The sequence below is a fragment of the Winogradskyella sp. 4-2091 genome (genome assembly GCF_045765065.1).
Classification (GTDB): domain Bacteria; phylum Bacteroidota; class Bacteroidia; order Flavobacteriales; family Flavobacteriaceae; genus Winogradskyella.
Map to the genome: position 1 here is coordinate 1 of NZ_JBJKOD010000002.1, position 57,671 is coordinate 57,671.

General features: G+C 32.2%; 55 protein-coding genes and 1 tRNA gene (1 of these 56 running past the window's edge). 36 read left to right on the plus strand and 20 right to left on the minus strand.

Annotated elements, in window-relative coordinates; genetic code table 11:
• The 16 genes from ACJBCC_RS02385 to ACJBCC_RS02460 form a co-directional block, all read left to right on the plus strand.
• Window positions 1–188 (plus strand): hypothetical protein (locus ACJBCC_RS02385; RefSeq protein ID WP_407556302.1); only part of this gene is annotated, 188 nt, incomplete at its 5' end.
• Window positions 189–207: 19 nt separating this feature from the next.
• Complete coding sequence (locus ACJBCC_RS02390) at window positions 208–921, plus strand: sulfotransferase domain-containing protein (protein WP_299098578.1); 714 nt, start codon at window positions 208–210, stop codon at window positions 919–921.
• A 12-nt stretch (window positions 922–933) separates the two neighbouring features.
• Window positions 934–1,620 (plus strand): FkbM family methyltransferase, encoded by a 687-nt coding sequence (locus ACJBCC_RS02395; protein WP_407556303.1) that lies wholly within the window; start codon window positions 934–936, stop codon window positions 1,618–1,620.
• 2 nt (window positions 1,621–1,622) lie between these two features.
• Window positions 1,623–3,143 (plus strand): B12-binding domain-containing radical SAM protein, encoded by a 1,521-nt coding sequence (locus ACJBCC_RS02400; RefSeq protein WP_407556304.1) that lies wholly within the window; start codon window positions 1,623–1,625, stop codon window positions 3,141–3,143.
• Window positions 3,143–3,802 carry a methyltransferase gene (locus ACJBCC_RS02405; protein ID WP_407556305.1) on the plus strand — a complete coding sequence of 220 codons (660 nt, stop codon included), beginning with the start codon at window positions 3,143–3,145 and terminating at the stop codon, window positions 3,800–3,802. Before ACJBCC_RS02400 ends, ACJBCC_RS02405 begins: the two co-directional genes overlap by 1 nt.
• 160 nt (window positions 3,803–3,962) lie before the next feature.
• Complete coding sequence (rplM, locus tag ACJBCC_RS02410; protein ID WP_407556306.1) at window positions 3,963–4,418, plus strand: 50S ribosomal protein L13; 456 nt, start codon at window positions 3,963–3,965, stop codon at window positions 4,416–4,418.
• Window positions 4,418–4,804 (plus strand): 30S ribosomal protein S9, encoded by a 387-nt coding sequence (gene rpsI, locus ACJBCC_RS02415; RefSeq protein ID WP_299098573.1) that lies wholly within the window; start codon window positions 4,418–4,420, stop codon window positions 4,802–4,804. Before rplM ends, rpsI begins: the two co-directional genes overlap by 1 nt.
• 170 nt (window positions 4,805–4,974) lie before the next feature.
• Window positions 4,975–5,787: a 30S ribosomal protein S2 gene (gene rpsB, locus ACJBCC_RS02420; protein ID WP_299098571.1), complete on the plus strand. Its 813-nt coding sequence runs from the start codon at window positions 4,975–4,977 to the stop codon at window positions 5,785–5,787.
• An 82-nt stretch (window positions 5,788–5,869) separates the two neighbouring features.
• Window positions 5,870–6,844: a translation elongation factor Ts gene (tsf, locus tag ACJBCC_RS02425; RefSeq protein WP_299098570.1), complete on the plus strand. Its 975-nt coding sequence runs from the start codon at window positions 5,870–5,872 to the stop codon at window positions 6,842–6,844.
• Between the two features lie 127 nt (window positions 6,845–6,971).
• Complete coding sequence (gene pyrH, locus ACJBCC_RS02430; RefSeq protein ID WP_299098568.1) at window positions 6,972–7,676, plus strand: UMP kinase; 705 nt, start codon at window positions 6,972–6,974, stop codon at window positions 7,674–7,676.
• A gap of 48 nt (window positions 7,677–7,724) precedes the next feature.
• Entirely contained in the window at window positions 7,725–8,279 is a 555-nt protein-coding gene (gene frr / locus ACJBCC_RS02435; RefSeq protein WP_299098567.1) for a ribosome recycling factor, read from the plus strand.
• Window positions 8,280–8,353: 74 nt separating this feature from the next.
• Window positions 8,354–9,634, plus strand: a complete 1,281-nt coding sequence (locus ACJBCC_RS02440) for a DUF5686 family protein (RefSeq protein ID WP_299098566.1) — start codon at window positions 8,354–8,356, stop codon at window positions 9,632–9,634.
• A 63-nt stretch (window positions 9,635–9,697) separates the two neighbouring features.
• The gene (locus tag ACJBCC_RS02445) at window positions 9,698–12,106 is read left to right on the plus strand and encodes an efflux RND transporter permease subunit (protein WP_407556307.1); all 2,409 of its coding nucleotides are present in this window, start codon (window positions 9,698–9,700) and stop codon (window positions 12,104–12,106) included.
• Window positions 12,107–12,171: 65 nt separating this feature from the next.
• Complete coding sequence (asnS, locus tag ACJBCC_RS02450) at window positions 12,172–13,617, plus strand: asparagine--tRNA ligase (RefSeq protein ID WP_407556308.1); 1,446 nt, start codon at window positions 12,172–12,174, stop codon at window positions 13,615–13,617.
• A 75-nt stretch (window positions 13,618–13,692) separates the two neighbouring features.
• On the plus strand, window positions 13,693–15,159 hold the full coding sequence (rpoN, locus tag ACJBCC_RS02455) for an RNA polymerase factor sigma-54 (protein ID WP_407556309.1): 1,467 nt from the start codon (window positions 13,693–13,695) through the stop codon (window positions 15,157–15,159).
• A gap of 8 nt (window positions 15,160–15,167) precedes the next feature.
• Window positions 15,168–15,776, plus strand: coding sequence for a hypothetical protein (locus ACJBCC_RS02460; protein WP_299098562.1), 609 nt, complete (start codon window positions 15,168–15,170; stop codon window positions 15,774–15,776).
• On the opposite strand, the gene ACJBCC_RS02465 is transcribed toward ACJBCC_RS02460, so the two are convergent.
• From ACJBCC_RS02465 to ACJBCC_RS02500, 8 genes are all read right to left on the minus strand, one after another.
• Window positions 15,771–16,466, minus strand: a complete 696-nt coding sequence (locus tag ACJBCC_RS02465; protein WP_299098561.1) for a porin family protein — start codon at window positions 16,464–16,466, stop codon at window positions 15,771–15,773. The two genes, ACJBCC_RS02460 and ACJBCC_RS02465, sit on opposite strands and share 6 nt — an antisense overlap.
• Before the next feature lie 89 nt (window positions 16,467–16,555).
• Window positions 16,556–17,020: a biopolymer transporter ExbD gene (locus ACJBCC_RS02470; protein WP_299098560.1), complete on the minus strand. Its 465-nt coding sequence runs from the start codon at window positions 17,018–17,020 to the stop codon at window positions 16,556–16,558.
• Window positions 17,021–17,031: 11 nt separating this feature from the next.
• The gene (locus ACJBCC_RS02475; protein ID WP_299098559.1) at window positions 17,032–17,667 is read right to left on the minus strand and encodes a biopolymer transporter ExbD; all 636 of its coding nucleotides are present in this window, start codon (window positions 17,665–17,667) and stop codon (window positions 17,032–17,034) included.
• Between the two features lie 6 nt (window positions 17,668–17,673).
• On the minus strand, window positions 17,674–18,114 hold the full coding sequence (locus ACJBCC_RS02480; RefSeq protein ID WP_299098558.1) for a hypothetical protein: 441 nt from the start codon (window positions 18,112–18,114) through the stop codon (window positions 17,674–17,676).
• A gap of 9 nt (window positions 18,115–18,123) precedes the next feature.
• Entirely contained in the window at window positions 18,124–18,891 is a 768-nt protein-coding gene (locus ACJBCC_RS02485) for a MotA/TolQ/ExbB proton channel family protein (RefSeq protein WP_299098557.1), read from the minus strand.
• 75 nt (window positions 18,892–18,966) lie between these two features.
• Window positions 18,967–19,054 (minus strand) — tRNA-Ser (locus tag ACJBCC_RS02490).
• A 74-nt stretch (window positions 19,055–19,128) separates the two neighbouring features.
• Entirely contained in the window at window positions 19,129–20,157 is a 1,029-nt protein-coding gene (locus ACJBCC_RS02495; protein ID WP_299098556.1) for an asparaginase, read from the minus strand.
• Complete coding sequence (locus tag ACJBCC_RS02500; protein ID WP_299098555.1) at window positions 20,158–20,925, minus strand: TatD family hydrolase; 768 nt, start codon at window positions 20,923–20,925, stop codon at window positions 20,158–20,160.
• A 72-nt stretch (window positions 20,926–20,997) separates the two neighbouring features.
• Between ACJBCC_RS02500 and ACJBCC_RS02505 the strand changes: the two genes are divergently transcribed.
• A complete protein-coding gene (locus tag ACJBCC_RS02505) occupies window positions 20,998–21,438 on the plus strand; it encodes a retropepsin-like aspartic protease (RefSeq protein WP_299098554.1) in 441 nt (146 codons plus the stop codon).
• A gap of 53 nt (window positions 21,439–21,491) precedes the next feature.
• Window positions 21,492–22,115 carry a response regulator transcription factor gene (locus tag ACJBCC_RS02510; RefSeq protein ID WP_299098553.1) on the plus strand — a complete coding sequence of 208 codons (624 nt, stop codon included), beginning with the start codon at window positions 21,492–21,494 and terminating at the stop codon, window positions 22,113–22,115.
• Between the two features lie 542 nt (window positions 22,116–22,657).
• On the opposite strand, the gene odhB is transcribed toward ACJBCC_RS02510, so the two are convergent.
• Window positions 22,658–23,887 (minus strand): 2-oxoglutarate dehydrogenase complex dihydrolipoyllysine-residue succinyltransferase, encoded by a 1,230-nt coding sequence (gene odhB / locus ACJBCC_RS02515; RefSeq protein ID WP_299098552.1) that lies wholly within the window; start codon window positions 23,885–23,887, stop codon window positions 22,658–22,660.
• A gap of 40 nt (window positions 23,888–23,927) precedes the next feature.
• Window positions 23,928–26,690 (minus strand): 2-oxoglutarate dehydrogenase E1 component, encoded by a 2,763-nt coding sequence (locus ACJBCC_RS02520; protein WP_407556310.1) that lies wholly within the window; start codon window positions 26,688–26,690, stop codon window positions 23,928–23,930.
• 107 nt (window positions 26,691–26,797) lie between these two features.
• Between ACJBCC_RS02520 and ACJBCC_RS02525 the strand changes: the two genes are divergently transcribed.
• Window positions 26,798–27,346: an alpha-ketoglutarate decarboxylase gene (locus ACJBCC_RS02525; protein WP_299098550.1), complete on the plus strand. Its 549-nt coding sequence runs from the start codon at window positions 26,798–26,800 to the stop codon at window positions 27,344–27,346.
• On the opposite strand, the gene ACJBCC_RS02530 is transcribed toward ACJBCC_RS02525, so the two are convergent.
• The gene (locus ACJBCC_RS02530) at window positions 27,343–27,693 is read right to left on the minus strand and encodes a hypothetical protein (protein ID WP_299098549.1); all 351 of its coding nucleotides are present in this window, start codon (window positions 27,691–27,693) and stop codon (window positions 27,343–27,345) included. The genes ACJBCC_RS02525 and ACJBCC_RS02530 overlap by 4 nt on opposite strands.
• Entirely contained in the window at window positions 27,693–28,667 is a 975-nt protein-coding gene (locus tag ACJBCC_RS02535; protein WP_407556311.1) for a polyprenyl synthetase family protein, read from the minus strand. Before ACJBCC_RS02535 ends, ACJBCC_RS02530 begins: the two co-directional genes overlap by 1 nt.
• 152 nt (window positions 28,668–28,819) lie before the next feature.
• Here ACJBCC_RS02535 and ACJBCC_RS02540 point away from each other — a divergent pair, with 152 nt between their 5' ends.
• The 8 genes from ACJBCC_RS02540 (at window position 28,820) to ACJBCC_RS02575 (ending at window position 39,942) form a co-directional block, all read left to right on the plus strand.
• The gene (locus tag ACJBCC_RS02540) at window positions 28,820–29,422 is read left to right on the plus strand and encodes a TetR/AcrR family transcriptional regulator (protein WP_407556312.1); all 603 of its coding nucleotides are present in this window, start codon (window positions 28,820–28,822) and stop codon (window positions 29,420–29,422) included.
• 3 nt (window positions 29,423–29,425) lie between these two features.
• Window positions 29,426–30,841 carry a TolC family protein gene (locus tag ACJBCC_RS02545; RefSeq protein WP_407556313.1) on the plus strand — a complete coding sequence of 472 codons (1,416 nt, stop codon included), beginning with the start codon at window positions 29,426–29,428 and terminating at the stop codon, window positions 30,839–30,841.
• Window positions 30,842–30,847: 6 nt separating this feature from the next.
• On the plus strand, window positions 30,848–32,035 hold the full coding sequence (locus ACJBCC_RS02550; RefSeq protein ID WP_407556314.1) for an efflux RND transporter periplasmic adaptor subunit: 1,188 nt from the start codon (window positions 30,848–30,850) through the stop codon (window positions 32,033–32,035).
• Window positions 32,028–35,564 (plus strand): efflux RND transporter permease subunit, encoded by a 3,537-nt coding sequence (locus ACJBCC_RS02555; RefSeq protein WP_407556315.1) that lies wholly within the window; start codon window positions 32,028–32,030, stop codon window positions 35,562–35,564. The genes ACJBCC_RS02550 and ACJBCC_RS02555 overlap by 8 nt, the downstream gene beginning before the upstream one ends.
• 136 nt (window positions 35,565–35,700) lie before the next feature.
• Window positions 35,701–37,455, plus strand: a complete 1,755-nt coding sequence (gene aspS, locus ACJBCC_RS02560; protein WP_299098543.1) for an aspartate--tRNA ligase — start codon at window positions 35,701–35,703, stop codon at window positions 37,453–37,455.
• Between the two features lie 47 nt (window positions 37,456–37,502).
• Complete coding sequence (locus tag ACJBCC_RS02565; protein ID WP_407556316.1) at window positions 37,503–39,281, plus strand: chloride channel protein; 1,779 nt, start codon at window positions 37,503–37,505, stop codon at window positions 39,279–39,281.
• A 33-nt stretch (window positions 39,282–39,314) separates the two neighbouring features.
• Window positions 39,315–39,560, plus strand: a complete 246-nt coding sequence (locus tag ACJBCC_RS02570) for a hypothetical protein (RefSeq protein ID WP_407556317.1) — start codon at window positions 39,315–39,317, stop codon at window positions 39,558–39,560.
• A 190-nt stretch (window positions 39,561–39,750) separates the two neighbouring features.
• Complete coding sequence (locus ACJBCC_RS02575; protein ID WP_173279522.1) at window positions 39,751–39,942, plus strand: cold-shock protein; 192 nt, start codon at window positions 39,751–39,753, stop codon at window positions 39,940–39,942.
• A 121-nt stretch (window positions 39,943–40,063) separates the two neighbouring features.
• Here ACJBCC_RS02575 and ACJBCC_RS02580 read toward each other — a convergent pair whose 3' ends face one another.
• A complete protein-coding gene (locus tag ACJBCC_RS02580; protein WP_299098539.1) occupies window positions 40,064–40,525 on the minus strand; it encodes a hypothetical protein in 462 nt (153 codons plus the stop codon).
• 17 nt (window positions 40,526–40,542) lie between these two features.
• Complete coding sequence (locus ACJBCC_RS02585; RefSeq protein ID WP_299098538.1) at window positions 40,543–40,992, minus strand: nucleoside deaminase; 450 nt, start codon at window positions 40,990–40,992, stop codon at window positions 40,543–40,545.
• Window positions 40,993–41,071: 79 nt separating this feature from the next.
• On the opposite strand from ACJBCC_RS02585, the gene ACJBCC_RS02590 reads away from it, so the two are divergent.
• Together ACJBCC_RS02590 and ACJBCC_RS02595 are read left to right on the plus strand one after the other, a co-directional pair.
• The gene (locus ACJBCC_RS02590; protein ID WP_407556318.1) at window positions 41,072–42,007 is read left to right on the plus strand and encodes an energy transducer TonB; all 936 of its coding nucleotides are present in this window, start codon (window positions 41,072–41,074) and stop codon (window positions 42,005–42,007) included.
• 22 nt (window positions 42,008–42,029) lie between these two features.
• Window positions 42,030–43,823, plus strand: coding sequence for a 1-deoxy-D-xylulose-5-phosphate synthase (locus tag ACJBCC_RS02595; protein WP_407556319.1), 1,794 nt, complete (start codon window positions 42,030–42,032; stop codon window positions 43,821–43,823).
• Here the strand turns inward: ACJBCC_RS02595 and ACJBCC_RS02600 are convergent.
• Both ACJBCC_RS02600 and dgt read right to left on the minus strand, forming a co-directional pair.
• Window positions 43,791–43,967: a hypothetical protein gene (locus tag ACJBCC_RS02600; RefSeq protein WP_299098535.1), complete on the minus strand. Its 177-nt coding sequence runs from the start codon at window positions 43,965–43,967 to the stop codon at window positions 43,791–43,793. The genes ACJBCC_RS02595 and ACJBCC_RS02600 overlap by 33 nt on opposite strands.
• A gap of 88 nt (window positions 43,968–44,055) precedes the next feature.
• Window positions 44,056–45,393: a dGTP triphosphohydrolase gene (dgt, locus tag ACJBCC_RS02605; RefSeq protein WP_407556320.1), complete on the minus strand. Its 1,338-nt coding sequence runs from the start codon at window positions 45,391–45,393 to the stop codon at window positions 44,056–44,058.
• 250 nt (window positions 45,394–45,643) lie between these two features.
• On the opposite strand from dgt, the gene ACJBCC_RS02610 reads away from it, so the two are divergent.
• Both ACJBCC_RS02610 and ACJBCC_RS02615 read left to right on the plus strand, forming a co-directional pair.
• Window positions 45,644–46,915 carry a hypothetical protein gene (locus tag ACJBCC_RS02610; protein WP_407556321.1) on the plus strand — a complete coding sequence of 424 codons (1,272 nt, stop codon included), beginning with the start codon at window positions 45,644–45,646 and terminating at the stop codon, window positions 46,913–46,915.
• A gap of 63 nt (window positions 46,916–46,978) precedes the next feature.
• Window positions 46,979–49,804, plus strand: coding sequence for a TonB-dependent receptor domain-containing protein (locus ACJBCC_RS02615; protein WP_407556322.1), 2,826 nt, complete (start codon window positions 46,979–46,981; stop codon window positions 49,802–49,804).
• Between the two features lie 81 nt (window positions 49,805–49,885).
• On the opposite strand, the gene ACJBCC_RS02620 is transcribed toward ACJBCC_RS02615, so the two are convergent.
• Window positions 49,886–50,245 carry a toxin-antitoxin system YwqK family antitoxin gene (locus ACJBCC_RS02620; RefSeq protein WP_407556323.1) on the minus strand — a complete coding sequence of 120 codons (360 nt, stop codon included), beginning with the start codon at window positions 50,243–50,245 and terminating at the stop codon, window positions 49,886–49,888.
• A 185-nt stretch (window positions 50,246–50,430) separates the two neighbouring features.
• On the opposite strand from ACJBCC_RS02620, the gene ACJBCC_RS02625 reads away from it, so the two are divergent.
• The 4 genes from ACJBCC_RS02625 (at window position 50,431) to ACJBCC_RS02640 (ending at window position 55,140) form a co-directional block, all read left to right on the plus strand.
• Window positions 50,431–51,072 (plus strand): hypothetical protein, encoded by a 642-nt coding sequence (locus ACJBCC_RS02625; protein ID WP_299098528.1) that lies wholly within the window; start codon window positions 50,431–50,433, stop codon window positions 51,070–51,072.
• On the plus strand, window positions 51,059–51,739 hold the full coding sequence (locus ACJBCC_RS02630) for a DUF2490 domain-containing protein (protein WP_299098527.1): 681 nt from the start codon (window positions 51,059–51,061) through the stop codon (window positions 51,737–51,739). Before ACJBCC_RS02625 ends, ACJBCC_RS02630 begins: the two co-directional genes overlap by 14 nt.
• 127 nt (window positions 51,740–51,866) lie before the next feature.
• Window positions 51,867–54,140, plus strand: a complete 2,274-nt coding sequence (locus ACJBCC_RS02635; RefSeq protein ID WP_299098526.1) for an inorganic phosphate transporter — start codon at window positions 51,867–51,869, stop codon at window positions 54,138–54,140.
• Between the two features lie 148 nt (window positions 54,141–54,288).
• Window positions 54,289–55,140, plus strand: a complete 852-nt coding sequence (locus ACJBCC_RS02640) for an OmpA family protein (RefSeq protein ID WP_299098525.1) — start codon at window positions 54,289–54,291, stop codon at window positions 55,138–55,140.
• Window positions 55,141–55,242: 102 nt separating this feature from the next.
• Here ACJBCC_RS02640 and ACJBCC_RS02645 read toward each other — a convergent pair whose 3' ends face one another.
• Complete coding sequence (locus tag ACJBCC_RS02645) at window positions 55,243–55,995, minus strand: CPBP family intramembrane glutamic endopeptidase (protein ID WP_299098524.1); 753 nt, start codon at window positions 55,993–55,995, stop codon at window positions 55,243–55,245.
• Window positions 55,996–56,013: 18 nt separating this feature from the next.
• On the minus strand, window positions 56,014–56,517 hold the full coding sequence (locus ACJBCC_RS02650; RefSeq protein WP_299098523.1) for a zinc ribbon domain-containing protein: 504 nt from the start codon (window positions 56,515–56,517) through the stop codon (window positions 56,014–56,016).
• Between the two features lie 77 nt (window positions 56,518–56,594).
• Here ACJBCC_RS02650 and ACJBCC_RS02655 point away from each other — a divergent pair, with 77 nt between their 5' ends.
• On the plus strand, window positions 56,595–57,317 hold the full coding sequence (locus tag ACJBCC_RS02655; RefSeq protein WP_407556324.1) for a DUF6503 family protein: 723 nt from the start codon (window positions 56,595–56,597) through the stop codon (window positions 57,315–57,317).
• Window positions 57,318–57,398: 81 nt separating this feature from the next.
• Here ACJBCC_RS02655 and ACJBCC_RS02660 read toward each other — a convergent pair whose 3' ends face one another.
• Window positions 57,399–57,671, minus strand: the 3' portion of a protein-coding gene (locus tag ACJBCC_RS02660) for a Bro-N domain-containing protein (RefSeq protein WP_407556325.1). 498 nt of this gene lie beyond the right edge of the window; only the last 273 of its 771 coding nucleotides appear in the window; its start codon lies beyond the right edge, outside the window; it ends in the stop codon at window positions 57,399–57,401.

Sequence of the window (57,671 nt, forward strand, 5' to 3'; positions counted from 1 at the left end):
TACAAAAAGATGTCAGTATTTTTGCTTTTTTAATTGTTTTATTACAGATTACATTTGGTTTAGTAATGCAACATAACTATGGTATAAATGAAGCTTTTTTATTAAAAGCTATTAGTCAAATTTTAATTACAATAATATTATGGTACTGGCTAACTAAACATCTAAAAACTAAAACTATTATTTCGTAATTAGTTAACACATCAAAGGTTGGAAGAAACAAAGAAAAATATTGTTATTGTGGGCTATCCAAAAAGTGGTACTACTTGGATGTCTAAATTAGTTGCTGAACTTTTGGTATGTCCATTAAAAGGAAATTGGGGATTTAAAATAGACAACGACCCAATAGAAGAAGGTCAAGATAGAATATCTGCTTATGACTGTTATAAATCACATCATACTTATGAAGAGATTTTTAGCGTTGACAAAAAAAGTATTGATAAAATTATATATATAATAAGAGACCCTAGAGATGTTGTTATTTCCGGTCTATATTTCTTTAAATTTCTTAAAAAATCTTCTATAATTGATAAACTCTCACCTAAAGCTTTTAAAAAAAAGCAAATGATTAAAGCAGTGCTATCTGGTAATGAAAAAGTAAATCAATGGTGTAAATTCTCTTGGAAAAATCACTATAATGGTTATCTCAATAAAGACATACTTTTTGTAAAATATGAAGATTTATTACAAAATCCTAAGTTTGAGTGCCAGCAAATTTTAAAATTTCTCAATATTGAGAAAACCGATAAGTTTATTCTAAATGCTATTGACAAACAATCTTTTAAAAATGCTAAACAAACAAATAATCTAAGAAAAGGAGAGGCAGGATATTGGAAACATCAGCTTTCAAATTCAGAAAATCAATTATTTATTGAACATCTAAGTAATTCTTTAGATTACTTTGGATATGAAATCATAAATTAAACACTAGTGTTAATGAATTTCATTAATCAACATTTAAGAAGAAAAAAAAGTATCAACTTTTATAGAGCTTTAATAAAAGAGAAAAGTTTATGTTTTGATATTGGCGCAAACATAGGAGACAAAAGTTCAATTTTATTAAACTTACAACACCATGTAATCGGATTTGAACCTCAAAAAAATTGCTACTATTCTCTGTTAAAAATTCAAAAAAAGCATCCTAATTTTAAAATTAAAAAAATAGCTATTGGAGCTGAAAACACTGAGTTAGATTTATTTATTGGTAGTCATATTGAAATTGCTACACTATCTCATAAGTTCAAATCCTACTTTACCACAGACAATATATATTGGAATCAAAAAGAACGTGTTAAAGTTGTAACTTTAAATTCTCAAATTGAAATGTATGGAATACCAGATTTTTGTAAGATTGATGCCGAAGGTTATGAATATGAAATCTTAAAAAATTTAAGTTATAAAATTTCTATTATTGAGTTTGAATTTACTGGCGGTTTTATTGAAGAAACATTACAGTGTATATCTAAATTTGATGATTTAGGAGATTACACTTTTAATTATATGCTAAATGAAAAACCTAAATTAGAATTAAAGAACTGGATTTCAGCAAAAGAAATGTCCACAGAAATTAAAGCTATGGACATAGGAAACCTACACGGTAATATTTTTGCAAAACTAAAATAAAAGTGAATAACAAAATAATCATATTCAACCCAAAAAGTGCTAATACCAAGCATCGTATACCAAATTCTATTCTTCAAGTTGGTGCTTCAATTCATGGTAAATACGATTACGTTTTTGTAGATGGCAATGTTGAAAACGATCCGTTAAAAATAATTCTCAATTACTTTAATACAGGAGAGTTCAAATATTTTTGTTCAACCGTTATGCCTGGACCACAGTTAAAACAGGCGATTCCTTTTACAAAAAAAATAAAAGAATTATATCCTGAAAGCATTACGATTTGGGGAGGTTATTTTGCCTCAAACCAATATAAAGTTTGCATGGATTCTGGCTACGTAGATTATATAGTAAATGGTCCTGGAGATAATACATTTCCGCAATTACTAGATGTGTTAGAAGGGAAAAATGATCAAAAAAAAATACTTATTCGCAATCTTATATATAAGGATGAGAACGACAATATCATACAAACTGTAAAAGAAGCCTTGTTAGATCAAGATTCATTACCACAATATCCATATACCTATTTCAATACGTTCTATCCCTTAGAAAGCTATCTCGCAAAAACATTTATGGGAAAAAGGACCTTAGCTTACCATTCTAGTATGGGTTGTCCATTTTCATGTTCATTTTGCGCTGTTGTTCCTATATATAATGCTAAGTGGAAAGCTAAATCTGCAGAAAACATATATAAAGATGTTCAATATTTTAAAGAGAAGTACAATATTGATGCCTTAGAATTTCATGATAATAATTTTTTCACCTCAAAGAAGCGCGTCCTAGAATTCTCTAAACTTGTTATTAACGATAATATAGAATGGTGGGGCGAAGGCCGAATTGACACCATTAACAAATACTCTGATGAAGACCTACAACTCATGCGAAAAGCTGGTTGTAGAATGATGTTTTTAGGTGCAGAAACAGGAAACGATGACGTTCTAAAACAAATGAATAAAGGCGGAACACAAAGCGGCCAAATGATCAAGGATTTTGTATTGCGAATGAAAAAAGCAGACATCATCCCTGAACTCTCTTTTGTACTTGGCCTACCAGCAAAAGATGAGAAAACAGTATATGAGCAAATTTTATGGGATATTAATTTTATAAAAGAGATAAAAACAATCAATCCAGATACTGAAATTATAATTTATTTATACAGTCCTGTACCTACTGAAGGTTCTGAACTGTATCAGCAAATTTTAGATGCAGGCTTTTCATTTCCTAAAACCTTAGAAGAATGGATTAATCCAAGTTGGGAAAAATTCGATTTACGTAAAAATCCTTTAACGCCATGGTTAAAACCCTATATGATAGATAAAATTCAAAATTTTGAAACTGTATTAAATGGGTACTATCCAACCGTTTCAGATTTTAGAATAAAGGGATATAAGAAACAAATTTTAAAATTAATTTCTGGTTATAGATACAAGCAAGGTATTTATAAACTACCTTATGAAATTAAGGTTTTACATAAAATCTGGAAATATAGACAACCCGAAATAGAAGGATTTTATTCAGAATAATGAGAAAACTAATAAAGCGACTATTAGATCCTTTTCTAAAATTAGGAGCAAAAAAAGCATTTTCAAAACCTAGACCATTTAAATATGATGGTATTGAGGTCATGGTAATGCCAGAGGTGTTTCCTCCGCATTATACATTAAGTACAAAGATTCTATTACAATACTTAAAATCATTAGAATTAGAAAACAAAACGGTTTTAGAATTGGGCTGTGGTTCCGGAATTATTTCATTATTTGCAGCGTCAAAAAAAGCTATTGTTACAGCTTCAGACATTAACAACATTGCTCTTACAGCACTAAAGCAAGCTACGGTTAAAAACAATTTAGATGTTGAGATCATTAATTCAGACCTATTTCAAAACCTTACATCTCAAGGTTTCGACTATGTTATAATTAATCCACCATATTATCCTAAAAACCCAACAAATATCAAAGAAAATGCTTGGTTCTGTGGAGAAGACTTTGAATATTTTCGTAACCTGTTTACACAACTAAAAAATAGGTCAGATGATTGTATTCTTATGATTTTATCGCAAGATTGTAACATTTCTAAAATTACTGACATTGCAAGCAAACAAGGTTTTAAATTAGAAATTGAGTTAGAAAGAACTATGTTCACAGAACGTAATTATATATATAAGGTATCATCAAAAAACTAAAACGAATACTAAGCATTATATAAGTCTCTAAATTTCAACATAAAAAAACCTTCATCAAGGTTTGGTAAATCAATAGTTTATCGTAAATTTGCAAACTCTTTTTTAAAGAGGAATGTTTAATCTTTTTGCGCTGTGAAGCGTAAATATAAATCAAATTAGTGTGGATACATTAAGCTACAAAACAGTTTCAGCTAACAAAGCTACCGTTAATAAGGAGTGGGTTTTAGTTGATGCTGAAGGACAAACTTTAGGTCGCTTAGCTTCAAGAGTAGCAATACTTTTAAGAGGTAAGCACAAGCCTAATTTTACGCCACACGTTGATTGCGGTGATAACGTAATTGTTATTAATGCGGAAAAAATCAACTTAACTGGTAACAAATGGACGGAAAAAAGTTATATCCGTCACACAGGTTATCCAGGTGGACAAAGAAGTTTGACAGCTACTGAATTATTTGGGAAAGACCCAAGTAGATTAGTAGAGAAGTCAGTAAAAGGAATGTTACCTAAGAACAAATTAGGTGCAACTCTTTTTAGAAATTTAACAGTTGTTACTGGTACAGAGCATGCTCACGAGGCGCAAAAACCAAAAACAATGACATTAAACGAAATTAACTAATGGAAGTAATTCACAAAATTGGCCGTAGAAAGACGGCTGTTGCTCGTGTGTACCTTGCCCAAGGAAGTGGCAAAATCACGGTGAACAAAAAAGACATGGCGGATTATTTTAGTACTGCAACATTGCAATACAAAGTAAACCAACCTTTAGCCTTGACTAACAATGATGGCAACTTTGATATTACTGTTAACGTATATGGAGGTGGTATCACCGGCCAGGCAGAAGCAATACGTTTAGGATTAAGTCGCGCTATGTGCGAACTAGATCCTGAAAACAGACTAGTATTAAAGCCAGAAGGTCTATTAACGAGAGACCCAAGAATGGTAGAGCGTAAGAAATTCGGACAGAAGAAAGCGCGTAAGAAATTCCAATTCTCGAAACGTTAATATCCAAACAACACTTAATTCAGAACTTGTTTTTACGAGTTCTGAATTATTTTATTTTATTAGAACGATTCTAAGTCAATTTAGAATCAAACAGTTTAGCATCTAAATGAAGCCAACGGCAAAAGCCAAATGGAACATTGCTAATTTAACAGAACGTAAACTATTACAAAATGGAAAAAGTAGAAGTAAAAGAATTACTTGAAGCAGGTGTACACTTCGGTCACCTTACACGTAAGTGGAACCCAAACATGGCTCCTTACATCTATATGGAGCGTAACGGTATCCATATTATCAACCTTTACAAAACAGCAGCAAAAATTGAAGAAACTTCTGAAGCGTTAGCTAAAATAGCAGCATCAGGAAAGAAAATCTTATTCGTTGCTACAAAAAAACAAGCTAAAGACATCGTTGCTGAGAAAGCAGGTGCTGTAAACCAACCATACATTACTGAGCGTTGGCCAGGTGGAATGTTAACAAACTTTGTTACTATTAGAAAAGCTGTAAAGAAAATGGCTGCTATTGATAGAATGAAGAAAGATGGTACATTCAACTCTTTATCTAAAAAAGAACGTTTACAAGTAGATCGTTTACGTGCAAAATTAGAAAAGAACTTAGGTTCTATTTCTGATATGACACGTTTACCAGGTGCTATTTTCGTTGTAGATATCATGCGTGAGCATATTGCAATTAAAGAAGCTCAAAAATTAAATATCCCAATTTTTGCGATGGTAGATACAAACTCTGATCCTCGTGAAGTAGATTATTTAATTCCTGCAAATGATGATGCTTCTAAATCTGTAGATAAAATTTTATCTATTGTAACATCTGCAATCGCTGATGGCTTAAACGAAAGAAAAGCTGAACGTGCAGAAAAAGATGCAAAATCTCAAAAAACTGAAACAAAAGCAGAAGCTAAAAAGGAAGCTAAGCCAGCAGCAGAAAAAGCTGAAAAAGCTCCGGTAGCATCTCAAGAAGAAGAATAAATAACATTTATACAATATTAAAAGTCATTTGGTTCTTTTCAATTTGAAAATTAATTAAATGACTTTTTTAAATTCAAAAACTATGGAAAATACTGTAAAAGTTACAGCAGCAGAAGTAAACAAGCTTAGACAAGCAACTGGTGCTGGTATGATGGATTGTAAAAAAGCTTTAGTTGAAGCTGGTGGTGATTTTGATAAAGCCATTGAAGTATTACGTAAAAAAGGGCAAAAAGTTGCAGAAAAAAGAGCTGACAGAGATTCTTCTGAAGGTGCTGCTATTGCAAAAATAAACGCAGACAACACTTCTGGTGTAGCTATCGTTTTAGGATGTGAAACTGATTTTGTTGGTAAAAACGAAAACTTTGTAGCATTAGCTAACCAATTAGCAGAGATTGCTTTAAATCATGACTCTAAAGAAGCATTTTTAGCTGCTGATTTTGGAGGAATGACTGTTGCTGAAAAATTAATTGAGCAAACAGGTGTTATTGGTGAAAAATTAGACATTACTTCTTTTGAGAAATTAGAAGCTCCGTACGTAGGACAATATGTTCACATTAACAAAATTGCAGCTTTAGTAGGTTTATCTTCAAAAGTAGACAATGTTGAAACTTTAGTAAAAGACGTAGCAATGCAAGTAGCTTCAATGGGAGCAACAACCTTATCTTACAAAGATTTTGAGCCTGCATTTATCGCATCAGAAACTGAAGCGCGTATCGCAGTTATTGAAAAAGATAATATTGAATTAGGACGTTTAGGTAAAACTTTAAAGAATGTACCAAGTTACATTTCTATGGCTCAATTAACGCCAGAGGTTATCGCTGAAGCAGAAGAGGCTGCAAAAGCTGAATTAAAAGCTGAAGGGAAACCAGAGCAAATTTGGGACAGAATTTTACCAGGTAAAATGGAGCGTTTCATTTCTGATAACACAACTTTAGATCAAGAAAAGTGTTTATTAGATCAAAAGTTTATCAAAGACGAAAAGCAAACTGTTGCTGATTACGTAAAATCTTATGGTGACGTTGCTGTTACTGGTTTTAAACGTGCAACTGTTGGATAATTAATAAGATTCAAATCCTATTATACTAAAAAATGCTTCTCAGAATTGAGAAGCATTTTTTTTGCATTTTTTTCACTTTTACAGAAGCTAATAATTACGTAGCTTTGCCCAACCTTTAAATCATACAATGAAATATAAAAGAATACTTCTAAAATTATCTGGTGAAGCCTTAATGGGAAATCGTCAGTATGGTATTGATCCAGAACGTTTATCAGAATACGCTAAAGACATTAAAGAAATTACAGACTTAGGAGTAGAAGTTGCCATTGTTATTGGTGGTGGTAATATTTTTAGAGGTGTTGCAGGAGCTATGAATGGTATGGACCGCGTACAAGGTGATCATATGGGCATGTTAGCCACTGTTATTAATGGATTGGCATTGCAAAACGCCTTAGAAGATGCAGATGTAAAAACACGTTTACAAACAGCAATTAAAATTAACGAAGTAGCAGAACCTTTTATAAGAAGAAAAGCAATGAGTCATCTTAGAAAAGGACGCGTTGTAATTTTTGGAGGTGGTACAGGAAATCCTTATTTTACTACAGATTCCGCAGCTGTTTTACGAGCTATTGAAATTGAAGCTGATGTAATTTTAAAAGGAACACGCGTAGATGGAATTTATACAGCAGACCCTGAAAAAGATACTAATGCTGTTAAGTTTGACAATATTTCATTTAAAGATGTATTGAGTAAAGGTCTTAAAGTAATGGATACGACAGCATTTACATTAAGCCAAGAAAATAACTTACCTATTATTGTATTTGATATGAATAAAAAAGGAAACTTATTAAAAGTAGTTTCTGGTGAAAACATTGGTACCAAAGTCAACTAACAACTTTTGGCTTAGATTTTGATAATCTTAAATTAAATTTTTAACATTATGAACGAAGACATTAAATTTATAATAGATACTGCTAAAGAAGCTATGGATGCTGCAATTAAGCACTTAGAAAAGCAATTTGTAAACATCAGAGCTGGGAAAGCGAGTCCTGCAATGTTAGGTAGTGTTATGGTAGATTATTATGGTTCTCAAACGCCTTTAAGCCAAGTGGCTAATGTAAATACACCAGATGGTAGAACGATTACAGTACAGCCATGGGAAAAATCAATGCTTCAAGAAATTGAACGCGGTATTATGGTTGCAAACTTAGGATTTAATCCTATGAATAATGGTGATACAATTATTATTAATGTACCACCTTTAACTGAGGAACGTAGAAGAGATTTGGCGAAACAAGCGAAAGCAGAAGCTGAAGATGCAAAAATCGGTATTAGAAACGCGCGTAAAGAAGCAAATCATGATATTAAGGATTCTGATGAATCTGAAGATCTTCAAAAAAATGCTGAAATTGACATCCAGAAACTAACTGATACTTACGTTAAAAAAATAGATGAGACGTTAGAAGTTAAGGAAAAAGAGATTATGACCGTTTAACCGCGAAATTTCTTAATCAAAAATCCTTAAATTTATTTAGGGCTATTTTTATTCAACTCAATTAAAAATTTCAAATGTTAAAACATCTACTTCTAGTTTTTATTTTAACGTTTTCCCTATTAAGTTTTGCTCAACAGCCTCAGTCCTTAGATAAAGATTCTACCATAACCGCTAGAGATTCCATAAAAAAAATAGAATTTCTAAAAAATATTGGTAATGGTTTTCTTCCATTCAATCACTTCAATATTGATTTAAGATATCTTATAAAGTTTAATCAATATGAAGGTTTTAGAACAGGCTTAGGTGGTATAACAAATGATCGTTTTTCTGACCGTTATCGCTTAGATGGCTATCTCGTTTATGGTTTTAGGGACAAATCTTTAAAATATAAAGTTGGTGGTGGATTTAGAGTAAATAAAGCCTCTAACACTTGGGTAAATCTTTCTTATATAGATGATTTACAAGAAACGGGAAGTTCAAAGTTTCTTACAGATAAGCGGTTCTTTACATTTTTTGAACCACGTTTATTAAACATTGATTTATTTCATAGGCATATAACCAAATCAATTGCTATTCAACATAAAGTATCTAAAAATTTATTATCTGAAACGCAGTTCGCAATTTCCAAAATAACACCAACTTATAATTACACCTACATTCTCGATGATACTAATTATAAAACTTACGATTTAAGCACTGTAAAAATGAGCTTACAATGGAGTCCATTCAGCCATTACACTGTAGAGAATGATATGGTTAAAGAGACAAAGGATGGCTATCCAAAATTTACCCTTCAGTTAACCCAAGGATTTAAGTCCGTATTTGGTAGCGATTTTAATTTTGCTAAACTAGACTTTAGGACCATCCACCAGCTCGTACATAAAAACGAAGCCATAAGTAAAGTAACCTTAGTAGCAGGAATCGCTGGAGGCGACACGCCTTTAACACATTTATATCACGCTTACCCAAATAATATAAATAAAGAAACTGTTATGAGGCGATTTTCTGTAGCTGGTTTAAATAGTTTTGAAACCATGTACTTCAATGAATTTTTCAGTGATAAATTCTCTACGCTACAACTAAAGCATTACTTCAAACCATTTAAAATAAGTGAACGTTTTAAGCCTCAATTAGTATTAATTTCTAGATATGCAGTAGGTGCAATGAATAGTAAAAGCAGACACCAAAGCATTGAGTTTAATACTTTAGAAAAAATCTATTCTGAGTCTGGCCTTGAAATCAACAAATTATTTTTTGGTTTTGGCTTAAGTTTCGCCTACAGATATGGTGGTTATCACTTGCCAAAATTTGAGGATAATCTAGCTTTTAAGTTCACGTTTAATATTTCATTATAATCTAATTAAATACCTTTCAATTCTTTAGGTTTTTTCTACCTTTGCTCCTTATTTTATTTTTGCATGTTTAAACTTTTAACCACAGGCTTTTGGGAAGCTATTGCGAGGCTAATTCTACGTAATAAAATCTTTATACTTATAGCTATAATACTTACCACTGTGTTTTTCAGTATGCAATGGAAGCACATGCGTTTTACCTTTACTGAAGCTAATCTACTACCAGACGATCATGAGGTAAATCTTATTTATAATGATTTTTTAGAAGTCTTTGGAGAAGAAGGAAATCTAATTGTCCTGGGAGTTAAAGATTCTACGGTGTTTTCTGTTAAAGAATTTAATGCATGGAACAACCTTGCTGGTTCGTTTAAAGATTATGAAGAAGTTGAATCTGTTCTATCCATAAAAGATCTTCAAAAACTAGTAAAGAATAACGAAAAAAAGCAATTTGACTTAGAACCGTTTATTAAAGATTCTATACACAGTCTTAAAGAAATAGATGTTCTTCAAGACGAGTTGTTTAAAAAATACCCATTTTACGATAATTTTTTGTTCAATGCAGAATCCAAAACGATAAGAACGGCCATTTATTTAAAAAAGGATATTGTTAATACATCTGCTCGAAAAGATTTCGTAATTGATGATTTTTTACCAAAAATTGCGGCTTTTGAAGAAGAAACAGGATTAGACGTACGTGTTTCGGGAATGCCATATATAAGAACATTAAATGCGCAGAACATTGTAGATGAAATTCCAATTTTTATTGGTGCTGCCTTATTTGTTACCTCACTAATATTCTTTTTATTCTTTAGATCATTTAGAGCGACCTTTATTTCACTTATTGTTGTTTGTTTTGGTGTGATGTGGACTTTTGGAATTCTTGGTTTATTAGGTTATGAAATAACCGTACTTACCGCTTTAATTCCACCATTAATAATTGTAATTGGTATACCTAACTGTATTTTCTTAATTAATAAATATCAGCATGAAGTAAAATCGCATGGTAATAAAGTAAAATCATTACAACGTGTAATTACTAAAGTAGGTAATGCAACATTAATGACAAATATTACTACAGCTTCTGGTTTTGCTACTTTTATTCTTACTGAAAGTAAATTGCTAAAAGAGTTTGGTATCGTAGCTTCGCTAAGTATTGTCGCTATTTTCATTCTTTGCTTACTTATCATTCCTATTCTATATACGTTTTTACCTTACCCTAAAGCACGTCATTTAGAACATCTAAATAAACGCTGGATTGGTGCCTTTGTAAATTGGATGGTAAGCATGGTAAAAGACCGAAAAATTACCATTTATGCTACCGGATTAATTTTAATCATAGGAAGTATAATTGGTATTTACCAAATTAAAATATCAGGAAGTCTTATTGAAGACATGCCACAAGACACGGAATTCTTTAGAGATATTAGATTTTTTGAATCTGAATTTGATGGCATTATGCCATTAGAAATAATGATTGATACTAAGCGTAAAAAAGGAGTTATGAAATTATCTACCTTAAAGCGCATGGAACAATTAGAAGAAGTAATTGATGAAATTCCAGAATTATCACGACCTATTTCCGTAGTAAGTTTAGTTAAATATAGTAAGCAGGCATATTATAATGGGAATCCAAAATATTATCAATTACCAACAAGTCAAGAAAATAGTTTCATCTTATCTTATGCTAAAAACTCAACTTCAGATGTAGATTTACTCACTAGTTTTGTAGATAGCACAGGTCAGTATGCACGTATTACCACATTTATGAAAGACATTGGTACGGCAAAAATGGAACGCATACAAGAAGACCTTCAAACAAAAATAGATAAGGTTTTTCCAAGTGAACGCTACGAGGTAATAATGACTGGTAAAGCTTTGGTTTTTCAGAAAGGAACGAAGTATTTGGTTAAAAATTTAATCATTTCCTTAACCTTAGCCATTGTATTAATTGCCTTATTTATGGCTTACCTTTTCCGTTCGTTTAGAATGATAATTGTGTCACTAATTCCAAACTTATTGCCACTTTTAGTTACGGCAGGATTAATGGGGTATGTTGGTGTACCAATTAAACCTTCAACCATATTAGTATTTAGTATTGCATTTGGTATTTCTGTAGATGACACTATTCACTTTTTGGCAAAATACAGACAAGAATTACAAGCCAATAACTGGAAAATTAGAAAATCCGTTTATGCAGCACTTAGAGAAACTGGCGTGAGTATGATATATACATCTATTGTGCTATTCTTTGGTTTTTCGGTATTTACCATTTCAAGTTTTGGTGGTACAGTGGCATTAGGTGCTTTAGTATCTATAACGTTACTTTTCGCGATGTTATCTAACCTACTATTATTACCTTCGCTGTTGCTATCTTTAGAACGTAATATTGCAAACAAAGAAGTCTTAAGAAAGCCTTCAATAAATATTATACCTTCGGAAGATGAAGCTGAAGATAATCCAGAACAAAACGATTAACACTTCTAAATAGATTTTAAAATTTATTTGGTATCATATATATTAGCATTCAAAATAATTAAAAAATGACTTCAAAAACTGTAGCAGAATTATTGTCACAAGATGGAACGTTACAAGACGTTTCTATAAAAGGTTGGGTAAGAACTTTTAGAGCAAACCGATTTATTGCTTTAAACGATGGATCAACCATAAATAATATTCAATGTGTTGTTGATTTTGAAAATTTTGACGAATCCTTATTAAAGCGTATCACAACAGGTGCAGCTATACATGTTACTGGAGAATTGGTAGAAAGCCAAGGTAAAGGGCAATCGGTTGAAATTGTTGTAAAAACATTAGATGTGTTAGGAGATTCTGACCCAGAAACCTACCCTATTCAACCTAAAAAACACTCTTTTGAATTCTTAAGAGAAAACGCTCATCTACGTACTAGAACTAATACATTTAGCGCTGTAATGCGTTTGCGTTCTTCGTTATCATTTGCAGTACACAAGTATTTTAATGAGAATGGCTTTAACTACATGCATACACCTATTGTTACTGGTAGTGATGCTGAAGGTGCTGGAGAAATGTTTAAAGTAACAGCTTTAGATGCTAAAAATCCACCACTAAATGAGGATGGAACTGTAAATTATAAAGAAGATTTCTTCGGAAAAGAAACGAACTTAACTGTTTCTGGTCAACTTGAAGCTGAAACGTACGCGATGTCTTTAGGTAAAGTTTACACCTTTGGACCAACATTTAGAGCAGAAAATTCTAATACAACACGTCATTTAGCAGAATTCTGGATGATTGAACCAGAGGTTGCTTTTATGGATTTAGCCGGAAATATGGATTTGGCTGAAGATTTTATGAAATCTGTTTTAAGTTACGTATTAGAACACAACAAAGAAGATTTAGAATTCTTAGATAATCGTTTACAAAAAGAGGAAGAGAAATTACCTCAAGCACAACGTAGCGATATGAGCTTAATTGAAAAAATTAAGTTTGTTGTAGACAACAACTTTAAGCGTGTAAGTTATACGGAAGCGATTGACATTCTAAGAAATTGTAAGCCCAACAAGAAGAAGAAATTCAATTATTTAATAAATGAATGGGGAGCAGATTTACAATCTGAGCACGAACGTTTCTTAGTAGAAAAACACTTTAAATGTCCTGTGATTTTATTTGATTATCCAGCAAACATTAAAGCATTTTACATGCGTTTAAACGAGCCAGACGCAGAAGGAAGAGAAACTGTAAGAGCTATGGATATATTATTCCCAGGAATAGGCGAAATGGTAGGTGGTTCTCAGCGTGAAGAACGTTTAGACGTTTTAAAAGAAAAAATGAAAGCTTTAGATATTGATGAGAAGGAGTTATGGTGGTATTTAGACTTACGTAAATACGGAACCGCAGTACACTCTGGTTTTGGTTTAGGCTTTGAGCGTTTGGTAATGTTCACAACCGGAATGGGCAACATTAGAGATGTCATTCCTTATCCAAGAACACCTCAAAATGCAGAATTTTAATTGTAAAAATTTACCTGATAGGTTATAGAAACCCATCAGGTTTTTTTTATTACATTTATAATCAACAGAAATTATATGTCTTTAAAGCAGTTTTTATCATTTAAACTTTCACAGAAGCTCTCACCACAACAGATTCAACTTATGAAGTTGATTCAGTTGCCTACGCAAGCGTTTGAGCAACGGTTAAAGCAAGAGCTAGAAGAAAATCCTGCGTTAGATACTGGTAAAGAATCAGAAGCATCACAAGATAATTTAGACGAATTTGATAATTCAGACGACACTTATGATGATAATGAAACTATTGAAGCCGACGATATAAATATTGATGAGTATCTAAGCGACGACGAGATACCAGAATATAGAACACAAGCCAATAATTATAGCGCTGATGATGAAGAGAAATCTGTGCCCTACGCAGCCGGAACTTCGTTTACACAGCATTTAATAAATCAATTAAATACATTTCGTTTATCTGAACAAGAAGAAGAAATTGCTTATTTCTTAGTTGGTAGTGTTGATGAAAGTGGTTATATACGTCGTTCATTATCTGACATTACGGATGATTTAGCTTTTACTCAAAATGTATATACAACTGAAGAAGACGTTGAGAAGGTTCTAAAAATTGTACATCAATTAGATCCTGCAGGCGTTGGTGCACGTAACTTGCAAGAATGTTTAAGTATTCAGTTGCATAGAAAAGAACAACATCCAGATGTTGAAATGGCCATTGCAATTATTGATAAAGCGTTTGAGCAGTTTACTAAGAAGCATTATAAAAAGTTGCTACAAAAATTCAATATTGATGAAGAGCAGCTTAAAGACGCGATTGAGCAAATAGAACACTTAAATCCTAAACCAGGAGGTTCTTATGCAGGTAATAATAAAATTGTTCAGCATATTGTACCAGATTTTGCTATTAAAATTGTTAATGGGGAATTAGAGTTGACTCTTAATGGTAGAAATGCTCCAGAATTACATGTGTCTAGGGAATACAATAACATGCTTAAGGGTTACAAAGAAACCAAGCAGAAATCTAAGTCTCAAAAAGATGCGGTAATGTTTATAAAGCAGAAATTAGATGCAGCAAAATGGTTTATAGAAGCAGTTAGGCAACGTCAGCAGACTTTATTTATTACAATGAGTTCTATTATGCATTATCAAAAAGAATACTTCTTAACTGGAGATGAGCGTAATTTACGTCCTATGATTTTAAAGGATATTGCAGACGAAATTGAAATGGATGTTTCCACTATATCTCGCGTAGCTAACAGTAAATATGTAGATACGCCTTATGGTACTAAACTGATTAAAGAATTCTTCTCTGAATCAATGACAAACGATCAAGGAGAAGAGGTCTCAACTAGAGAAATTAAAAAAATACTTGAAACGGTTATTGAAGAAGAAAGTAAAAAGAAACCACTAACAGATGAAGCCCTTTCTAAAATCTTAAAAGAAAAAGGTTACCCTATTGCAAGACGTACAGTAGCAAAATACAGAGAACAATTAGATATACCTGTAGCTCGTTTAAGAAAGGAACTTTAATAATTTTAATGAAAAATTTTATTTTAAAAGGAATATCGTTTGTTTTTCATCCTTTAATAATGCCTTTACTAGGTGTGTTATTTTATTTTTCAAAAACACGCAGATACATTCCAGATCCTGTAAAGAATGCTAAGATATTTTCTATAATTATCCTTACCGTTATATTACCGATCTTGTTATTCTTCTTATTAAAAACAATAAATAAAGTAGATTCAATTTATTTAAAAAGTACAAGAGAACGATTAATTCCCTTGTTTATTAATTGTATCATCATCGTTTTAATTTTAATTAGAGTTTTACCTCCTAGTGAAATAATAGAATTGTTTTATTTCTTTTTAGGTATTTTTTGCTCAACATTAATCTGCTTCTTAATGGCTGTTTTTAAAATAAAGGCCAGTATACATATGATTGCTGCTGCAGGTTTTTTTATGTTTGCCATTAACATTGGTGTATACTATCATATAAATATAAATGGTACAATTGCCCTGATGATGATTATTTTAGGTGCTATTGCTACATCACGTCTGCACTTGAAAGCACACACAAACCAAGAGTTAATCTTAGGGCTATTTACAGGGTTTACACCACAATTAATACTTTTGAATTATTGGTTATAAAATGTAGAACATGAGACCTATTTTAAAGGATTTCATATTTACATTATCCGTTTCTAATTTCGCACTAGAATCAAAAATTGAATTGAGTCCGTAGTACATGTGAAAATTCCAAGTACTATAACCTGCACTTAAAGTTAAGCCGTACTGTAATGAATTAAAGCTATCTAAATTTGATAATTTTACATTGGTAATTTCGCTCGTGAATTTTGTTGAATTATAGACCATATAACCTACTTTAAAGCCCGTGTAGATTCGCCAAAAGTTATAATCTTCTGCAGTAGAGCTCCTCCATCTCAATTCAAATGGAACTTCGATTAAATAGGTTGCAAATTTATTTTTAGTAACATTGTAATCATCTTCATCTATAATACTAAACTCGGTAGCATTATTTATTTCTTCAATTAATAAATCTTTGAGATTGTACGAATTAGCAGAAACACCTAAGCCTAATCCAATAGCTACATTTCTACGCTTATTAATAGGCATATCTCTTATAAACCCAAAATGAAAACCAGACGAAAACCCACTTTGCTTCACGCCTGATGGTTTTTCATTTATTAAATTATAGGTTATTGACGTATAGAATTGGTCTTCTCGGTATTTATTATCAATACCTGAACTTCCATCATTAACTTGCGAAAAGCCATAAAAACCTATAGAAATAATAATCAGAAACAAAATACCTTTCATGTTGATAAAACTACGAAATCTTTCATTTCTATTGAACAAAAAAACGTCCTGATTGCTCAGGACGTTTTAATTATAAAATTAAGAATTTATTAATCCTCTGTTTTTGTATTTGCGATATACATTACTTTTAATGCGTTTTCCTTACGCAATTCTTGCTTAATATCAGACACTAAACCAGCATTGGTTTCTTTATCTACTTTTAAACCAATTACAACTTTACTTTGTAAGTCTTCATTTAGTTCGTAAATAGCTTGTCTTACAGATGGCCCTACATCAGACACACCAATAAAAGCATCATTAAACTGTATTCTAGGTTCTGTACCAAACTGCTTATATTGCTCACTTGGTTTTCCGCCATATATAAATACCGTTCTATCCTTTTTTAATTTCTCAACCTGATCTGCGCTAGGCAAATTGTTTTCAATCATTAAAGAACTATCACGCATTACAGTTGCTACCATAAAAAAGAAAAGCAACATAAATACAATATCTGGAAGTGAAGCCGTTGAAATCGCTGGCAATTCACCTTTATCTTTATTTCTAAATTTAGACATATTTGTTTCTTTTAATTTTTATCTGGTTCTGCTTCAGACAATTTCATCGGGATTAATTTCTTAACAGCGTCAATACGCTCATTAAGTACCTCATCCTTATTAAATTGATTCTTCTCTTTCTCCTCTAACATTGCAGTAAACACTTTATCTGCATTAGGATAGTACTTTCTGTATAGTCTTTCAGCTTCACGCTCTCTTAAGATATTGTAAGCTGCAACTAATTCATTTTGTACGTCCATGTACTGTTCGTATGGAGTCTCTCTATCATGCTTCATTGAGATAATTGCCTTATCCGGATGGTCAGACGAATCACTAAGTCTTTCACCTTTACAATAAGTACAAGATTCTCCTGCTGCATTTGTACCTCCACCATTATCTAAGAAATCAATTGCTGCCTGTCTTAAATCCTTCATTTCCATTATTTCGTCTTCGACTAATAATCGACCATCACGACCTATTTGTACAGTAAACAAATTCTTTTGCTTAATAATTGGTGGCTCTACTACAGAGTCATCAATGGGTGGCAAACTTCTTAATAATCCTTTGTCTTTCTCAATTGTTGTTGTAACTAAGAAAAATATAAGTAATAAGAAGGCAATGTCAGCCATTGATCCTGCATTCACTTCGGGTGCTGCTCTTTTTGCCATGTTATATTATTTACTAATTACTTTTTTAACTCCTGATCCAATCATAGCAATTGCTGCAACTGCTAACAATATATAGAAAGCAACAATACCAGCACCTACCATTGTAGATTCATTTGGTGTTGCAATTGTATCTCCGTTTTTATACTCTATTGGTAAATCACTACCAGATACAGCATAAGAAATAACTAACACTGCAACAAATGCACCAACACCAATTAAAGTGTTTTTAAGACCAGATGTGTTTGTAAATAAATTTTTTAATACAAAAACCAATACAAATGCAATAGTAATTCCTAATGTAATATAACCTATCCAAGCCATCGGCTCAAAGAGACCATCCTCTCCGCCCGTTTTAATGGCTTCGTCACCAGCTGAGATAATTCTAACCAGAGAAATAATTCCGATTAAACTTAAAACAGCAGCTACTATTTTAAATATTTTGTGCATAATTAATTTTTATTTTTTGTGTCTTACTAATAAATCCATCAATGTGATAGATGCGTCTTCCATATCATTTACAATGCTATCTATTTTAGCAATGATGTAATTATAAAAGATTTGAAGTATAATAGCCACAATAAGACCAAATACAGTTGTTAAAAGTGCTACTTTAATACCACCTGCTACCAAAGAAGGTTGCATATCACCAGCTGCCTCAATTTTATCAAAGGCTTGAATCATACCAATTACCGTACCCATGAAACCAAGCATTGGTGCTAAGGCGATAAATAATGAAATCCAAGATACATTCTTCTCTAATTGGCCCATTTGAACACCACCATAAGCTACAACAGCTTTTTCAGCAGCATCAATGTCTTCATCTGCTCTATCTAAACCTTGATAGAATATAGAAGCAACAGGTCCTTTTGTATTTCTACAAACTTCCTTTGCAGCTTCGATACCACCAGAGTTAAGTGCATCTTCTACATTTTGAGTTAATTTTTTTGTATTTGTTGTTGAAAGGTTTAAAAAGATAATTCTCTCAATAGCAATCGCTAATCCAAGAATTAAACATAGTAGTACAATACCCATAAAGCCTGGACCACCTTCTATAAAACGCTTTTTTAATTCTTGGTGAAACGTCAAATCTTCAGAAGCTGGTTCTGCTTGAGTTACACTTGTTACAGTTGCTGTTGCACTTGCAAATGCTGTTGTTGCATTGGCATTAACAGTTCCGATGGCCATTAAACATGTAATGGCAAGGATAGAAAATAATCTTTTCATTGTTCTGAATCTTAATTTTATTAGTTAAAGTGTTAAAGATAAAAAAAAATATGTAATTATTACATAAAATATCAGCAGAGAGGAAGGGATTCGAACCCTCGATACCCTTTTGGAGTATACACACTTTCCAGGCGTGCGCCTTCGACCACTCGGCCACCTCTCTGTAAATTTAATTTTAAATTACATACCGCCAAATAACGAAAAAAACTTCAAACCCTAAAATTAAATCCGTTATTTTTAGGAGATTTCTCCTCTAAGGGATCTTTCAAAATAAAATTGAAAATCTTTGCCTGATATTTTTACTCCTAAAAGATACATCATTTTAGCAATTGCGGCTTCCGTAGTCATGTCATTTCCAGAGATTACACCTATAGATTTCATTTGTGAACTTGTTTCATATTGTCCCATATTCACACTTCCTCTTACACATTGCGTAACGTTGACAACATACAACCCTTTATCTATAGCCGTTTTTAATAAATCTAAAAACCAAGATTCTGTTGTTGCATTCCCAGAACCGTAAGTTTCAATAATAAGCCCTTTTATTAATTTACTTCTAAGTATAGCTTCGCAAATTGGTCTTGATATTCCTGGAAATAATTTTAACACACCTATATCAGAATCCATTGTGGTTCTTAGTATGAGTTCTGCATTTGCTTTTGGCTTCCATAATGCATCAGTATTTACTTTTAAATGCACTCCAGATTCTGCTAGAAAAGGATAATTTAAAGACTCAAAGGCTTCAAAATGTTCTGCACTAAGCTTTGTTGTTCTATTACCTCGGTACAATTTGTATTCAAAATACAAACCAACTTCTCTAATTACAGGTTCTCCATCTTTTTGCAATGAAGCCATTTGAATGGATGTTATTAGATTTTCTTTAGCATCTGTTCTTAGATCACCAATTGGTAATTGCGATCCTGTTAGTATTACAGGTTTTGAAAGATTCTCAAGCATAAAGCTAAGCGCAGAAGCTGTATAACTCATAGTATCACTACCATGCAAAACGACAAAACCATCAAATTTCATGTAGTTATCTGCTATAATTGTAGCTATATCTGCCCAGTATTTTGGATTCATATTAGATGAATCAATTGGCTCATCAAAAGATATCGTTTCTATTGAACAATCTAACAATCTCAGTTCAGGTATTTTAACTAATAAACTTGTAAAATCAAATGCTTTCAAAGCGCCAGAAGTTGCATCTTTAACCATGCCTATGGTACCTCCTGTATAAATCAGTAATATGTTTGGTTGTGTGTTCATTTATACTCCGAATATTGCTTTTGAATTTTCAGTTGTTATTCTTGCAATCTCTGCTCCGCTCATTCCATAAAGTTCTGATAATTTTTCTAAAACCTTATATACATATGAACTCTCATTACGTTTTCCTCTAAACGGTTTGGGTGCTAAATATGGAGCGTCTGTTTCTAAAACGATATGTTTTAAATCTATTTGATTAATAAATTGATCAATCTTACCATTCTTAAAAGTTACTACGCCACCAATTCCTAATTTCATATTATATGATAATGCTTTATGAGCCTGTTCTAAATTACCCGTAAAACAATGAAATATTCCAAATAAATCATCTGATTTTTCTTGCTCTAAGACCTCAAAAATCTCATCGAATGCTTCTCTACAATGAATTACTATAGGTAACTTATATTGCTTTGCCAATTGTATTTGATATCTAAAAGCATCAATTTGAATATCTAAAGTAGATTTATCCCAATATAAATCAATACCAATTTCGCCAATAGCATAAAATTTTCTATTTAATAACTGTTGTTCAACATGTAATAACTCAGACTTATAATTTTCTTTTACTGACGTAGGATGCAAACCCATCATTAAAAATACATTTTCAGAAAAATCCTTTTCTAATTGAAGCATAGATTTTGTATAACTAGAGTCTATTGCAGGTATAAAAAACCGTGTTATACCCAAATCTATTGCTCGCTGAATCATTTCTGATCTGTCGTCGTCAAAGGCATCGCTATATAAATGTGTATGTGTATCTGTAATTATCATTTTGCAAAAATAGGTATACCAAATTAAACTTACATTCTTCAAAATAGATATTATATTTACAAAAATTGAAAAATGGATTCACTAAAGGACTTCCTGAAATTAAAAGGTTATTCTAAAATTAAATTAAAATTTACCAAAACAAACCATTTCGAGATTAAAGCAACTATTAATGGTGTAAAAGGTCAATTTATTTTGGATACTGGAGCTTCAAATAGTTGTGTTGGATTTGAAGCCATTGAGCGATTTAACTTAAAAGTTAAAGATTCGGAGATTAAAGCTGTTGGTGCAGGCGCCTCGGATATGCTAACGCAAATTTCTACATCAAATTCTATAAAAGTTGGTAAATGGAAAAAGAACAGAGTAGCATTAATCCTATTTAATTTATCTCATGTAAATAACGGTTTAATTAATCATAATGCAGAACCTGTTGACGGTATTATAGGAGCAGATATTCTAAAAAAAGGTAATGCGATTATTGATTATGAGAAAAAATACCTGTATTTAAAATTGTAATAAATGCCGCATATTCTTTTTTCTTAGTACCTTTAATTAGAATTAATAGCAGCATGAACCCTCACATAATTATAGCAGATGACCATCCGCTTGTACTCAAAGGTCTAAAAGATTTTTTAATCGAAAAAAATTTTAACCTTTTGGCTAGTGCAAAAAACGGAAAAGAAGCTTTAACCTTAATAAGAGCTCATCTACCTGATATCGCAATTTTAGATATTAAAATGCCCTTCTTAACGGGTTTACAAATTGCGAAAAAATGCAAAGATGAAAATCTTAAAACCAAAATCATTTTAATGACCTTTGAAAAGGATGAAAAAATATATAACGAAGCAAAAGCTTTAAAAATATATGGCTACGTCTTAAAGGAATTTGCATTAGATGAAATTGAAAATTGTATTTCATCAGTTATTGAGGACAAACCCTATTTTAGTCCAGAACTATTATCGTACATTGAGTTTAATGAGGTTCCTGAAAAAATAAAATCATTAACTGGCGCTGAAATAAAAATTCTTAGACTTGTTGGCGAGAACAAAACGGCTACAGAAATAGCAAAAGAGCTCTTTATTTCGTCTAGAACAGTAGAAAAACATAAAAGTCACATTAGAACAAAACTCTCATTAGACTCAAAATCAGCAAGTTTATATTTATTTGCTAAAGAAAATTCTAAATTTCTTTAAATATACGTAGTTCTACGTATAGCATTGTATTGTTAAATTTATGACCTTTACCACAGTGATACGATTGGCAACAATTAAAATCATTGTTATTAATTAAGGGTTAATAACGAGCTATTAGTTAGTTCTTAGGGGATTATTAAAGCCTCGAACGACTGTTCGAGGCTTTTTCATTTAAAAAATTTAAAATATACGTAGTTCTACGTATAGCATTGTATTACAATTATTTGCAACTTTACATCAGCTATTAATTAACACCCTAAATACAATATTTTAAGGCTTGAGTTTAGCAAAAAATTCAGAGCTTTTCTAATCAAAAAAAATGATATTATGGAAGTAACAAAAAATGAAACATCGAAACGAGATAGATTATTTATTGCATTATTAATAATTAGTTCTATTATCGTCATATCAGCAAATGTTGCTGTAAATTTCTTTAGTTAATTTTAGTTAGTTAGTTAGTTAGTTGTTCTGTTGTTAGTTAAGAACAAAAAAAAGCGCAATTCGATAAGAATTGCGCTTTTTATATTTATTCTTTTAAAAATTTACATTTCTAAAGCTTTCTTAACATCGTTATCCATTAGTAATTCCTCAGGATTTTCTAATGCTTCTTTTACAGCTACCAAGAATCCTACCGATTCTTTTCCATCTATTATTCTATGGTCATAAGAAAGTGCAACGTACATCATAGGATGAATTTCTACTTTACCATCTACCGCAATTGGTCTCTGAATAATGTTATGCATTCCTAAAATTCCACTTTGAGGAGGATTAATAATAGGTGTAGATAACATACTTCCAAAAACACCACCATTTGTAATAGTGAATGTTCCACCTGTCATTTCATCTACAGTTATTTGACCATCTCTTGCTCTTAATGCTAAACGCTTTACTTCAGACTCAACACCTCTAAAAGATAGATTTTCTGCATTTCTAATCACAGGAACCATTAATCCTTTTGGGCCAGAGACTGCAATACTGATATCAACAAAATCATAAGATAACATTTCCTTGCCATCTATCATAGAATTTACAGCAGGATACATTTTTAAAGCTCTAACTACGGCTAATGAGAAAAAACTCATAAACCCAAGGCTTACACCATGTTTTGCTTTAAAATCTTCTTTATAAATTTTACGTAACTCAAAAATTGGTGTCATATTAACCTCATTAAATGTGGTTAACATCGCTGTTGTATTTTTAGCTTCTACCAAACGCTCTGCAACTTTACGTCTTAGCATTGACATTTTACTTCTTGAAGTTCCTCTATTTCCTCCTGTTGGAGTTCCCATAGAAGGTACAGCCTTAACAGCATCATCTTTGGTAATTCTGCCATCTTTACCAGTACCAGAAAGTGCACTTGCGTCAATTCCTTTCTCTGCTAAAACTTTCTTTGCCGCAGGACTCGCAGTACCTGTAGCATAAGTTTTAGATTCAGCGGCTGGTTGAGATACTTCTTTTTTAGGAGCTTCCTCTTTTTTAGTTTCTTTTACTGGTGCTTCTCCACCTTCTGGTTTTGCAGCACTCGTATCAATTAAACATACTACAGCTCCTACAACAACTGCATCACCTTCCTCATATCTATTGCCATCTTTATCAGTAAGCGTAATTATACCACTTTCTTCTGCTGGCAGCTCTAAAGTTGCTTTATCACTATCTACTTCCGCAATTGCTTGGTCTTTTTCTACATAATCGCCATCTTCTACTAACCATTCTGCAATTTCTACCTCAGTAATCGATTCGCCTGGTGAAGGCACTTTCATTTCTAAAATCATGCTTTGTTGTTTTATTAAGCTCTAATTTGAGTTGTTTTATTTATTTTCTCTGGTTGTTTTTGGTTTTATCAAAAACGTAATCTATAACTTCTTTATGTCTTATTTTAGATCGTGTAGAACTACCTGCTGCTGGTGCACCATACGGTCTTCTACTCGCTGACCTAAATTGTTTTGCCTCTTCTAAATGCATTAATATATGACTGTAAGCTCCCATGTTTCTTGGTTCTTCCTGAGCCCAAACTACATCATCTGCATTTTTATATTTTGTAAGTATTTCTCTTATTTCTTTTACCGGCAACGGGAACAACTGCTCTAATCTTACTAAAGCAACATCATCTCTTTCTAATTTTTCTTGCTCTTCTAATAAATCATAATAGAATTTACCTGTAACAAAAACTAATGATTTCACTTTTGCTGCTTTAGCTGAAGCATCATCTATTAACATTTGAAAACTTCCTGTTGCAAATTCATCTACAGCAGAAACTACTTTTGGATGACGCAATAAACTCTTTGGCGTAAAAACAATTAATGGTTTTCTGTAATTGGCTTTCATTTGTTTACGTAACAAATGAAACATATTAGCTGGAGTTGTACAATCTGCAATAAACATATTGTCTTTTGCACACATTTGTAAATAACGCTCCATACGACCAGAAGAATGTTCTGCGCCTTGACCTTCATAACCATGTGGTAATAACATTACCAACCCATTAGAAGTTTTCCATTTATCTTCACCTGCAGATATATATTGATCTAACATAATTTGGGCTCCATTACTGAAATCTCCAAATTGCGCTTCCCAAATCGTTAATGTATTAGGGCTTGCCATGGCATAACCATAATCAAAACCTACAACACCATATTCTGATAATAATGAATTAAAAATATTAAATTGTCCTTGGTCTTCAGATACCTTCTTTAATAAAATAATCTCTTCTTCGCTATCCTCTACCTTCACAACAGCATGTCGATGTGAAAACGTTCCACGCTCAACATCCTGACCAGAAATTCTAACATTATAACCTTCTACAAGCAACGATCCATAAGCTAAATGCTCTGCCATTGCCCAATCTAAACGGTTTTCATCAAACATAGTTTGACGCGATTCAATTAATCGCTGTATTTTACGTATAAACTTTTTATCTGTTGGTAAGTTAGAAATTACCTTTGTTATATCTCTTAGAACTTCTTTAGATACTGTTGTATCCACTTGTTCCATCATTTTATTCTCTGTAACTCTAGAAAAACCTTTCCACTCCTCTTGCATAAAAGCAGTAATCTCAGTTTTATCTTCCTTTCTAGAATCTTCTAATTTTTCTTCTAATGATTCTTTGTAGCGTTTCTCAATATGTTTTACATAACCATCAGTAATCACACCTTCATCTAATAAACGCTGCGCATAAATATCTCTTGGGTTTTTATGCTTTGCAATCGCTTTATATAACAACGGCTGCGTAAATTTAGGTTCATCTCCTTCATTATGTCCATATTTTCTATAACCTAATAGGTCAATAAAAACATCGCGTTTAAACTTCATTCTAAAATGAAGTGCAAAAAGTGCAGCATGCACTACCGCTTCTGCATCATCTGAATTTACATGAAGAACTGGAGATAATGTAACTTTAGCAACATCTGTACAATACGTACTAGAACGTGCATCTAGGTAATTTGTAGTAAAACCAATTTGATTATTAACAACAATATGTATGGTTCCGTTTGTTTTGTAACCATCTAATTTTGCCATCTGCACAACTTCATAGACTAAACCTTGACCCGCAATTGCGGCATCACCATGCACAACAATAGGTAGTACTTGAGACGCATCTGTAATATCATCCTTATCTTGTTTTGCTCTAGTTATTCCTTGAACAACAGCACCAACAGTCTCTAAGTGAGATGGATTTGGCGCGATATTAAGATTAATCTTTTTATTATTATAAGTTTCGCGATTACTCGTCCAACCTAAGTGATATTTTACATCACCATCAAATACTTTTTCTTCGTAATCTTTTCCGTCAAATTCACTAAAGATATCTTTTGCAGATTTACCAAAAATGTTCGTTAAGGTACTTAAACGACCTCTATGAGCCATTCCCATTACAAACTCTTTTACGCCCTCATCAGCTGCTTTTTCAATTATAGCATCTACAGCAGGAATTAAAGATTCGTTTCCTTCTAAAGAAAAACGTTTCTGACCAACATATTTTGTATGCAAAAATGATTCAAAAGAAACCGCTTGGTTTAATTTTTTAAGAATATATTTCTTTTCGTCTGACGTAAATTTTGAATGATTATCATTTACATTCAACTTGTTCTGAATCCATTCAATTTCTTCAGGTTGTCTGATATACATGTATTCAATACCAATAGAATCACAATAAATGCTTTCTAAATGATCTATAATTGTCTGCAATGTAGCATTAGAACCTAGACCTAAAACCTCACCTGCTGAAAACACGGACTGCAAATCGCTTTGCTTTAGTCCAAAATTTTCTATTTCTAGCGTAGGTGCATATTTGCGTCGAGCTCTAACGGGATTCGTTTTTGTAAACAAATGACCTCTACTTCTATAACCATCAATCAGTTTTAAAATTTGAAATTCTTTTTGAAGCTGCTCTGGGATTTGCGCAGAAACACCTTCAACAATTTCGCCATCAAGGCCATAGTTTTCTGCTCCAAAATCATAACCTTGAAAAAAGGCACGCCAACTTGGCTCTACTGAATCTGGGTTTTTTAAATATTGATCGTATAAATCAGCAAAGTATGCTGTATGTGCTGCGTTGAGAAAGGAATATTTATCCATTATACTTTTTGAGACGTTGTCGTTTCAACATAATTTATTCAAAAATACAACTTTTACTAAAAATAGATAAGGTTTTATTATATTTATAACAAATTGAAAAAACAATTATGACTATCACAAATTATAAGCATTTATGCAACATTAAAACTAAATTAAGTCTTCTTTTATTATGTTTTTTTACTTTATTTTCATTTGCGCAAGATTCTAATACTGAAAATGAATTTTGGAATAACGTAGAATTTGGTGGCGGTTTAGGCTTAAATTTTGGAGATGGTTTTTTTAGCGCTGCCGTTTCGCCAAATGCATTATATAGATTTAGTCCGTATATAGCGACAGGAGTTGGGCTCAATTTCTCGTATAGTTCTCAAAAAGACTTATTTAAATCTACTGTATTGGGAGGAAGTGTTATTGGATTATTTAATCCTTATGAACTCGTACAAATATCTACAGAGTTTGAACAATTACATGTAAGTAGAAATTATAACCAAAATTTTGTTACTAATGCAGATGATGACTATTGGTATCCTGCTTTATTTTTAGGTCTTGGTTACTCTAGTAATAATGTAACGATTGGCATTAGATACGATGTATTATATGATGAAGATAAAAGTATCTACTCTGAGGCCTGGATGCCTTTTGTCCGTTTTTACTTTTAAGAAAATTTCGCCTTAAACCAAACTTTTTGCCATTCGCGTTGAAGAATTAAAAACGTTACGTCTTCCGATAATTTTACAGCATCACTCCCATCTAATTCTTTAATTTTCAATTCAGAAACATCTACGATATAAAGCAAATTAAGATAGTCTGAGAATTTAGAATTTATGAGGTTAAAAACGGTTTCTTGTAACACAAATTTTAAACTCGTAGGCAAGGTTTCTTCATCAAATTCTAAATCTATATTAGCATATAGTAAATCTTTATTAAGCTGAAGAATTAATTTTTTATACAGGTTCAAGCCTTCTGCTTCTGTAATTAGATCTTCAAAATTAGATGGCAAATTCATTAAACACGTCTGGTCATTAATTGTTCACCAAATACTCTTAATAACAGTTTCTTGTCCTCTGTAATATTTAAAGTTTCTAAAACATCAAAAGCTTTGTTTGTATAATCCTTTACAGCATTCTGAGTAGCTTCTGCTGCACCAGAATTTATAAATAGTTCTTTAACTTTCTCTACCTTATTCTCATTAGACAATTCAGAAATAGACATAAAAGTCTTTAAATTAAGTGCATCATCATCAGATCCCAACTCTAAGGTTTTTATATATAAATAAGTCTTTTTGTTTTCAATAATATCGCCACCAACTTGTTTTCCAAAAGTTTCAGGATTGCCAAAAGCATCTAAATAATCATCTTGTAATTGAAATGCAATACCTAAAAGTCTACCAAATTCGTAAATAGCATTTTGGTCTTCAATTGATGCTTTTGACACAATAGCTCCCATTTTCATAGCGGCACCAACTAACACTGCCGTTTTATACTCTATCATTTGTAGATACTGAGCAATGGTTACGTCATCTCGAGTTTCAAAATCAATATCATATTGCTGACCTTCACAAACTTCTAATGCCGTTTTGCTAAAGAGTTTAGCTAACGCTCTAAATGTATTGGACTCATAGTTTTCAAATAATTGATAAGCCATAATTAACATGGCATCACCAGAAAGAATACCTGTATTAAGATTCCATTTTTCATGAACTGTTTCTTTACCTCTTCGTAAAGGAGCGTCGTCCATAATATCATCATGTACTAAAGAAAAATTATGAAACACTTCAATAGACAAAGCCGCATCCATCGCTACTTCAGTAGTTCCCCCAAAAACCTCAGCAGTCATTAAGGTTAAAACTGGTCGTAATCGTTTACCACCTAATTGTAAAATATAATTAATAGGACTATAAAGATTTTGTGGCTCTTTATTTACTGTAAAACCTTCTAAATACTTTAGAAAGGACTCTTGGTACTTTTCAATATGTTCCATGTAACAAAAATAATGTTTTATACATATTATAAACTAACATTGGCCGTGTTAAAAAAATATTAAAACTTTGGAAACTTTTTTGGTTTTTAAAGTTTCCTATTGTAGATTTGCACCTCTATTAAAACGATTCTGACCCAACGGGACTTAATAAAATGAAGGAAAAAATAATAACAAAATCTACTGACTTGTTCTTAAACCTAGGTTTTAAGAGCGTTACCATGGATGATATTGCTAACGAAATGGGGATTTCTAAAAAAACCATTTATCAGCATTTTAAGAACAAAACGAAGTTAGTTGAAGCAACAGCTTTAAATGTTTTTGAAAATATTGCTTGTGGCATAGACCAGATATGTGCTTTGAATAAAAACCCTATTGAAGAAGTTTATAAAATTAAGCGTTTTGTGATGCACAACCTCAAGGACGAAAAATCATCGCCTCAATATCAATTGCAAAAGTATTATCCAAAAATTTATGCTACTCTAAAAGGGAAGCAATTTGAAAAGATGCTAGGTTGCGTAACACAAAATTTAGAAAGAGGAATAGCTCAAAATCTTTATAGAGATTCTATAGAAATTGATTTTGTAGCACGCTTGTACTTTAACAATATGGTTTCATTAAAAGATCAGGATATTTTTCCTCGAGAGCAATTCTCTATGCCAACATTAATGAATAATTATCTCGAATACCACTTAAGAGGTATTTGCTCAAATAAAGGATTAGAAACACTAACACAATTACATATCAATCAAAATTAAACAATGAAAAAAACACTTATCATAGTTGTAGGTTTCATTATTTTTCAAATGGGCTACTCGCAAGAACAGTCTCAAAATCTTTCGCTTCAAGAAGCTATTGACTTTGCTTTAGAAAATAATAGGTCTGCCATAAACGCTGCACGAGATATCGATGCTGCAGAACAACAGAAAAAAGAGACTACGGCTACCGGTTTACCTCAAATAAACGCTAGCATAGATTATCAAAACAATTTAAAACAACAAGTATCATTATTACCAGCTTCAGCTTTTGATCCGTTAAGTGGTATTAGACAATTAGAAGACTATTATGATTTAGAGGATCTTGAGATTCAAGCACTACCTGATGCTCCAGAAGGTTTTCTTCCTATAACGTTTGGTACTAAACACAGCATGACTGCTTTTGCTACTTTAAGTCAAAAAATCTTTGACGGCTCTTATTTAGTAGGTTTACAATCAGCTAAAGTATTTTTAGAGATTTCAAAAAATGCCAAAATTAAAACAGATTTAGAAGTTAGAAAAGCAGTTATTGAAGCTTACGGAAATGTGCTTTTAGCAGAAGAAAGTATTCAAATTTTAGAACGTAATATAAAAGTGCTAGATAAAAACCTTTTTGAAACTGAAAAAATATACCAAAACGGATTAGGCGAAGAGGAAAGTGTAGAGCAACTACAAATTACATTATCTGGTGTAAAAAGTAATTTAAATAATGTTGAGAGATTAAAAACTTTAGCTTATCAAATGCTAAATATTACGTTAGGATTAGATATTTATAATGATTTAGTTTTAACAGACAATCTTGAAACGTTAACTAATGAAAATATTTCATTATCAATATTAGAGGCTGACAATAATCCTGAAGCTACTATTGATTACTTAATCGCTGAGAACGATAAAACCTCAAAAGAATTATTATTAAAATTAGAAAAAAGTAAAGCATTACCAACACTTAACGCTTTTATAAATGGCGGTTATTCTGGTTTTGGCGATGACTTTAATTTTACTAAGAAAAGTCAAGATTGGTTTGGCTCTTCATTATTTGGCGTAAGCTTAGATATCCCAATTTTTAGTTCTGGTATGCGAAATGCATCTACACAACGTGCAAAAATTAATCTTGAAAAAGCTGAAACTGAATTAACCGAAACGGAACAACGTATTAAACTTCAGATAGCATCAGCGAAAAGTGATTATCAATTTGCTATTGAGGATTACGAGAACAAAAAGCAAAATTTAAACCTTGCAGAGCGTATAGAAACAAAAAATCAAACCAAGTTTTTTGAAGGTATTGGATCTAGTTTTGAGTTACGCCAAGCACAAACCCAATTATATACAGCACAGCAAGAGTTGCTTCAAGCCATGCTAGATGTTATTAATACCAAAGCAACTTTAGAAACTGCATTAAACACTACAATTTTAAATTAATCAATCATGAAAAACATATATTCAATTGTAATCATCACGTTACTTTTAGTCTCATGTGGAGGCGAAAAGAAAAATTCTACAGCAAAAGTCTTAGAAAGTAACAGCTTAGAAACTATTCGTAAAAAACGAGGCGAATTAGTAAATGAGCAACAAGTTATTAATGATCAAATAAAACAATTAGACGAGAAAATAAAAAGTTTAGATACGACTCAAAACATTCCCTTAATTACAACGCTTACCGCGAAAACAGAAAAATTTGAGCACCAATTAGAACTTCAAGGTAATGTTACTACCAAAAATTTATTAACCATTACGCCAGAGTATAATGGTATTTTAACACGTGTTTATGTAAAAGAGGGGCAAAAAGTTAGAAAAGGACAATTACTTGCCAAAATTGATGATGGTGGATTAAGCCAACAAGTGGCGCAGTTAAAAATTCAATCCGAATTAGCAAAAACGACTTATGAGCGTCAAAAACGTCTTTGGGATCAGAACATTGGTAGTGAAATTCAGTATTTACAAGCTAAATCTACTTACGAATCTCAGCAAGAAGCCGTAAGTCAATTACAACAGCAAATTGCAAAAACTACAGTCAAAGCACCTTTTTCTGGAACTATCGATGATGTTATTACAGAACAAGGAAGTGTTGTTGCGGCAGGCCAGTCACAGTTAATGCGTATTGTAAATCTTGATGATATGTACATTGAGGTAGAAGTGCCAGAAAGTTATATATCTAATATTGTTAAGGGTAAGAAGGTTGTGGTTGAAATACCTGTTCTAGGAAAAACAATTGAAACCGAAATTCGTCAAGCAAGTGATTTTATCAATCCTGCTAACAGAACATTTAGAGCAGAAATTGAAGTTGCTAACAAAGACAAGGACATTAAGCCTAATCTTACAGCGCGTTTAAAAATCAATGACTATACAAGTGAAAATGCCATTTTAATTCCACAAAGTGTGATTTCAGAAAATGCAGATGGAGAACAATATGTTTACGTAGTAACTGATAAAGATGGAAAAGGTATTGGTACAGCAAAACGAATTATTATTGAAACCGGAAAAACACAAGGTGATGTTATTGAGGTTCTTAAGAACTTAGAATCTGGAGCAGAAATCGTAAAAGAAGGTGCTCGTAGTGTTAAAGACGGACAGTCAGTAGAGGTAATCAGCTATAAAGAAGTAGGCAATGAGTAGTAATAAGAAAAAAAATACCGAGAAGGAATTTGGGATGTCCTCGTGGGCAATTAATAACAAAACCACGATGTATGTTCTTATCGCAGTCTTTTTTTATTTAGGGATCTCTGCTTTTTTTAGCATGCCTAGAGAAAATTTCCCTGAGGTAAACGAAACTAAAATCTATGTGAGTACAGTATATCCTGGTAATACCGCAGAAGATATTGAAAAACTAATAATTGATCCATTAGAAGACAAATTAAAAACCGTTAGTAACGTTGTAGAAACAACATCGACTTCTCAAGAAGATTACGGAATGCTAATTGTTGAGTTTGATGAAGGTATCACTGTAGAAGGTGCTTTACAAAAGGTAAAAGACGAAATTGATACAGAAACCTCTAGTGAGGATTGGCCAACATTTAATGGTGCAAAAGTAGAACCAGATGTGTTTGAATTAAGTCTTTCTGAAGAAATGCCAATTCTAAACATTAATATTTCAGGAGATTATCCTATTGAAAAATTAAAGGATTTTGCTGAATATCTTCAAGATGAAATAGAAAATCTTCAAGAAATTAAAAAGGCAGATATTAGAGGTGCTCAAGAAAAAGAGGTCGAAGTTGCTGTAGACATTTATAAGATGATGGCTGCAAAAGTAACATTCAGTGATATACTTGGTGCCATTAATAATGGTAACGTAACGCAATCTGCTGGTAACTTAAAAAGTAGTGGTCAACGCAGAACGATTAGAATCATTGGAGAAATAGAAAAACCATCAGAATTAGAAAACTTTGTAGTCAAAGCAGAGAATGGAAACGCTATTTACTTAAAGGATGTTGCGTCTGTGTCTTTTAAAGAAGAAGATAAAACAACCTTTGCTAGAAAATCTGGAAAACCTGTAGTAATGCTCGATGTAAAAAAACGAGCAGGAAAAAACATGGTTGCTGCGGCTGAGCAAATTCAAGTGATTGTAGAAGAGGCTAAAGCAAATGTATTTCCTCAAGATTTAGTGGTTTCTATCACTAACGATCAATCTGAAAAAACAATAGGACAAGTAGATGATTTGGTAAATAACATCATTTTTGGAGTTATTTTAGTAGTTACAGTTTTAATGTTCTTCTTAGGATTTAAAAACGCGCTTTTCGTTGGGTTTGCTATACCAATGTCAATGTTTATGTCATTGATGATATTAAACCTTATTGGTTATAGTTTAAATACTATGGTGCTTTTTGGTTTAATTATGGGACTTGGTATGTTGGTAGATAACGGAATTGTGGTTGTTGAAAACGTATATAGACTCATGGAAGAGGAAGGCATGACCAGAATTGAAGCTGCCAAAAAAGGTATTGGAGAAATTGCGTTTCCTATTATTATTTCTACAGCGACTACTGTTGCCGCCTTTGTTCCTTTAGGGCTTTGGCCAGGAATCATGGGAGAGTTTATGAAAATTTTACCTATAACGCTATCTATTGTATTAGGCTCATCTTTATTTGTGGCCATATTTTTTAACTCGGTTTTAGTATCGAGATATATGACTACGGAAGATAAAGACATGCCTATTAATCAAATTATAAGAACTACAATTATTGTTGCCGTAATTGGTATACTTATTCTTGTGTTTGGTGGAGCGTATAGAGGTTTAGGAACCATAATGATTTTTACAGCTATTATGTTGTGGGCTTATCGTTTCTTTATTAGAAAATGGGCAAATCGTTTCCAAAACAAATCTTTAGTAAAATTAGAGAATTGGTACGAGCGTCAATTACGTTGGGCACTTTCTGGTTGGAAACCTCAAATTCTAACGGCATCTACAGTTCTTCTATTAATTGCTTCATTTGTTGCCTTTGGAATTTCAGTGTCTAAACAACGAACTAAAATTGAGTTTTTCCCAGACAACAAACCAAATCAGATTATTGTATATATAGAATATCCTGAAGGTACAGCAATAGAAAAAACTAATGCTATAACTAAGCAAATAGAAAGCCGAGTATATGATGTAATCAATAATGATTATTATATGGATGGTGATAGGAATTTCTTAGTAGAAAGTGCGGTTTCACAAGTTGGTGCTGGTGCCGGAAATCCTAATACAGATTCAGGTTCTTCCGCAGAAATGCCTCATAAAGCTAAGATTACAGCCTCTATGCGAGAGTATAAATACCGTCGTGGTGAAGACAGTGAAATTTTACGCCAAAAAGTTCAAACTGCATTAGTAGGTATATATCCTGGTGTTATTATTTCGGTTGAAAAAGATGTTAACGGACCACCAGCTGGTTCGCCAATTAATATTGAGATTGAAGGTGATGATTATGTAGAATTGATTTCTACAGCAGAAAAAATGCGTGAGTTTATCAATTCTAAAAATGTAGCTGGTATTGATGAACTTAAAATTGATGTTAACAAGGATAAACCAACAATGTTGGTTGAAATTGATAGACAAAAAGCAGGAGAACTAGGTGTTAGTGCACTTCAGATTGGTAGTCAACTGAGAAATTCAATTTTTGGATCTAAGGCTGGTATCTATAAGGAAGATGGAGAAGACTATGATATTTATGTGCGTTTCAATGAAGAAAACAGATACAACACTAGTGCTTTATTTAACCAGAATATAACGTTTAGAGATAATACTGGTCAACTTAAAGAAGTGCCATTATCTGCTGTTGCAAAACAAAAAAATAATTCTGGTTTTAATGCTATTAAGCATAAAGATGCTAAGCGTGTTGTAACTGTTTATTCCGCATTAGCGCCAGGTTTTACAGATGCAGGTGCTATTGTAACTCAGATTCAGAATGAAATGAAAAGCTTTGAAGGTTTATCTGAAGATATCCATATTGACTACACAGGTCAAATTGAAGAACAGAATAAGCAAATGGCATTCTTAATGGGTGCATTCTTTACTGGTTTAGGTTTAATATTTTTCATCCTTATATTTCAATTCAACTCTGTTTCTAAACCAACGATTATAATGATCGCTATTTTCTTAAGTTTCATTGGTGTATTTGGAGGTATCGTAATCTCTGGAAGTGCCTTTGTAATTATGATGACTATGGTTGGTATTATTTCACTAGCCGGAATTGTGGTAAATAATGGTGTTGTTCTCTTAGATTATGCACAACTACTAATAGATAGAAAGAAAAACGAACTCGATTTACATGAAGATCAATTATTAGTAAAAGAAGATCTTTTTGAAAGCATTGTAAAAGCAGGAAAAGCACGTTTAAGACCTGTTTTATTAACAGCCATTACAACTATTTTAGGGCTAATACCTTTGGCAATTGGATTAAATATTAATTTCTTTACGCTGTTTGCCGATTTTGATCCAAATATTTATATGGGTGGAGATAACGTGGTATTTTGGGGACCATTAGCTTGGACTGTAATTTACGGATTACTTATTGCAACATTCTTAACATTAATCGTTGTTCCTATCCTTTTCTATTTAAGTGTAAGACTTAAAATGTGGATGAATAAATCTAGAGTGGCTTCTACTTATGAAGTTAGACCTCAAGAATCCTTTGTTATTAACGAAAGTTTAGATGAAAACACCATCTAGAACAAACTATAGATAAATTAGACAAAAAGCCTCAACAATTGTTGAGGCTTTTTATTTTATACTCATTTAACTTCCTTAAATTTGCAACCGCATTCATCTATGCATTCGCAATGATGAGTAAAATTAAAATTTCATTATGTACAGAAGTCACAATTGTGGTGAATTAAGAGCATCACACAGCAATACAGAGGTTACACTTTCGGGTTGGGTTCAAGGAATAAGAGATAAAGGGTTTATGATTTATCTCGATCTTAGAGATCGTTATGGTATTACTCAGCTTTATTTTGATGAAGAACGCAGTTCTAAAGACTTAATGGATCGAGCATCTAAATTAGGACGTGAGTTTGTTATACAAGTTAAAGGCACTGTGATTGAACGTGCTTCAAAAAACCCTAATATTCCAACAGGCGAAATTGAATTATTAGTTTCAGAATTAATAGTGCTTAATAGTTCATTAGTTCCACCTTTTACTATTGAAGATAAAACTGATGGTGGCGACGATTTACGAATGAAATATCGTTACTTAGACATTAGACGTAATCCTGTAAAAGAAAGCTTAATCTTTAGATCAAAAGTGACTCAAGAAGTTAGAAATTATCTTTCAGGAGATGGTTTTATAGAAGTTGAAACACCATATTTAATAAAATCTACACCAGAAGGTGCTCGTGATTTTGTGGTACCTTCTCGTATGAACGAAGGTCAGTTTTATGCACTTCCACAATCGCCTCAAACTTTTAAGCAGTTGCTTATGGTTGGTGGCATGGATAAATACTTTCAGATTGTAAAGTGTTTTAGAGATGAAGATTTACGTGCAGATAGACAACCAGAATTCACGCAGATTGATTGTGAAATGGCTTTTGTAGAACAAGAAGATATTCTAAATGTCTTTGAAGGTTTAACGCGTCACTTACTTAAAGAAGTAAATGGTGTTGAGATTGAAAAATTCCCGCGAATGCTTTATGACGATGCTATGCGTTTATACGGAAATGACAAACCAGATATTAGATTTGGAATGGAGTTCGCCGAGCTTAACGAGGTAACACAACACAAAGATTTCGGTGTTTTTAATAGTGCTGAATTGGTTGTAGGTATTGCAGTACCAGGAGGAAATAGTTACACGAGAAAAGAAATTGACAACATAATAAAATGGGTAAAGCGTCCACAAGTTGGTGCTTTAGGCATGATCTATAGTCGTTGTAATGACGATGGCACATTTAAATCTTCAGTAGACAAATTCTACGATCAAGATGATTTAGCTAAATGGGCAGAAGCAACAGGAGCAAAAGCTGGCGATTTAGTTTGTGTACTATCAGGAGATACTAATAAAGTAAGAGCGCAACTAAGTGCGTTACGTATGGAATTAGCAGAACGTTTAGGCTTACGAGATCCTAAAGTATTTGCACCTCTTTGGGTTATAGATTTCCCATTATTAGAGTTAGATGAAGAAACTGGCCATTACCATGCCATGCATCATCCGTTTACATCGCCAAAACCAGGACAAATAGAATTGTTAGATACCAATCCTGGTGATGTAAAAGCTAATGCTTACGATTTAGTATTGAATGGAAATGAAATTGGAGGTGGATCTATAAGAATTCATGACAAAGCTACTCAAGCCATCATGCTAAAACACTTAGGGTTTTCTGATGAAGATGCTAGAGCACAGTTTGGTTTCTTAATGGATGCTTTCGAGTATGGCGCACCACCACATGGAGGTTTAGCTTTTGGTTTAGACAGATTGGTTGCCATTTTAGGAGGCCAAGAAACCATACGAGATTTTATTGCATTCCCTAAAAACAATTCGGGACGAGATGTGATGATTGATGCACCTGCACCAATTGATGATGAACAACTTGAAGAATTGAGTTTGAAACTTAATTTAAAATCTTAAACAATTAAAATCCTGCTTTTTGCAGGATTTTTTAGTAGATTTAAGTAATGCCAAAAACAAAACTATATAAACGTTTATTGCTATTGAGATATAAATATGTCTCTGAAAAGAACTTTATATTTCTGTTAAGTCTAATTATTGGATTGTTAGCTGGTATTGTTTCCGTAACCATTAAAAATGTCACTTTTGCTATAGAAGCTTTTTTAGAAAAAGGAATTTACTTTTCAAATAATCAGCTTTATTTTATTTTGCCTGTTATTGGGTTGTTGTTGGTTTACTTATTTGTGAAATATGTCTCAAAAAAACCAAGTGGACATGCTATACCCTCAATACTTTATTCGTTATCAAAACGAGGAGGTATTATTGATAAAAAGAACATTTATTTACCTTTAATTACGGCTCCATTGACCGTTGGTTTTGGAGGTTCGGTCGGTTTACTAGGACCTGCGATTGCTTCAGCTTCAGCTATAAGTTCTAATTTAGGTCAACTACTTCATATCGACAGAAAAAAACGAAGTCTTTTAATTGCCTGTGCTGCTGCAGGAGCTATTGCGTCTATATTTAAATCGCCAATTGCCGCCATTATTTTTGCTATCGAAGTCTTTAGCTTAGACCTAACGTTCGCTTCTTTACTTCCGCTGTTAATTGCTTCTGTATCTTCGGTTATTACCTCTTACTTTTTTTTAGGAGACAGTGTACTTTTCAACTTTACAGTTTCAGAAAAATTCATGATTAAAGACACCTTATTCTATGTTCTATTGGGTATTGGTACTGGCGTGGCTTCCATCTATTTTTCAAAAATATATTTTGCTATTACTGGGTTTTTCAATCGTTTTAAATCAGCTCAGCATAAATTTATAATTGGTGGTTTAGCCATTGGTGTGATGCTCTTTTTTATTCCACCACTCTACGGTGAAGGTTTTAGTTTTATTAATGATTTAATGTTAGGAAACGATATTAAAGCCTTAGGAAACACTCCATTTGATGAACACTTAGATAATATTTGGATTGTAATAGCCTTACTTTTTGGTATAACATTATTTAAAGCTATTGCCATGACTACTACTTTTGCTGCAGGTGGAACTGGTGGAATAATTATTCCGACTTTAGTAATGGGAAGTGCTCTAGGTAATGTTGTGGCCAAAGTGATAAATAATTGCGGACTGAACTTTTCAGTATCCGAAGCTAATTTTACCTTAATTGGTATGGCTGGTCTTATTGCAGGTGTGCTTCATGCGCCATTAACAGCTATTTTCTTAATTGCTGAAATTACTGGTGGTTATGAATTATTTGTACCATTAATGATTACGGCTTCCATGTCATTTATAATTAATAAAAATGGTTTAGATCACACCATTTACACTAAAGAATTGTTGGAGAAAGGAGCCCTATTAACACAAGATAAAGATCAAAGCGTCTTAACCTTGATGAAACTCGACTCTGTAATAGAGCAAGATTTTATAGCTCTACATCCCGAAATGAGCTTAGGAGATATGTTAAAAGAAGGCGTTTCAAAATCTAGTAGAAATCTATTTCCTGTTACAGATTCTAAAGGCATGTTTGTTGGTATTATTTTATTAGATGATATTCGTTCTGTGATGTTTGATCAATCACTTTATCGATCTACAACTGTAGAAACTTTTATGCATCAAGCACCAGAATATATTATTTATGAAAAAGATTCCATGCAAACAGTGATGAAAAAATTTCAAGATTCTAATGCATGGAATTTACCTGTTATAAAAAACAATAAATATTATGGATTTGTGTCTAAATCAAAATTACTAACGGCTTATAGAACCGAATTAATTAACTTTACATCTTAGATTTATTTAAAAATCCATGATAAAATTATCTCAATGAAGCCTATTAAGATTATAACATTTATTGCATTTCTAGTTTCATTTGCCAGTATTATCTGTGGTTTAATTTTAGAAGTAGACTACAAACAGAAACTTATAGGATTTGGTGTTCTCGGCTTGTTTTTTGTTGTTTTTCCATTGTTTTCATATTACAGATGGAAAGACAAAGATGTTAAAGATTATATGCTAACGAAGGAGAATCTTGACAAAATGCGTGAAAACCAACGTGATTTGAGAAAATAATTCGCAAATTTCCTACAAATCACAAATACACTTGAAATCCTTTAATAATAGGACTTAACAAAGCTTTTTAAAAATCAACTTAACTCATTGACTCTCAATATTGAAGCTAAATCTCAAAATAAAACGATTTCTTAACATTAGCGTTTATTTTTATAGTATCTTTGCACTTTAATTTTTATAATATTATATAATGACTGGAACAGTTAAATTTTTTAATGATTCAAAAGGATTTGGATTCATTACCAACGAAGAAACAGGAAAAGACATCTTTGTACACGTATCAAACCTTAATGGCGTAGAATTACGTGAAGGTGACAACGTAGAGTACGATGAAGAAGAAGGAAGAAAAGGAATGGTAGCTGCAAACGTGCAGGTACTATAAGTATATATCTTATTAGTTTCAACGCTCAACCTATGGTTGGGCGTTTTTTTTGCCCTATTGCGAACTAAAAAACTAATTGTTAACCAATTACACCACCTTTATTCCTAATTAATTGAGCCTTCTACTCAAAAACTATTGGTAATTTTGATTTCAAAATCTTTGCTATATAGTAAGGCTGTGTCATTACACTAGTTGCATTTCCTATTGGAGCACTATGCTTCACTTGAATCAATTTATTATCTGAAGTTGTTGAGACTGCAACATCAATTTTGTGTCCTCCACTACCTTTTACGCTTTCAAAAACGGCAATAACATCATATTTTGAAAAATCAATCTTAGTTTCACTAAAACCAGACGATACTTTATTTACGGAATCTATTTGATTTAATAATTGGGTCCAATCGTTTTCATTAGTAATAACTAAATTTTGCTTTTCAAGACCCTCAGATCCTGAACCGTAAAGATTTCCCTTAGATATTAGAGTCGCTTCAACTTGTTTGTTTACCATTTCGGTACTGGTTTTATTGCATTTACATCCAAAAGTAACTATTAAGGCTAGTAATATTAAAGTCTTTATTTTCATGATTAATATATTTTAAATTAATTCAAATTCCGTTTTTCTATAAAAAAACGTTTCATTAAAGCTGATGCCTCTTCTGCCAAAACACCACTAACTACTTCTGTTTTGGGATGTAATGTTGTACCCATTATTTTGTATCCTCTTTGTGTATCTGAAGCTCCAAACACTATTTTAGAAATTTGGCTCCAATACAATGCTCCTGCACACATCTGACATGGCTCTAAAGTAACATACAGCGTACATTTGTTTAGATATTTTCCACCCAAAAAGTTCGCTGCAGATGTAATAGCCTGCATTTCTGCGTGAGCCGTAACATCATTTAATAACTCCGTTAAATTATGCGTTCTTGCTATGATTCTATTTTCTACTACAATTACTGCGCCAACCGGAATTTCCCCTTTTTCAAAAGCAATTTCAGCTTCCTGAAGCGCTTTTTTCATAAAGTAGGTATCGTCATAAGGATTTATCATAGTTGTAAAAATACAATTTCAAAATTATAATGATTAATCACGGCAAGAAATTTGATGCTATCAAACAAAGCCATCAATTATGAAATCTAACTATTCTATTTCTATTCCAAAACCATGCCATGAAGATTGGGCTAAAATGACATCTAATGAAAAAGGTCGGTTTTGCCAATCGTGTTCAAAAACGGTCATTGATTTTACTAATATGCCTGAAGAACATTTAAAAAAATACTTAGCACTCAATAGCAAAAAGAATATATGTGGCCGATTTAAAATTTCTCAACTCGAAGAAATAAGAATTAAAATTCCTCAGCAATTAATTGAACAAGAAACCAGTTTTCATAAGTTATTTCTTTTAGTATTACTCATTGCTATGGGAACGACATTATTCAATTGTTCTGACCAAAACGGAAACACTAAAAAGATTAATGTTGTTGAAGTTGTAGATTCATTAAAAACAAAACCTGAAACAGATTGTAAACTTGAAACAGATACGGTTAAACCTCTTATCGATAATTACAAACAAACACCTTCTAAAAAACACAAACCACCTATTCCTATACTAACAGGCGTTGTGGTTATTGAAAAGTCTTCAGAAAACGAACCTGTAGAATTAAATAATGTCGAAAACACTGAAGAAATCATAGATGATGAAATTGTTGTTGGCTATATAGTTGTAGAGCAGCCACCAGAATTTAAAGGCACACCCAATAATCTTTCAAATTCTGAAAAGAAGACATACATGACTAATAAAATTAAAGAGATCATTATTGATAATTTTAATAAAGCTATTGGTAAGCAACTAAATTTAAAAGGTAAACAAAGAATAATAGTGCAATTTAAAATCAATGAAAATGGGCTCGTTACCAATATAAAGGCAAGAGCTACACATCTAGAATTAGAAAATGAGGCAAAGCGTGTCATTAAACTATTACCACAATTTATTCCAGGCAAACAAAGCGGAAAAAACATTGGCGTTGTTTATTCTTTACCAATTGTATTTATAGTCGAAGACTAATAAAATCTCGTATTTTTACAATGTGAAAACGTCGTTTTTAAAACAAATTAATTTACCTAAAGATTTACGTCTTCTTAATCAAGAAGACTTACCTCATCTTGCGAAAGAGTTACGGGACTTTATTATTGATATCGTTGCAACAAAGGAAGGTCATTTAGGGGCAAGTCTAGGCGTTGTAGAACTAACTATTGCTTTACATTACGTTTTTAATACACCAAATGACGAATTAATTTGGGATGTTGGCCACCAAGCGTATGGTCACAAAATACTCACTGGACGAAAAGAAATTTTTGACACTAACAGACAACTTAATGGTATCAGTGGATTTCCAAAACGTGGCGAGAGTGAATACGATTCCTTTGGTGTTGGTCACTCGTCTACCTCAATTTCTGCAGCCTTAGGTATGGCAATTGCTTCGCAATTAAATGGCGAAGACAAACACCATATCGCAGTGATTGGAGATGCATCAATTGCAAGCGGAATGGCTTTTGAAGGTTTAAATCATGCTGGAGTTACCAATGCTAATCTTTTAGTCATTTTAAATGATAATGCTATTGGAATTGATCCAAGCGTTGGTGCTTTAAAACAATATTTAACCAATGTAAAAAAAGGGACTGAGAAGCAAGATAACATTTTTGAAGCTTTAAATTTTAATTACTCTGGTCCTATTGATGGTCATGATTTACCAACTTTGATTTCAGAATTAAAAAGACTTAAAACGATTAAAGGTCCAAAATTTTTACACATCATTACAACCAAAGGTAAAGGCTTAAGACAAGCTGAAGAAAATCAAGTTAAATATCACGCACCTGGAAAATTTGATGCCAAAACAGGTGAGTTAGTTACAAAACATAACTCAGATCAAGAAACTCCTAAATATCAAGATGTTTTTGGGGAAACCATTGTTGAGTTAGCTTTAAAGAACGAAAAAATTGTAGGTATTACACCTGCTATGCCTACAGGAAGTTCATTAAAATATATGATGGAAACCATTCCCAATCGTGCTTTTGATGTTGGCATTGCAGAACAACACGCCGTTACTTTAGCGGCTGGTATGGCAACACAAGGACTCATTCCTTTTTGTAATATATATTCTACTTTTTTACAACGTGCTTATGACCAAGTGATACATGACGTGGCTTTACAGAAATTACCCGTAATTTTTTGTTTAGACAGAGCAGGATTGGTTGGCGAAGATGGAGCAACACATCATGGCGTTTTTGATTTAGCCTATTTAAATTGTATCCCTAACTTAGTGATTTTTGCACCAAGAAATGCTATTGCATTAAGACATATAATGTATACAGTTCAATTAGGTATTGATTTCCCAATCGCCATAAGATATCCAAGAGGTCGAGGTCATTTAATAGATTGGAAAAGACCTTTTGAAAAAATTGAAATTGGTAAAGGTGTTTGTTTAAGCGAAGGAGAAAGTGTTGCGGTACTTTCCGTTGGCACTATTGCGCATAGTATAGAAAATGCTATAAAAGAAATAGATACAGAACATAACGTAGGGCATTATGATATGCAGTTTATAAAACCCTTAGACCAAACATTATTACATAATGTTTTTCAGCATTATGATGCTATTATTACGGTTGAAGATGGTACAATCATTGGCGGATTTGGCAGTTCTATTTTAGCTTTTGCTAATGCCAATAATTATAGTCAAAAAATAGTGACCCTAGGTATTGAAGATCAATTTGTAGAACATGGTACAACAGAGCAATTAAATAAACTTCAGCACTTAGATGTAGTATCATTAAAAAAAGAAATAGAACAATTACTCTTCTCTCTCAACGACAGCCATTTCTGATGAATTTTCAACAGACTGCTCAATTTCCGCAGGTTTATTAACTGAATAATTTTCCGTGTTTGGGCTAGAAATATCATCTAACATCAAAAGGCAAGTCACAACAACAAAGAATATAACTAGTCCTCCAAGTATATTATTTCTCATAAGTAGGTTTTTTAATAGCTTGAATATCAGGTAAATTAAAACTATTTATCGCTAAAAAACAAATTTATTCGATGAAATGCACTTTCTGTTAAATTTGACCTTTCAATTTCTTATGTAATAACATCGCATTAGTGTCTGATAATTTTGAAATATAAAGGCAAATCGCCAGAAGATTATTATACAAAGATTTAGTGCCTAATTTAATAGTTTCAGGAAGACTATTTAAAAGCAGCTTGTCGTAATTAGTGATGTTGCCATCAAAATAACGAAATGCCATCTTACCGTAAGCTACCAAAAGCTGATTTAAAATTTCGTAGCCTGCAATTTCCTTATTTATAACGTCCTTAGATTGATATACATTTTTAATACTAATATTAATTATATCTTTTATTTGGGCTTTATATTGACTAACATCTAATAATGCTGTTTCAAATTTACCTGCTAAAATGCGCTCTTCATGTTCCATAAACAGTGAAGCAGCTTCATTAATTAATCTACCAATTGCTAATGCTCTTAAATAACTAATTCTATCCTCAGTTGTTCTTAAAGCATTATAATTTTCGGTTTTAATACTGTCTCTAACTAAATTAATTAAATATTCTAACGCGTATTCTTCTTGAATTAATCCAAGGTTAATACCATCTTCAAAATCAATAATTGTATAACAGATATCATCCGCAGCCTCTACCAAAAACGCTAAAGGATGACGTTGATAACTCAAATTATTTTCACTGCGTTTTGTTAAACCTAATTCCGTTACTACATCTTCAAACATTTGCTTTTCACTCTGAAAAAACCCATATTTCTTATCTACTATATGAGCACTTGGCTTTTTGGGTAAGGATTCTTTTGGGTATTTTGTAAAAGCTCCTAAGGTTGCATAACTCAATCTCAATCCACCTTCACGACCTTCTCTACTTTCGGTTAAAATCTTAAATCCGTTAGCATTTCCTTCAAAGTCACATAAATCTTGGTATTCTTTATCTGTTAAAAAGCTTTTGAAATCTGCACCATCTCCTTCTTTAAAATAAGCACCAATGGCTTTTTCGCCAGAATGACCAAAAGGAGGATTACCTATATCATGAGCTAAAGCGGCTGCAGCTACAATAGCACCAAAATCATTCATTGTATAACCGTGTACACTAGCTAAATGCGGATGTTTCTTTAATAACATTTGCCCAACCTTGCGTCCTAACGACCTTCCTACAACACTGACCTCAAGACTATGTGTTAATCTGGTATGAACAAAATCGGTTTTTGATAAAGGCACAACTTGAGTTTTATCTTGTAGACCTCTAAATTCAGAAGAAAATATAATTCTATCATAATCTACCTCAAACCCTAAACGTGTTTCATCTTGTTCTTTTCTTAATCTTTTGTTAGTGTCGCCAAAGCGTTTTAAGGACAGTAATTGTTCCCAATTCATAGTTATAGTCTTAGATAGATGCAAGATAAATAAATTGCTATACAATCGATTATTTAATACAAAGTTAGATGCTAAAATTTTCAATGTTAAGCCATTGTTTCCTTAATATAAATTCGCTTAATATTTAGCTAACAATAAACTAACCTTTTAGTGACAAATCATTAATTTTTATATAACCTTGAAACAAAGTAATGATAGTTTCTTTGCAGCGTAAAATGAACAAATCAAACTGAACAATAAATTTTTACTCATGAAAAAATTACTTTTAATTACTTTAATCGCTTCTTCACTAGTATTTACTAGCTGTTTTAAAGATGATGATACTCCTATAATAATAGAAGAAACTACAATATACATTAACGATAATGGTGGTGGAACAGTAGATTGTCCAATCGTTGCAGTTACAGGTGCTATTACAGAAAGTACAACATGGACTGCTGATAACATTTACCAATTAAACCAAAAAGTGGTTGTAAGTGAAGGTGTTAATTTAACAATTAATCCTGGTACAATTATTAAAGGTTCTGCTGGTACTGGTTCTTTAGCTTCTGCTTTAATCGTGGCTAGAGGTGCAACATTAAATGCACAAGGTACTGCTGACCAACCAATTATTTTTACATCTACTAGTGATGATATTTCTTGTGGTGAAACTGCAGGTACAAACTTAGATGAAAATGACAGAGGTCTTTGGGGTGGATTAATTGTATTAGGTTATGCACCATGTTCTTTTTCTGGTGATATTACTGAAGCTCAAATTGAAGGAATTCCTGCTGCTGATACATTTGGACTTTATGGCGGTTCTGATGCTGCTGATAGCTCTGGTGTTTTGCAATACATCTCTATTCGTCATGGTGGTGCATTAATTGGAGAAGGAAACGAAATTAATGGATTAACACTTGGTGGTGTAGGTTCTGGTACTGTAATTAACAATATAGAAGTTGTTGGAAACGTAGATGACGGTATTGAATTTTTCGGTGGAACTGTTGATGCTTCTAATTTATTAGTATGGGCTCAAGGTGATGATGCTTTAGATATTGACCAAGCTTATTCTGGCACTATTGATAATGCTGTTGTTGTATTAGGAGATTTTTCTGATCATGCTTTTGAAATTGATGGTCCTGAAGGAACTGCTACTGGTTCATTTACTTTACAAAATGCAACTATCATTGGTAACACAGTTACAGAAAATGGTGAGTACGCTGATTATAGAAGTAACGCAATGGGAACAACAAGTAACATTTTTGCATACGGATTTAAAGATTCATCTGATGTAGAATTAGACAACGATGGTGTTGCTACTAATTACAACGATGGTTTAATCACATTTGGAGCTTGGGAAATAGTTTTACCAACAGGTGTTGCTACTGCTGCTGATATTTTTGTTAACAAAGCAGAAACAGTAACGGTAACTGGATTTGGTTCTACTGCTACGGCTGTAACAGCAGGTTCTCAAACTGTAGGAGCTACGACTTCAAACTTAAGCTGGACATACGCAAATACTGCTGCAGGTTTAGGCTTCTAAAAATCACAATTAACTTTTTGCCCATCGATTATTTATTAGTCGATGGGCTATTTAAATATTAATATGAAAAATATACAAAAAGCTTTAGTTTTTGTTTTCTTTCTAGCTACATTTTTTTCCTTTGCACAAGGTATAGTTACGGGTACTATTATTGATGATGAATTTAGTGAGCCAATGGCCTTTACTAATGTATTGGTAAAAGGAACATCAATTGGAATTAGTTCTGATTTTGACGGAAAATACCAATTAGAATTAGAAGAGGGTACATATACTCTAGTATTTTCATTTGTTGGTTACACAACTAAAGAAGTTACTGATGTTGTTATAAAAAATGGAGAAACGGTTATATTAGATATTCTATTAGAAACTAACTCTTTAGACACAGTAGTAATTACAACGTCTACAAAACGAAATACTGAAAGTGCCGTACTTAACTTACAGAAAAAATCTGTAGTAGTTATGGATGGTATTTCTGCACAAGCCATTAAAAACTCTGGTGCAAGTAATGTTGCAAGTGCTGTGAAAAGCGTACCAGGTGTTTCTATTCAAGGTGGTAAGTATGTTTACGTGCGTGGATTAGGTGACCGTTACACTAAATCGATTTTAAATGGTATTGATATTCCTGGTTTAGATCCAGATAGAAATACAATTCAGATGGATTTATTTCCTACTAATATTTTAGAAAATGTAATCGTTATAAAATCTGCATCTGCTGAATATCCTTCAGATTTTACTGGTGGACTCGTAAATATTGTAACTAAAGATTTCCCTTCTAGAGCAGAATATACGTTGTCATTAGGAATGGGTTACAATCCAGATATGCACTTCAACAACAACTATTTAACCTCTACCGGAAGTGATACAGATATTTTTGGATATGATGATGGTACAAGAAGTTTACCTATTCACAGATACCAACAAATACCTGGTACTTTTGAAAATAGATTACTATTAACGACGTTAACTGATAGATTTTCTAAAGAACTTAGAGCTAAACAACAAACTAGCGGAATGAACTTTGATTTTGGGTTTACACTCGGAAATCAGTACGACTTAGGTGATAACAAAATAGGTTATTTAGCGTCTTTCTCTTATAAAAATGAAACTACGTTTTATAAAAATAGAGAAGATGGTGCTTTTGTAAAGAATTTTGCTGATTCTGGAAACAATGAATTAAGCTCAGTATTTGATTCAAAAGGAGCAGAAGGAACTAACAACGTTATTATGAATGGTATGTTAGGTTTAACTTATAAAACAGATTTATCTAAATATAAGGTTAACTTTTTACATATTCAAAATGGAGAATCTAGTGCTGGTTTTTATGATCAGATTATATCTCAAGATGCTGTTGGTGGAGGTTTAGAACCTTTAACTAAAAATGCCATTACCTATACAGAACGTTCTGTAACAAACCTTTTATTTTCTGGGACGCATCGCTTAAGTGATAAAGAAAACCCAATGAATTTAGAATGGAAAATAGCACCTACGTTTTCTAAAGTAATGGATAAAGATCATAGAATTACACCATTACAACAAGCTGATAATGGTGATTCATTTATTAGTCCATCTGCTTCTACGTTTCCAATTCAACTTTGGAGGAATTTAATTGAAGAAAGCTGGTCTGGTAAAGTAGACCTAGACAAAAATATTGAGTTATTTGGTCGTGGCGCAAAAATTAAATTTGGTGGAGCTTACACTTATAAATTTAGAGATTTTAGCATTGATGATTATACGTTTAATATTGCAGGTGACGACGCCTTTATAGCAAGTGGAGATGTAGATCAATTATTAAACTCTAATAATATTTGGAATCCTACTACAGATAACGGTACGTTTTTAGTTTTTGGAGATCAATTTAATGCTAACGATGCTTATGAAGGTGAGCAAACTATTGGAGCTACTTATTTCTCTACTGAATTTAACCTTTCAGAAAAATTAAAAACAGTATTAGGTGTAAGAACTGAATATTTCAGTTCTTATTACACAGGTCAAAACAATACAATTGTTTATGATAGAGAACCAATTTTAGATGAGTTGGATGTATTTCCATCTGCCAATTTAATATATTCCTTAAATGATGATATTAACTTAAGAGCATCATATGGTAGAACAACAGCAAGACCATCTTTTAAAGAGGCGTCTGTGGCACAAATATTTGATCCTATTACAAGTCGTTTATTTATTGGAAATATTGATTTAGCTCCAACGTATATTAATAATTTTGATGTAAGATTTGAACGCTTTGGTGAAAATGGTCAAATGTTTGCTGTTAGTAGTTTCTATAAAGATCTTACTGATCCTATCGAGCAATCATTCTTTTTACAAGCACCAACTCAAATTACAGTAGATAACTTAGGAAACGCTAAAGTATATGGTATTGAGTTTGAATTAAGACAACGATTAGGTTTCTTATCTGAAGGTTTAAATAATTTGAAATTAAACGCTAATATTTCATTCATGACGTCTGAATTAACGATGTCTGATGGTGAATTTGAAAGTAGAACACTTGCTGCTAGAGATGGAGAAACTGTAGAAAGAGAAAGAGATTTACAAGGGCAAGCACCTTTTTTAATTAATCTTGGCTTAGACTATAACAATTCAGATTTAGGTTTACAGACTGGTTTATTTTTTAATGTACAAGGCCCAACTTTAGAAGTTGTTGGTATTGGTTTAGTACCAGATGTATATACGCAATCTTTTAATAGTTTAAACTTTACGTTTAATAAGACATTAGGAGAAAGTAAAAAATCTTCTATTGACTTAAAAGTTACTAATATCTTAGGTAGCGAAAGATTAAGTGAATACGAGTCATACAAAGCATCTAACCAAACATTCTCATTAAGAGATCCAGGCACAGAAATATCTTTAGGTTATTCTTTTAAATTCTAAGGTTTAAGAACACATAATTCCTAAAAGCAAAAAAGGCTTTCTGAAAATCAGAAAGCCTTTTATTTTTATGTAATCTATTAACTATCTATTTCTAATAGCCACTTTAGTTTTGTTGTCCCATTTATTAATATTCACAACACGAGAATCGATATAGTCAACTTCCTTTAAAGAATCACCTTCCCAGAAGAACCACTTACCAACTTTTTTTCCTGCTTCGTAAGTACCAACCGTTACTTTATTCCCATCAACATCAAAGCTAGTCCATTCACCTTGTAATTTACCATCTGAATCAAAAGCACCCGTTTGAGATACTTCTCCACTTTCGTGGTAATACGTAGCAATAGTTAAATCACCTTTCTTTTCTAATTTTGTTTCGTTTATATCTTGAGCGTATGTGAAGCTTACACTTAGCATCACTAATATCATTACTAAATTTTTCATATCTATTTGGGTTTAATTTAATATTTACTTTACAAATATAACATTAATTTTACATTTGAACAACATTTACATAACATTAAATTAACATTAGAATCATTAATGTCTGATTATCAATAATTTAAAATGCCACTAAGATTAACAATCCGTCTCATATTAAAAGATGAATTTTATAAAAAACACTAATTTTGAAATCATTAATAATTAATAAAAGTACAATAACCATGATAACCGTTGACAACATGCTAGCAAGATCGATACTGATGGTGACCTGCTTTATTTTATTTAATCATTCAGCTTTTGGTCAAACAAAAAACGAAAAAGAAACACGGATTAAATTGTCTAGTTTCCCTGAATTGGCTCAAGAAGTCATTAAAAATTTACCTGAAAAATGTAGACGTTTAAAATACTTTTTGGAAACTGATGGCAGCAAACGCAGTTTTGAACTTAAATTTAAATTCAATAAAAAACGTTACAGTCTAGAATTTTCTGAAGAAGGAAAAATTGAGGATATTGAAGTTGTAGCTCAATTAAGAGCAATCAATCCTTTGACCAAAGGAAAAATTGAATCACACCTATCTCAAACTTATCTCAAGCATAAATTCATTAAAATTCAAAAGCAATTTGTTTATACTACAGACTTTGATCGCTTAAACTTTGTAAATAACCTTCTACAAAACGAAACAAACGTCTTACCTAATTACGAAATAATTGCGGAAGTAAAATCAAATAAAGGAAAAGACACAAGAGAATTCACTTTTAATAACAAAGGTGAATTTTTAAAGTATAGAATCTTAAAGCCATCATCTTACGAGCATGTACTCTATTAAAAAAGTACTTTTACTACATATAATTTTATTAGGTCTAAACCTTAATTCTCAAAACGATTTTGAAGGACTGGGCGAAACCGCTTTTTCCATAAACCACAAAGTTAATAGCACATATAAGACTAATTTTGCCATTAAAAGTCGTTATTATTTGTATCAAGATGAGTCCTTCAGTTTTATAAATAGACAAATAGATTTAGTTCATTTTTCTACGCTTGCCTTAGATTATAACCACAGTCTTAGCTTAGGTATACAATATAGAATAAGAGAATCTATAGATGAAGGAAGCGACGAACTTAGATTGGTACAACAATTTAATTATACCAAAAAAAAGAATGCTATTCGTTTTGGCCACAGATTTAGAACTGAGCAACGCTTTCTTAAAGACCTTACTATTTTGCGCACGCGTTACCGTTTTGCTATAGATTTTCCGCTAAATGGTGAAAAACTAGATATTGGAGAGCCTTATCTGGTAGCATCAATGGAAGGATTACTTAGTACAAGTTCTAAATTAAAACCAGAATTAGATCATAGAGCTACATACCAAATGGGTTGGCTTCTATCAAAAAAGTCTAAATTTCAATTTGGTTTTGAATATCGATTTGAAGCTTTAAACATTAATACTGAACACAAATTATTTATTCTTACATCTTATATTCTAAAGGTATAAATTCTAAAATTCGTCGTTAAAATTCAATTTATTTGGATGAAATGACAACTTTTAATAATAACAATTAGATAACATTATTTTAGAGATAAAAACGGTACTTTGCGTTCAATTTTTAGCATCCTTTTAAATGGAAAACCTATATGTCTATATGCTTGCTGCATTGGCTTTTTTAGCCATAGCAGATTTAGTAGTTGGTGTAAGTAATGACGCTGTTAACTTTTTAAATTCTGCAATAGGATCTAAAGCTGTTTCATTTAAAACCATAATGATTGTCGCTAGTATTGGTGTTGCTGTAGGTGCAATGACCTCTAGTGGAATGATGGAAGTGGCCAGAAAAGGCATATTTAATCCTGGCGAATTTATGTTCAATGAGATTATGGTCATTTTTATGGCTGTAATGTTAACAGACATATTACTTCTTGATTTTTTCAACACACTCGGAATGCCTACTTCCACTACAGTTTCTATTGTATTTGAATTATTAGGAGCTTCCGTTGCTGTCGCTTTAATTAAAATTTATGCTGATAGCGAACAGTCTATAACTGACTTATCAATTTATATCAATAACGACAAAGCGATTCAAATTATATTAGGAATACTGCTGTCCGTTGTTGTAGCATTCTCCGTTGGAGCCATTATTCAATATGCTTCTAGATTGTTGTTATCCTTTAAATTTCAAGAAAAACCATCTTGGTATGGTGCAATTTTTAGTGGTATTGCAACCTCTTCAATTTTGTATTTTATACTTATTAAAGGGATTAAGAATGCAAGCTTTATGAATGACGATATAAAGTCATTAATTTCTACAAATCCAATAGCTTTAATTGGCATCAGCTTTTTAGTTCTTACTGCAGTATCATATTTACTTATAAAGTATAGTAAAACCAATATATATACGGTAATTATAGTCGTAGGTACTTTTGCATTAGCAGTGGCTTTTGCAGGTAACGATTTAGTTAATTTTATTGGTGTTCCTATTGCCGCTTTTAACTCTTACGAAGCATGGTCTGCAAGTGGTGCTCAACCAACTGAATATGTAATGACCGCTTTAGGCGAACCTGTACAAACACAACCCTATCTTTTATTAATTGCCGGACTCATAATGGTATTAACACTTTGGTTTTCTAGTAAGGCAAAAGCTGTTGTAAAAACCTCAGTAGATTTATCAAGACAAGATGATGTAAAAGAACGTTTTGAACCAAATTTCCTATCTCGAAGTATCGTTAGATTTTCAATGGGTATCTCAGAAAGTCTTAACGCAGTGCTACCAAATAAATATAAAGTTTGGTCAGATCAGCAATTTATAAAACCTAAAGTGATTGTTAAGGAACAAGATATTCCGGCTTTTGATTTAGTGAGAGCTGCCGTAAATTTAATGGTTGCCAGTGTCTTGATTTCTATAGCGACTTCAATGAAATTACCATTATCTACAACCTATGTTACTTTTATGGTTGCCATGGGTACCTCTTTAGCAGATAGAGCTTGGGGCAGTGAAAGTGCTGTGTATAGAGTTGCTGGTGTTTTAAATGTAATTGGCGGTTGGTTTTTTACAGCATTTAGTGCTTTTGTAGCTGCTGCGATAATGGCTTACATTCTATATTACGGTCAAGGTTACGCTTTAGTTGGTTTATTAGTATTAGCTGTGCTTTTATTAATACGTAGCTACATGGCGCACATTCAGAAGTCTAAGGTAATGAAGGTAGAAGATCAGTTAGAAAAAGCTGAAAGCAGTTCTACTCAAGGTGTTATCCAAGAGAGTGCTACTAATATTGCTAGTGTTGTAAGACGAGGAAACAAAATATATACTTCGGCAATTAACGGTCTTGCAGTTCAAGATTTAAAATTATTAAAGAAAAATAGAAAACAGATAGATAAGCTTTCAAATGAAATTGATGACTTAAGAGATCATATCTTTTATTTTATTAAGAATCTTGAAGAGCCAAGTTTATCAGCAAGTAATTTCTACATCAATATATTAGGTTATTTACAAGATATGACGCAGTCATTAGATTACATATCTAAAGTAAGTCATAAGCATGTTAACAATAACCACAAAAAATTAAAGTTTAGTCAAATTAAGGAGTTAAAAGAGTTAGATGCTCGTATGGAAGCTTTATTTACTAAAACTCAAGTCGCTTTTGAATCTCGTTCATTTGAACAAATTGGTGCAGTTTTAGCAGAACGCTCTGATGTCTATGGTTTAGTTAAAGAAAAGATTCAAAAACAAGTTGAGCGTACACGAAGTGAAGAGTCTAGTCCTAAAAACACAACGCTATATTTTAGCTTATTGTTAGAGACTAAAGATCTTTTAACTGCAACAATGAATCTGCTTGAAGAATACTTTGGCGCCCATGACAGTTCTGTAGAACCAGCCAAACTAGCTAACGACCAAGAAGAATAAAAATATAAGGATACAATAAACAGCCCAATATTAGCGTATTGGGCTTTTTATTTGACCAAATGTTAATTTTTTTTGTCTTTCAACGTCCAAAACAATCAACCTATCGTATATAGAACTATAAAACTAAATTTAAACCAAAATTAAAATAATGAAAAAAATTTCAATCTTATTAGTAACAGCAGTTTTATTAAGTTCATGTGTATCTAAGAAAAAGTTCTTAGCTTTAGAGCAAGAACATGGAGAAACAGTTAGTGAACTAACTAAAACTCGAGTAGAAAAAGAAGAATTAGAAAATAAATTTGCAATTATAGAGGCACGTGTTAACCAATACAACTCTAAGATTCAATCTTTAAATAGTGATGTAGAAGGCTTAACTTTAGAAAACAAATCTAAATTTCAAGTTTCTAAGGATGGTACTGTAGCATCTGGAGCAAGCAAAGAGAAAATGCGTGCTACATTATTAAATGTTAGTCCTGAAAAATTAGCTGGAGCTAAAACTTTAAAAGATTCAATGAATTTAGCGATTCAGTACAATTTAAGTAAGGCAATGAACACCAATGATCTTAACGAAGATGAAGACATCGTTGTTGATATTAACGAAACTGTAGTAATGATTTCTATTGATGATGATATGTTATTTAGCACTGCAAGTTACAGAGTAGGTAACAAAGCTGATAAAATCTTAAAGAAGTTAGCAGACGTTATTAACTCAGAGCCAAGCTTAGACGTCATGGTAGAGGGTCATACAGATTCTAGATCAATCAACACAGAGAAGATTTCAGATAACTGGGAATTAAGTGTTTTACGTGCAACTTCAGTTGTAAAAAAATTACAAAACCAGTTTAACGTTGCTCCTGAGCAATTAATCGCTTCTGGTCGTAGTAGTTACCAACCTCTAGTAGAAAATGATACTTGGTCTAATAGAGCTAAAAACAGAAGAACACGTATTATTTTAATGCCAAACATTGACAAGTTCTTTGCAATGATGGAAGAAAAATAAGACATTGTTTATAAAATATAAGTTGATTTAAACTTACTAAAAAAGCATCCTCCCGAACAAATCGGCATTGGATGCTTTTTTTGTTTTGAAACGTTTATAACGCTATAAAGTAAGCGTTGTATACATATAATAATCTAGCAACAGCACAATTAAATTATGGATAAAGTGAATTACAATACCATACCACAATGTGTTGTACTTACTCCTTAAATAGCCCAAAACAAGACCAAATGGAAAAATCCATAACAAACTTATAAACGAAAAATGAACTAATGCAAATATAAAAGCTGTCGCAATTATTGTAATTCTTTCACTGACTATCTTTTGTAGTTGATTAAACAAGAAACCTCTAAAGGCTAGTTCTTCAAATATTGGAGGCAAAATGGCTATAAATATTATGGACCAAAATAATGGATAATTTAAATAAACATAGGTTTCATAATAATTTTCATCTATAGCTTCAAAAAAATACGTGTTTAAAAACTCAAATGTGTAATACACTGAGAAGGCAGAAAAGATGGGGAATATAATAGTGAATATTATTATTCTCCAATTTATAACAGGTAATTTATAAAGCTTTAAAATGACTTTAAAATCAAACACTGCAAAGCCCAAAACTAATAAAGCGAATATACCTTCAGTAGTAAGTTCCGAACTAAGACTTTGCTCTATCTCAGAATTCACGTAGTAACTCAGAGCTATAAAAACTAAAAATACAACGTAGAAAACTATAATAAGATTTAACGTTCCTGCTCTATTTTCTATGATAGATTTCTTTATTTCTACACCACAATTTGGGCAAAATTTTATCTCATTCTCAAAAGTTACTTGACATTTTTTACAACTAAAAGTCATTTAGATACAGCTATTAATTTACTTCCTTATAGATGAGGCAGAATATACACCTTTACCCAAATAAGCAATTATTAAAATTTTAAAAATTATACCTTTTATAATAGTTGCAGGATCAATAATTGTTGAAATAATAATGGTGGTTAAATATAAAAGTAATCCTAATAAAATGGCCACCAAAGGTTTTTTGGACGTCCAAGATCCTAAAAGAAGATAAATAATACCTAAAACTACGTTAGTTACAAGTACAGAGGCATCTTGATCTGTAAAAAAGAAAATAAAGCCAAATAGCATGGTAACTCCAGCGATGATGTACAACACATTTCTCGCCGATTTAATTTTTTTATCAGCATCTAATTCATTGCTTTTTTTCATGATATTTCTAGCATGAAACTGAGCTACATCTTTTTCTGTACCATGTTCTGGAAAGCCACATTCTGGGCAAAAAACAGTTTCAGCAATCATAAGTGTGTTGCATTTAGAACACTCTAAATTCTTAACTTCTGTAAGTATAGGTTCTTCCATCTAAGCTTATTTGGGGAATTATTTCAACAATATAGAAAAAAGTATCTACTTTAGTAAACATCCAATAAATACTCGTTATGATTAAAACTATTCTCGTTGCATTTCTAAGTTTTACTTCACTAATAGCTATGGCTCAGAACGTTTCTGCCAAAAACGTATTAGAAAAAGCTATTGACTACCACGATCCAAACGATAATTGGCAATTATTTAATGATAAGTTCACTGTAGAAATGACGACACCAAATTCTGCAAAACGCACTAGTCATATCTCAATTAATTTACCTGCAGAATTTTTTGAAGTAGAAGCAACAAAAGATACAATTACTACAACCTATACTCTATCAAAGAAAACTTGCGAAATGCACTATAACGGTAAGTTATTAGATAGTATAGCTGCTAAAGAAAAAAAGATGTCGTGCGATAGAGCTTTACTTTATAAAAACTACTACACGTATCTATATGGCTTACCAATGAAATTGAATGATCCTGGCACCAACCTAAACGATAAAGTTGAAAAGAAAACCTTTAAAGGTAAAGACTATTTGGTTTTAAAAATCACTTACGATGAATCTGTTGGTAGCGATGTTTGGTATTTTTATTTTGATCCTATAACGTATGCTATGGAAATTTATCAGTTTTTTAAAACTGATGATAACGGAAACGAAAAACCAGATTCTGGAGAGTATATTCTACTATCTGATGAAACCATTGTATATGATATTAAAATGCCTAAAGTAAGAGCATGGTATTATAATAAAGGGGACAAGTATTTGGGGACTGATAGTTTGATTGAGGATTAATACATATATTCTTTATAGTATAGAAAAAGCATCTCAAAAATGAGATGCTTTTTTTATCCAATATTATGTGCTCAGTTATTTTTACTTCCCTAAAAGTTTCGGCAAATAATCCAATGCTACTGGGTCACGATCTTTGAAATACTTTTTTGCATTTTCAGGTATCCATTTATCAAATATAAACTTCCTAAATGTCGGTAATACCTCTAAAGGATACATCCTAGCTTCAACATCCTGCCTGTCATCAAGAAATGAATGGTCATAATGCTTGTGTGATCCATTAAATTTGGAATCTATCTTTTTAAGATAGTTTGAAAACATTCTACCAACAGAAATATCTGGCATAATTTGTTTTCC

Excerpts from the sequence above, each read along its gene's own strand:
- ACJBCC_RS02520 (WP_407556310.1), bottom strand. The coding sequence starts at position 26,690 with ATGGATAAATATTCCTTTCTCAACGCAGCACATACAGCATACTTTGCT.
- tsf (WP_299098570.1), top strand. The coding sequence starts at position 5,870 with ATGGAAAATACTGTAAAAGTTACAGCAGCAGAAGTAAACAAGCTTAGA.
- ACJBCC_RS02445 (WP_407556307.1), top strand. The coding sequence starts at position 9,698 with ATGTTTAAACTTTTAACCACAGGCTTTTGGGAAGCTATTGCGAGGCTA.
- ACJBCC_RS02575 (WP_173279522.1), top strand. The coding sequence starts at position 39,751 with ATGACTGGAACAGTTAAATTTTTTAATGATTCAAAAGGATTTGGATTC.
- ACJBCC_RS02615 (WP_407556322.1), top strand. The coding sequence starts at position 46,979 with ATGAAAAATATACAAAAAGCTTTAGTTTTTGTTTTCTTTCTAGCTACA.
- ACJBCC_RS02565 (WP_407556316.1), top strand. The coding sequence starts at position 37,503 with ATGCCAAAAACAAAACTATATAAACGTTTATTGCTATTGAGATATAAA.
- ACJBCC_RS02395 (WP_407556303.1), top strand. The coding sequence starts at position 934 with ATGAATTTCATTAATCAACATTTAAGAAGAAAAAAAAGTATCAACTTT.
- ACJBCC_RS02470 (WP_299098560.1), bottom strand. The coding sequence starts at position 17,020 with ATGTCTAAATTTAGAAATAAAGATAAAGGTGAATTGCCAGCGATTTCA.
- ACJBCC_RS02405 (WP_407556305.1), top strand. The coding sequence starts at position 3,143 with ATGAGAAAACTAATAAAGCGACTATTAGATCCTTTTCTAAAATTAGGA.
- ACJBCC_RS02480 (WP_299098558.1), bottom strand. The coding sequence starts at position 18,114 with ATGCACAAAATATTTAAAATAGTAGCTGCTGTTTTAAGTTTAATCGGA.
- aspS (WP_299098543.1), top strand. The coding sequence starts at position 35,701 with ATGTACAGAAGTCACAATTGTGGTGAATTAAGAGCATCACACAGCAAT.
- ACJBCC_RS02535 (WP_407556311.1), bottom strand. The coding sequence starts at position 28,667 with ATGGAACATATTGAAAAGTACCAAGAGTCCTTTCTAAAGTATTTAGAA.
- ACJBCC_RS02630 (WP_299098527.1), top strand. The coding sequence starts at position 51,059 with ATGTACTCTATTAAAAAAGTACTTTTACTACATATAATTTTATTAGGT.
- ACJBCC_RS02645 (WP_299098524.1), bottom strand. The coding sequence starts at position 55,995 with ATGACTTTTAGTTGTAAAAAATGTCAAGTAACTTTTGAGAATGAGATA.
- ACJBCC_RS02570 (WP_407556317.1), top strand. The coding sequence starts at position 39,315 with ATGAAGCCTATTAAGATTATAACATTTATTGCATTTCTAGTTTCATTT.
- ACJBCC_RS02585 (WP_299098538.1), bottom strand. The coding sequence starts at position 40,992 with ATGATAAATCCTTATGACGATACCTACTTTATGAAAAAAGCGCTTCAG.
- ACJBCC_RS02475 (WP_299098559.1), bottom strand. The coding sequence starts at position 17,667 with ATGGCAAAAAGAGCAGCACCCGAAGTGAATGCAGGATCAATGGCTGAC.
- ACJBCC_RS02465 (WP_299098561.1), bottom strand. The coding sequence starts at position 16,466 with ATGAAAGGTATTTTGTTTCTGATTATTATTTCTATAGGTTTTTATGGC.
- ACJBCC_RS02460 (WP_299098562.1), top strand. The coding sequence starts at position 15,168 with ATGAAAAATTTTATTTTAAAAGGAATATCGTTTGTTTTTCATCCTTTA.
- ACJBCC_RS02580 (WP_299098539.1), bottom strand. The coding sequence starts at position 40,525 with ATGAAAATAAAGACTTTAATATTACTAGCCTTAATAGTTACTTTTGGA.
- odhB (WP_299098552.1), bottom strand. The coding sequence starts at position 23,887 with ATGATTTTAGAAATGAAAGTGCCTTCACCAGGCGAATCGATTACTGAG.
- ACJBCC_RS02440 (WP_299098566.1), top strand. The coding sequence starts at position 8,354 with ATGTTAAAACATCTACTTCTAGTTTTTATTTTAACGTTTTCCCTATTA.
- ACJBCC_RS02640 (WP_299098525.1), top strand. The coding sequence starts at position 54,289 with ATGAAAAAAATTTCAATCTTATTAGTAACAGCAGTTTTATTAAGTTCA.
- ACJBCC_RS02540 (WP_407556312.1), top strand. The coding sequence starts at position 28,820 with ATGAAGGAAAAAATAATAACAAAATCTACTGACTTGTTCTTAAACCTA.
- asnS (WP_407556308.1), top strand. The coding sequence starts at position 12,172 with ATGACTTCAAAAACTGTAGCAGAATTATTGTCACAAGATGGAACGTTA.
- ACJBCC_RS02510 (WP_299098553.1), top strand. The coding sequence starts at position 21,492 with ATGAACCCTCACATAATTATAGCAGATGACCATCCGCTTGTACTCAAA.
- ACJBCC_RS02545 (WP_407556313.1), top strand. The coding sequence starts at position 29,426 with ATGAAAAAAACACTTATCATAGTTGTAGGTTTCATTATTTTTCAAATG.
- ACJBCC_RS02655 (WP_407556324.1), top strand. The coding sequence starts at position 56,595 with ATGATTAAAACTATTCTCGTTGCATTTCTAAGTTTTACTTCACTAATA.
- frr (WP_299098567.1), top strand. The coding sequence starts at position 7,725 with ATGAACGAAGACATTAAATTTATAATAGATACTGCTAAAGAAGCTATG.
- ACJBCC_RS02495 (WP_299098556.1), bottom strand. The coding sequence starts at position 20,157 with ATGAACACACAACCAAACATATTACTGATTTATACAGGAGGTACCATA.
- ACJBCC_RS02600 (WP_299098535.1), bottom strand. The coding sequence starts at position 43,967 with ATGAGAAATAATATACTTGGAGGACTAGTTATATTCTTTGTTGTTGTG.
- ACJBCC_RS02555 (WP_407556315.1), top strand. The coding sequence starts at position 32,028 with ATGAGTAGTAATAAGAAAAAAAATACCGAGAAGGAATTTGGGATGTCC.
- ACJBCC_RS02620 (WP_407556323.1), bottom strand. The coding sequence starts at position 50,245 with ATGAAAAATTTAGTAATGATATTAGTGATGCTAAGTGTAAGCTTCACA.
- rpsI (WP_299098573.1), top strand. The coding sequence starts at position 4,418 with ATGGAAGTAATTCACAAAATTGGCCGTAGAAAGACGGCTGTTGCTCGT.
- rpoN (WP_407556309.1), top strand. The coding sequence starts at position 13,693 with ATGTCTTTAAAGCAGTTTTTATCATTTAAACTTTCACAGAAGCTCTCA.
- ACJBCC_RS02590 (WP_407556318.1), top strand. The coding sequence starts at position 41,072 with ATGAAATCTAACTATTCTATTTCTATTCCAAAACCATGCCATGAAGAT.
- ACJBCC_RS02530 (WP_299098549.1), bottom strand. The coding sequence starts at position 27,693 with ATGAATTTGCCATCTAATTTTGAAGATCTAATTACAGAAGCAGAAGGC.
- ACJBCC_RS02485 (WP_299098557.1), bottom strand. The coding sequence starts at position 18,891 with ATGAAAAGATTATTTTCTATCCTTGCCATTACATGTTTAATGGCCATC.
- ACJBCC_RS02500 (WP_299098555.1), bottom strand. The coding sequence starts at position 20,925 with ATGATAATTACAGATACACATACACATTTATATAGCGATGCCTTTGAC.
- ACJBCC_RS02505 (WP_299098554.1), top strand. The coding sequence starts at position 20,998 with ATGGATTCACTAAAGGACTTCCTGAAATTAAAAGGTTATTCTAAAATT.
- ACJBCC_RS02650 (WP_299098523.1), bottom strand. The coding sequence starts at position 56,517 with ATGGAAGAACCTATACTTACAGAAGTTAAGAATTTAGAGTGTTCTAAA.
- ACJBCC_RS02550 (WP_407556314.1), top strand. The coding sequence starts at position 30,848 with ATGAAAAACATATATTCAATTGTAATCATCACGTTACTTTTAGTCTCA.
- rpsB (WP_299098571.1), top strand. The coding sequence starts at position 4,975 with ATGGAAAAAGTAGAAGTAAAAGAATTACTTGAAGCAGGTGTACACTTC.
- dgt (WP_407556320.1), bottom strand. The coding sequence starts at position 45,393 with ATGAATTGGGAACAATTACTGTCCTTAAAACGCTTTGGCGACACTAAC.
- ACJBCC_RS02525 (WP_299098550.1), top strand. The coding sequence starts at position 26,798 with ATGACTATCACAAATTATAAGCATTTATGCAACATTAAAACTAAATTA.
- ACJBCC_RS02610 (WP_407556321.1), top strand. The coding sequence starts at position 45,644 with ATGAAAAAATTACTTTTAATTACTTTAATCGCTTCTTCACTAGTATTT.
- pyrH (WP_299098568.1), top strand. The coding sequence starts at position 6,972 with ATGAAATATAAAAGAATACTTCTAAAATTATCTGGTGAAGCCTTAATG.
- ACJBCC_RS02635 (WP_299098526.1), top strand. The coding sequence starts at position 51,867 with ATGGAAAACCTATATGTCTATATGCTTGCTGCATTGGCTTTTTTAGCC.